The following is a 56502-nucleotide window of genomic DNA, read 5'->3' as shown; positions in this document are numbered from 1 at the left end:
ATCTTTGCCGCCGTTCACAATCGGAGCCAAGAACAGACCTGCTGTCAGGAAGCCGGTTGCAATCCAGAAGATGGCGGATTGGATGTGCCAAGTACGGGTCAATGCGTAGGGGAACCAGTCGGACATTTCGAAGCCCAGTGCTTCGTCGATGCCGTAGAAACCTTGACCTTCGACGGTGTAGTGCGCGGTCAGACCGCCCAGCAACACTTGTACCACAAACAGGGCGACTGTCAGGAAGACGTATTTGCCCAATGCTTTTTGGGAAGGAGTCAGCTGTACTTTGGAAATCGGGTCTTCAGTCGGAACTTCTACTTCTTCGTGTTTGGTCAGGAAGGAGTAACCCCACATCAGCAGGCCGATACCCATCAAGAGCAATACAACGCTGGTGAACGACCACATGTAGTTTTCAGTAGTCGGTACGTTGTTGATCAGAGGCTCGTGCGGCCAGTTGTTGGTGTAGGTGAAAGTTTCGTCAGGACGGTTGGTCGAGGCAGACCATGAAGTCCAGAAGAAGAAGTTGAACAGTTTTTCACGCGCTTCTTTACTTGGCAATGTGTTGTTTTTCATTGCGAAGTGTTCGCGGGTCGTCTGAAGGGCGGGATCATCGCTGTATACGCCGTGGTAGTAAGGCAGGATGCTCTCAATGGCTTTGACACGGGTATCGCTGATGACGACGCTGCCGTCTTCTTTAATACGGCTTTGGTTGCGGTATTCGTCGGCAAGGCGGGTTTTCAGTACGGCTTGTTCTTCAGGAGAAACTTCGTTGAATTTTTTGCCGTAAGTCTCTTGCGCAGTCAAATCCAACCATGCGACAAGCTCGCGGTGCAGCCAGTCGGCTGTCCAGTCCGGAGCTTGGTATGCGCCGTGTCCCAAGACGGAACCGACTTCCATACCGCCGGTGGTTTGCCAGGCAGACTGACCTGCCAAAATATCGTCTTTGGTCATCAGTTGAGTGCCTGATGCCGAAACGACTCTTTCAGGGTAAGGCGGGGCTTTTTTATAAACCTCGCTGCCCATGTAGCCAAGAATGGTAAAGCAGACTGCCAGGACGGCAAACAGCAAGTACCATAGCTTCTTGTACTGTCCCATTTCAGAACTCCTTATTTTGGTAAAAAGTGGTTGCTTATAAATTCATACTATATGAATGTTAAAGATTGTAGCACTCTTTTCAGGCAAAAGAAATATTCTCTTAACAACAATCTTTAAAAAACAGATATATAGTCAATAATAATTCTTATTATCAAAAATACGATGGCATTTTTGTAAAGAATTGGATAAAACATGTGAACAATAATAGACGATTTGATGTAGTTTTATCTAGTTATTAAGTAGTAAAACAGGTAGTAAAAGTTCATCTTTGATGAATTAATTGATTTAGGTCAAGATATAGCGGTAAAACCACCTACATAATCCTACAAAAGTTCACAAGAGATGCCTTTCAGACGACCCGGAATAAGGCAGTTTGAAAGAGCCGAAAGCGGTATGCCGCGGACGACAAAGGTTGAAAAAATATACCCTGACCTTCTTAAAATAGTTATTAAAGGAAATGACAACTATGAAACGCCAAGCTTTAGCTGCAATCATTGCTTCAGTTTTTGCTTTAGCCGCCTGTGGTGAGCAAGCTGCCCAAAAACCTGCCGAGCAAACCGCTTCCGCTTCCGCTCCTGCAGCTTCCGAGGCTTCTGCTTCCGGTGCTCAAGCTGCTGCCGAAACCCCCGCTGCCGAGCTGCCTGTTATCGACGCGGTAACTACCCACGCTCCTGAAGTTCCGCCTGCCATCGACCGCGACCATCCTGCACGTGTCCGCGTGAAAATGGAAACCGTCGAAAAAACCATGAAAATGGATGATGGCGTGGAATACCACTACTGGACATTTAACGGCGACGTTCCGGGCCGCATGATCCGCGTACGCGAAGGCGACACCGTAGAAGTCGAATTCTCTAACAACCCGTCTTCTACCGTACCTCACAACGTTGACTTCCACGCTGCTACCGGTCAAGGCGGCGGTGCAGAAGCCAGCTTCACTGCTCCGGGCCGTACTTCTACATTCAGCTTCAAAGCCCTGCAACCCGGTCTGTATATCTACCACTGTGCCGTTGCCCCTGTCGGTATGCACATCGCCAACGGTATGTACGGTCTGATCTTGGTTGAACCTAAAGAAGGCCTGCCTAAAGTGGACAAAGAGTTCTACATCGTACAAGGCGACTTCTACACCAAAGGTAAAAAAGGTGCGCAAGGTCTGCAACCGTTCGATATGGACAAAGCCATCGCCGAACAACCTGAATACGTTGTATTTAACGGTCACGTAGGCGCTATCGCCGGCGACAACGCCCTGAAAGCCAAAGCAGGCGAAACCGTCCGTATGTACGTTGGTAACGGTGGTCCGAACCTCGTTTCTTCCTTCCACGTTATCGGTGAGATCTTCGACAAAGTTTACGTAGAAGCCGGCAAACTGATCAACGAAAACGTACAAAGTACCCTGATTCCTGCCGGTGGCGCAGCGATTGTCGAATTTAAAGCCGACATCCCGGGCAGCTATACTGTGGTTGACCACTCTCTCTTCCGTGCGTTCAACAAAGGCGCGTTGGGTCAATTGAAAGTAGAGGGCGCAGAAAACCCTGAAATCATGACCAAAAAACTGGAAGACAAAGCCTATGCAGGTAGCGGTGCCGCTTCAGCCCCTGCCGCTTCTGCTCCAGCTGCTTCAGCAGCAGCGCCTGCTTCCGCAGCATCTGCAGGTAAATAAAGGCGACAACTAATCTAGCCATCTCGGCATAGAAATAGAAAAAAAGCCACTGCTGTTCCGGCTGATGCAAGGACAACAGTGGCTTTCTTCCACGACCAGTCGAAAGATTGGTTTTTCAGACGACCTATCAAGTATCGAAGGTCGTCTGAAAAACCGGTTTCAAGTATGCACGAACCCGACAAGCCCAAAGCACGATAATTCAGACGGCTTTTAAGGATTTTTATCCGGTTTCGCTATATAATCAGAGCCTAATACTCCGTATTCAGATGAGAAAGCCCGTTATGAAACTCATACCACTCCTCGCCTTCTTTATCCTTGTCGCAAGCGGCAGTGCAGCGGCAGCCGAAATGGCAAAAGTTGAAGGCGGCAGCTACCGCCCGCTCTATCTGAAGAAAGAAACAAGCCTCATTAAAGTCAAACCCTTCCAAATCGACAAGTACCCCGTTACCAATGCCGAATTTGCGGAGTTTGTCAAAAAACATCCCCAATGGCAAAAAGGTAAAGTCAGTTCCAAACAGGCCGAACCTGCCTATCTGAAACACTGGGTTAAAACCGGCAGCAACAGCTACGCGCCCAAACCCAACGAACTGAAACATCCGGTAACCAACGTATCTTGGTTTGCCGCCAATGCCTACTGTACTGCGCAAGGCAAACGCCTGCCGACCATAGACCAATGGGAATTTGCCGGACTTGCCTCCGCCACTCAGAAAAACGGTTCTGCCGAACCCGGCTACAACCGCACCATTCTTGATTGGTATGCAGACGGCGGCAGAAACGGCTTGCATGACGTCGGCAAAAGTAAACCCAACTACTGGGGCATTTATGATATGCACGGTCTGATTTGGGAATGGACGGAAGACTTCAATAGCAGCCTGTTGTCGTCAGGCAATGCAGATACACAAATGTTTTGCAGCGGCGCATCCGTAGGCTCCAGCGACCCGTCGAATTACGCCGCCTTCCTGCGCTACGGCATACGCACCAGCCTGCAATCCAAATACGTCCTGCACAACTTGGGCTTCCGTTGCGCGAAATAACCGGTTTCATCACCAAAGCAGCTTTGGCGGTACTGAAAGGTATCGCCTTTTTTTTGCCACTATAAAAGGTCGTCTGAAAACATTCCGTTTCTCCGAAACCGTGTTTTCAGACGACCTTTTTAGATGATTGGGTTTCATTAAGCTGAATGGTTGCGTACGTTCTATAAACCTTGCTTATCATTTTCTTCAGATGATTCAAATCAAATATTAATTACATATAATTAATAATATTGTAATAATACTATACAATATAACTAATCCTAAATGACTAAATATAGTCATAAGGATTTGGTTGATATTTTTAAAAATTCAAAAATGGAGAATGAAAAGATGAAACTAAACTTATCCGTTAAACCGCTGTGTTTGGTGTTGTCCCTTGTTTTTGCAAATGTTTGTGTTGCGGAAGGTATTGCAACAGGAACGATGCACAAAAACGGTTCTGCCGCATTGGGCAAAGAATCGAAGGCAGGGGAGAATGCGACCGCGTTGGGTGACAAAGCGGCTGCGGCGGGTTATAAGTCTGTTGCTGCCGGCTATGATTCAAACGCTTCGGGTTTGAGTGCGTCGGCGCTTGGCAGTGAGGCTAAGGCGGAGGCATTGCGGACGGTTGCCGTCGGTTTCAGGGCGAATGCAAAAGGAACCAATGATATTGCCGTCGGCGGCGCATCGAAGGCTTCCGGCGGACAGTCGGTGGCGGTCGGTTTGATGTCGCAGGCAACAGGTTTGCGTTCTATCGCGGTCGGTGAAAGCGCGAAGGCTGCCGATATTGATGCGGTTGCGTTTGGACGCGGAAGCGAAGCCAATGCGCTCAGTTCCACTGCTGTCGGGGATAGGGCAAAAGCCAACGGTACGCAGGCGGTTGCGCTGGCATCTGCTGCCGAGGCAAACGGTTATCAGGCGGTTGCAGTCGGTACGCGCGCGGTTGCCGAAGAAACCAACAGCGTGGCATTGGGCGTGGAATCTTCGTCCACCGCGCTCAACGGTCTTGCCGCGGGTACGCGCGCACGGGTACGGAAATCGGGCGGAACGGCTTTGGGCGCAGGTGCTGCCGCATTTGAGGAAAAATCCGCTGCTTTGGGCTACAAAGCAGAAGCACGTCAACAAAACTCCGTAGCGCTCGGTACGGACAGCGTTGCCGATACTGCAGCAGGCGTTGCCGGCCATGACTTTGCCACCGGCGCGGCAAGTACGGAAACGGGTAAGGCATGGGTATCGACTTTGGGCGCGGTATCTGTCGGCAGCGAACAAAACAGCCGCCAAATTACTAATGTTGCTGCGGGTAAGGAGGATACGGATGCGGTCAACGTTGCCCAAGTGAAAAGCCTTGCTCGCCAAACCCAAAACAGCCTTGCCGCAGCCGAGAGCAATCACCAGACCCAAATCGCCGCTTTGCACAACGAAGCCAAAGTCCGTATGGACAAACTTGAAGAGCGCGCCGATTCAGGTTCCGCCGCTGCAATCGCGGTCGGCAGCCTCGGACAGGCATATCAGCCGGGACAAGGCGCGGTTTCCGTCGCAAGCGGTATCTGGCGCGGTAAAAGCGGTTACGCCGTGGGTATTTCCAAAGTATCCACCAGCGGCAAATGGCTGGTTAAAGGCTCGGCAGTCGGCGCGGCGAAAGGCGGTGCGGGCGGCGGTGCAAGCGTAACTTACCTCTGGTAATCGTTGTTAGGTGTATCGCCGAAAGGTCGTCTGAAAACATTCCGTTTCTCCGAAACCGTGTTTTCAGACGACCTCGTTCTTGATAATTCCCTATTTGTCCCAATTCTGTCGATGTTATTAATTTTCGACAGAACAAAATGAATCCCAAATACGCCCCGCTTTTTCAACCTTTTACACTGAATAACGGCGTAACCGTCAAAAACCGCCTTGCCGTTGCGCCCATGACCCATTTCGGTTCGCACGCCGATGGTTTAATTAGCGACCAAGAGCGCACGTTTCTCGGCAACCGCGCAGGTGATATAGGTCTCTTTATCTCCGCCGCCACTTTGGTTCAAGACGGCGGCAAAGCTTTTCGCGGACAGCCTGAAGCTACGGGCGAACACTGCCTCGACAGCCTGAAAGAAACCGCCCAAATCATTCAAAAACAAGGCGCGAAAGCGATTTTGCAAATCCATCACGGCGGCTCTAAAGCGATGGCGGAACTCAACCGCCGCGACAAAATCAGCGCGTCCGCCAGCGAGGAAGAAGGTGCGCGTGAAGCGAGTGCCGCAGAAGTGGAAGAACTCATCGCCTCCTTCGCCCAAGCTGCCGATTTGGCGATTCGCGCAGGCTTTGACGGCGTGGAAATCCACGGCGCGAACGGCTATTTAATCCAACAGTTTTACTCCGCCCAAAGCAACCGCCGCAGCGACCAATGGGGCGGCAGCTTGGAAAACAGAATGCGCTTTCCGCTCGCCGTCGTCGATGCCGTTGCCGCCGTCCGCAACAAACACCAACGCAACGACTTCATCATCGGCTACCGCTTCTCGCCCGAAGAGGCAGGCGAAGACGGGCTGACCATGACCGAAACCGGCGCACTGATTGACGCGCTGGTGCAAAAGCCGCTGCAATACCTGCACGTTTCCTTGTGGGAATTCGACAAGAAAATCCGACGTGGCGGCGATACGGCGCAAACCCGTATGCAGTTCATCCATGACCGCATCAACGGCAAGCTGCCCCTTATCGGTGTGGGCAACCTGTTTACCGCCGATGATATTCTGGCGGCGTTTGAAACCGGCTGGGCGGAATTTATCGCATTGGGCAAAACCGTCATGATCAATCCGCACATCGCCACACAAATCCGCGAAGGCCGCGAAGCCGAAATCGAAACGCAACTCGACCCGGCGCGCGCCGACCATTACGGCTTCCCCGACATCCTGTGGGAATTCTCCGCCAGCGGTACGCAATCTTGGCTGCCGCCGGTAAAAGGTGCGGACTGGAAGCCGGTAGATGCCTGATTGACTGTAACGACAGCTTAAAATGGCAAAGATCATGTTTGCTGTTTGATGAGGTCGTCTGAAAAGGTTTCGACATACGCATAGCCTTTTCGCTATGACTGAGAGGTCGTCTGAAAAATCAAATACGAGATTTCAGACGACCTTTTTATTGTTTTGCTTCAAGGAAATGACGGTTGATGTCCCAGTCGGCTTGTGGTGCGGATGAACATGTTTTATCGGGCGAGGGGGGGATTAAACAACATAGTCTTGCCGTTGTTTAGCCTATGGGTCGTCTGAAACGGGAAAAGGCAATGCGTGTGATGAGATGGTTTGGTGGATGCGGTTTTAAAAGTGTTGTTATATGTCATATATTATTTTGATTTAAATCAGGCGGTTGAAAAAAAGGAGAGGTTTTTTTTAACTTGCGGTTTGGGTACTTTGTCATATGTATGTTTTAATTCATGCTTTGAGTTGTAATGTTGTTATTTATAATCACTTGAAAACTTGCGGTTGTTTGTAATATAACTAAATTATTGTTTTTTATATTTTTTGACTTTGTGGGCAATGATGCAGATTGTCTTTGGCAGGGTTGGCGTAAGGAGTAAAAAATGCATGTTGTCGTTCTTCCATCGTGGTATCCGAAATCCGAAACGGATGTGGACGGGATTTTCTTCCGTTTGCAAGCTCAAGCTTTGCAGCGCAGAGGCTTGAAAGTAGGGGTCATTGCGCCTTTGTTCCGCTCGTTGCGGACGGAGTGGAAAAGTGTTTTGACCGGACCTTATGGAATGCGGCATCACCGGCAGGGCGGTTTGAATACTTATGTTTACGACAGCATGTATTTTTTCCCGCATTGCCCCGTCGTCGATATCGACCGTATCCGTTGGGTAAGGGCGGGGATGAAGGCGTTCAAGCGGTATGTGGCGGAAAACGGCAAGCCGGACGTCCTCCATGCGCATACGATGAATTTCGGCGGCGTTTTGGCGTATGAAATCTCAAAAAAATACGGTATTCCTTATGTGATTACCGAACACAGCAGCGCAATCGCCCGCAATCTCGTCCGCCCAAACCAATGGCCGATCATGAAAGAATCCGCACAACATTGTCAGGAACGCTTTGCGGTCAGCAAGGATTTTTGTGCGTTGCTGCGCGAGAAATACGGATTGGACTGGGAATATCTGCCGAATATTTTGGGTGATAATTTTGCGCGTCCGTTCGAGCCTTTTGATAAATCTCATCAGGATTTCACGTTTTGCTCCGTCTCCCACTTACGCCATCTCAAAGGCCATGATTTATTGCTCCCTGCCTTTGCCAAGGCTTTGGAGAAATACCCCTTCCTCAAACTCAAAATCGGCGGCAATGGCGTGGAAGCAGCGAATCTGCGCCGCTTGACCGAGGAGTTGGGCATCGGTCATGCCGTCACCTTTTTGGGTGCTTTGAAAACGGAAGAGGTCTTGGACTTGATGCGCCATAGCAATGCTTTTGTACTCGCCAGCCGTGTGGAAACGTTCGGTGTGGTGTTTATCGAGGCGCTGTCACAAGGCTTGCCGGTCATTGCGACAATGTGCGGCGGACCTCAGTCGATAGTTAATGAGGATAATGGTTATCTGATTCCGACTGAAAATATAGAGGCATTGAGCGAGGCGCTGATTCGGATGTATGAAGAACGCGAGAAATTTTCGGCGGAAAAATTGCGTGCGGACTGTTTGAACGAGTTTGGCGAAGATGCCGTGATTGGAAGGCTGATCCAAGCGTTTGAAAAAGTGACCGGCAAATCGGCGGAAGCGTGAATCAATCACGCTATGTGAGAGCAGAAGGCTTGCGACTAGGCTTAAAGTCTGGTGCAAGCCTTTATTGTTTGCGGATATGGGTTCTTTGTGATTAGAATTACCCGTTTTGATGATAAATTCAAATTTTGGGCAGGCAAAACAAGATTTATGCCGCTTTAAATACGCAAATATTAAGGAAATCCCAATGAAAATCAAACTTTCAGCCTTCGTCTTGTCACTTGCCGTTTGTACGCATGCACATGCGCTGACTACGCGTCCGGTCGAGCATACTTGCCCGATAGGCGGCGAAAAATTCACATCGGTTATGGTAATGTCGGGCTTTTCGATCGATATGAAGACTGATTTGGAGCCGGTAGGCATGGTTATGGCGCCTGCCCCCATTCCGGTTTGTCCGAGCAATAAGTTTGTCATGTTTAAGGACGACTTTACGCAACAAGAATTGGATAAGTATGAAAAAGTCATCCGAAGCGAGGCTTATCTCAAGCAGGTGGCTGAAAAGGCCTCAGCGCAAAGGTTGGCGGGGGTGAAGTTGGAGTTGGCAGGCGAAAATCAAAACGCAGAACAAATGATGTCGATATTTTTGCATGCCAGCTGGCTGGGCGGTCATCAGCAAGATCTGGAGAAAGTCCTGCATTACGCCGATTTGACTTTGAAAGATGACAGTCTGCCGGCTGAAAAACGTGTGAATACCAAGCTTGTGCGCGGAGAAATGTTGCGCAAATTGAGTCGGTTTGATGAGGCGAAAAAGCAGTTTGAAGAATTGACAAAAGAGCCGACGGTTAAAGCTTCCGAGTATTTGCAAAAACTGACGGAGCTGGAGTTGGAACTGACGGCGGAAAAAGACACCTATTCGCATCCGGTAAGGCAAACCTTGAGTTTGCGCGGCAAAATAAAAGACGAATAACCGCCGTCTTAAGATTGGGGCGCGTTGCTTTGCGTTGAATGTATAGTGGATTAACCTTAAACCAGTACGGCGTTGCCTCGCCTTAGCTCAAAGAGAACGATTCTCTAAGGTGCTGAAGCACCAAGTGAATCGGTTCCGTACTATCTGTACTGTCTGCGGCTTCGTTGCCTTGTCCTGATTTAGTTAATCCACTATATTTGAATTTGACCGCCATATACGGCAAAAAGGTCGTCTGAAACCTGATTTGGGTTTTCAGACGACCTTTTGACAGGTCGCCACGAATCGGTTTTTACTTTATAAATCGATGTGTGAAGACAGTACCTGACCGCTGTTGGCATCGACGCGTACTTCGTATTTTTGGATGTTGTTGACGGTTTCCACTTTATAAACCGACGGACCTTTTTTATAGCTCAAATCGGCATCCTTCGCGCGGCCGCCTGTTTTGGCTTCGGCTGCGGCAATCGCTTGTTTCAGGGAAATATTGGTGTTCGGCAGAGGTTGGAGCGGTTTTTTGTCGTAGTCTGGGCGGCTTTCGATGATGTGCCCGTTGGCTGCATCGACGAAGACTTCTTGTTTCTGGTCATCGGCAACTATTTCTACTTTATAGTAGCTCTGACCGTTTTTGTGGCGGAAATCGACTTCGACGGCGCGGCCGGGAATTTTGGCCACTGCGTAATCGACAGCTTGGGCGGCACTGATTTTGCTACTGGAGAAAGCGGCGGCTTTGGTTCCGGGTATGGCACCTGCGGCATATGCACCGACACTGGCAGTACCGATGGTCAGAGCGGTTGCGACGGCGATGATGAGACCTTTTTTGCTGAATTTCATGATGTTTCCTTTTTGTCGGATAAAAATAAAAATGTTTGTGTATTTGAACTCTGCCAACAGTGTCTGCTGGATTGAGCGTATTAAAACAAGCCAAACTTAAGCGAACCTTAAGAAAAAGATTTTTCTATAAATTTTATTCAAATTATTGTTTTTATTTTATATTTATTCCTCCAAATTTCTTAAGTTCTACTTAAGCCCAGCCTGTTTTAATGACAGGCCTCAGCCTGAAACCAAGGGTAAAGCGGGCAGTCTGCATGATGTTCTATTGCCATCCCGACTTTGGTTTTCAGACGACCCTGCCTTACAATATTGTTTTGAAGCAAGGCAGTACAACAAAACGAGTTTCAAGCCAATCCGCTATACAATCCATATCATATAGAGCCAATTAAAATAGAGGCACCCGGTTTTCGCCATGCCTTTTCTTGCGAAGGCGGGAAATGGCGGGACAGAGCGTCTTGATTTGAATTCACTGCACTTATCCGAACAAACAGGAGTATCTTTATGCGTATCCTGCTGGTGGAAGACGACCCGCACATCGGCGACGGTATTGCCGCCGGGCTAAAAAAGCTCGGTATGGCGGTGGACTGGTTTTCAGATGGCGCTCAAGGACAGTCCGCACCACTGGCTGCGCCTTATGATGCAGCGGTGTTGGATTTGGGTTTGCCGAACATCGACGGCATAGAAATATTGCGGCACTGGCGCAGACAAGGTCTGACGCTACCCGTGCTGATTCTGACGGCACGCGATGCGCTGCCCGACCGCCTGACCGGGTTGAACAGCGGCGCGGACGATTACCTGTGCAAACCGTTTGCATTGGAAGAACTTGAAGCACGGCTGAATGCCTTGGTGCGCCGCAGCCACGGACGCAGCGACAGCGGCCTGACCTTCGGCAGCCTGTATTTGGATACCTCCGCCCAAACCGCCACACTTGGCGGCAAGCCGCTGAACCTGACCGCGCGCGAATGGCGGCTGCTGGAAATGCTGGTCGCCAATCCGAAACACATCATCAGCCGCGCCCAAATCGAAGACAAACTATACGGCTGGGATCAAGAAGTTGAAAGCAACGCGGTCGAAGTGCATATCCACAACCTGCGCAAAAAAATCGGTTCATCCGTGATTCAAACCAAGCGCGGATTGGGTTACCAACTCGGAGAAATGCCTTAAGGTCGTCTGAAAACGCAAAAATTGAAGAAACAGCCCCCTTGCACAAAAAGGTCGTTCCATGTTTAAAAAGCTTCCGCCCGAAACTTCTATCCGCAAACGCCTGATACTCTATATCGGCAGCGGACTGCTCTTGGCATGGTTCGCCGCCAACGCTGTTTCACTGGCAATGGCGTTACACGAACTGAATGAATCCGCCGACAGTCAGATGAGCGACCTTGCCCAATCACTGCCCTACATCGAACCGGAAAAAGCCGTGCTGCTGCCTAAAGTTAAAAAAAGCCTGGGCAAAGGCCACACCGGTTTTGCAGAAGACAAACAAAACGGCATTTCCGTCTGGAATGCAGACGGCAGGCTGTTGCTCTCAGACAAAAGGGGTAAAGAAATTCCATTCCGCAAAATTTCCGGCTTCACCGACATCGGGAAGCCTTGGCAGGAAAAAAGCCTACGCGTCATCTATTACCACGACGGGAAAACCGGACAGACAGTCGCCGTCGCCCAACCTTGGCGTAACCGCCTTGAAATTTTGTGGAACATTGTTTGGGCGCACCTTGCCGCCTCGCTGCTTGTTCTGCTGCTGATGGTGTTGCTACTGCATCTGGCGGTCAAACGCAGCATCTACCCGCTGAAAGAGCTCGCATCAGAATTGTCCGAACGCCGCGCCGACAACCTTGCTCCCGTCAGCCGCGCCGTACCGCAGGAAACCCAAACCCTAGTCGACGCCCTCAACCGCCTGTTCGCCCGCGTTCAGACCAGCATCGAACGCGAACAACGCTTTACCTCCGATGCTGCCCACGAACTGCGCAGCCCGCTTGCCGCATTGAAAGTGCAGGCCGAAGTCCTCGCCCTCAGCGACACTGCCGAACAGCCCTACCACCTGCAACAAATCCAACAAAGCCTCAACCGCGCCGAACACCTAATCAACCAACTGCTCACGCTGGCACGGCTCGATCCCGAACAAGGCCTGAAAAATACCGCCCCCATCAATTGGGAGAGCCTCAGCAGCCAAGTGCTGCAAAACACCAACCTCTCCGCCCGCGAAAAACGCATCCGCCTCAAGCGCGAATTTCTTGCCGAGCCGCCCCTCCTGCAAGGCGACGACGCGCTACTGCAACTCATGTTGCGCAACCTGCTCGACAACGCTGTGCGCTATTCGCCCGAAAACAGCGAGGTTGGACTGTATTTTCACGCTAACCGTATCGAAGTACGCGACCAAGGCACCGGCATCGCCCCCGAACATCTGTCGCGGATTAAAGAACGTTTCTACCGTCCTGCCGGACAAAATGCCCAAGGCAGCGGACTGGGTTTGTCCATCGCCGAACACATCGCCAAACTCCACGGCCTGACGTTGAAACTTGAAAACCGCGACGGAGGAGGTTTGAGCGCATGGCTGGAGAGAGCCTGACAATAAGTACAAAACAGCAGCTTCCTACATTTGGCAAACACTCCCCCCAATCACCCAAAGGTCGTCTGAAATTCCTGACAAATCAGGTTTTCAGACGACCTGAGACCTTCGCAGCCATATTTCCCACTCCTTAGGCCTTATCCTGATTTAAATTTAATCCACTATATTTTCGCCATATACGGCAAAAAGGTCGTCTGAAACCTGATTTGGGATTTCAGACGACCTTTTGCTTTAGGGCTTACAGTTTATTTTGCTGCGGAAGCGCCGGGGTTTGCTGCGGAGGCTGCTGTGGCATTTGCTGCCGAAGCAGTAGAAGCGGCTTCGGCTTTTGCGCCGGCTGCTGCGTTCTCACCCCAGGCGGCAGGATATTTGTAACCTGCGAAGCGTTGGCGCGCGTAGGCTTTGAACTCGTCGGAGTTGTAGGCTTCGGTTACGTCTTTGAGCCATTGGCTGTCTTTGTCGGCGGTTTTGACGGCTGCCCAGTTGACGTAGGCGAAGCTCGGTTCTTGGAACAGGGCTTCGGTCAGCTTCATGCCGCTACTCATGGCGTAATTGCCGTTAACGATGGCGAAATCGACGTCGGCGCGGCTGCGCGGCAGTTGTGCAGCTTCAAGCTCTATGATTTTGATGTTTTTCGGATTTTCGGCGATATCGGCTTTAGACGCAGTCAGCGGATTAACACCGTCTTTCAACTTAACCCAGCCCAATTCGTTCAACATGACCAGCGCACGGGCGAAGTTGGACGGGTCGTTAGGCGCGGAAACGCTGCTGCCGTCTTTGACTTCGTCCAGCGATTTCAGTTTGCCCGGATACAGGCCCAAAGGCGCGGTCGGTACTTGGAAGGCTTCGGTGATGTCTAATTTGTGTTCTTTTTTGAAGTCGTCCAGATAAGGCTTGTGCTGGAAAATGTTGATGTCCAGTTCGCCTTCTGCCAAAGCGAGGTTGGGGCGGACGTAGTCGGCAAATTCAAGCAGTTTGACGGTATAACCTTTTTTCTCCAGCGCAGGTTTGATTTGGTCTTTGACCATATCGCCGAAGTCGCCGACGGTCGTACCGAAGACGATTTCTTTTTTCGCGCCATTGTCGGCGGCAGGTGATGCGGCGGATGCGGCAGATGTACTGTCTTTTTGACCGCCGCAGGCTGCCAGTATCAAGGCGAGCGCGGCGGCGGAAAGGGTTTTGAAGAAGGTGTTTGTCTGCATGTTTTACTCCTGGTAAGTGTTAAGTCGATTTTTCAGACGGCCTCTGCCGTCGGGACAGTTGGGATTTTAAATCCATTTATGGGAAACGGGACGGTTTTTTATGGTGAGGTACAGGCCTTTGGCGGAACGGTAACACAGCCAAATCAATCCCGCTTTAAAAGTCAGGGCTGAGATGAGCTTGAGCCAATCCAACGAGGTGGCGAACGGAGAAATATCAAAGGCGGTATCGGCACTTTCATACATTTCATCTGTTCCGTCGATTACGGCGTGTCCGTCCATTTCATCATCATAGTCTTCAGCCATCATGGCACTTTCATCCGGCTCGCTGATTTCGCCCATTTCATTGATGTCCATCGTGCCAATTGATCCGTTCATTTCCCCTATGGAAACCATATCATCAAATGAAAGGATGCCCCAGATGGGGACAGGGGAGGCGATAAGGGACCATACCATAAAGACAGCCAATAGCCCGACACACAATAAAATGAAGAAACCCATATCGTTACGCATCATTTTGCTGTTGTGCGCGTTGACGTCGGAGGGCGGGTGTTCTAATTTTTCCAAGATGGCGAGTTGGGCAAGAAAGATGCCGATACTCAGCCCTATGTACCATATTTTCGGCATATGGTTCATGGGGCCGATAAAGTACCAAAGGATATTGCCGATATTGACTAAATAAATGGCAATTAGAATTTTTTTGGCGGATTTCATGTTGTATTTTTCACTCAAAAGGTCGTCTGAAAATGCATCAGGTGTATTTTCAGACGACCTTGTTTACGTTTGTGAGGTTTAACGTTTGTCCAATTTCCGCGCCAACGCGTTGCCGATGCTTTGAATCAGGATAACGAGCAGCACGAGGATAGCGACGATGAAGATGATGACTTCGGTTTGGTAGCGGTAGTAGCCGTAGCGGATGGCAAGGTCGCCCAAGCCGCCGCCGCCTATCATGCCTGCCGCCGCGCTGTATGAGAGCAGGCCGATGGCGAGGACGGTGATGCTGGAAACCATGCCCGCGCGCGCTTCGTTCAAGAGGACTTTGCGGACGATGGCAAGCGGCGATGCACCCATGGCGGTGGCGGCTTCAATCACGCCTTTGGGGACTTCGCGCAGGTTTTGTTCCACCAGTCGGGCGAAGTAAAACAGGCCGGACACGCTCAATACCAGCGAGGCGGCAATCGGGCCGATGGTGCTGCCGACGATGGCGCGGGTGGCGGGTATCATGGCAATCATCAGGATGACGAAGGGGAAGGCGCGCATCAGGTTGACTAAGTTGTCGAGCAGGAAATTCACCGGCTTGTTGTAATGCAGCTGGCGGTTGGAAGTCACGAAAAGCAAGACGCCCAAGAGTGTGCCGAAGATGACGGCAATCGTGGTGGACAACCCGACCATAACGAAGGTTTCGCCCAAGGCGCGGACGATTTCGTCTTTCATGCCGACGATGGTGGAAACGGCTTGTTCGAATGTTAAGTCTGCCATATCAGTCCTCCCGAATCAGCTCGCGCCCGATTTCGGATTGGGCGTGGATTTGGTTGCCGCGTACTTCGACGATTTCCACCACTTTTCCTTTATCCAAGAGGGCAGCGCGGTCACACAAGCGGCGGATGACGCTCATTTCGTGGGTTACGATGACGATGGTAACGTTGAAGCGTTTGTTGATGTCTTCCAGACATTCCAAGACGCTGCGCGTGGTGGCGGGGTCGAGGGCGGAAGTGGGTTCGTCGGCGAGGATGACTTGGGGTTTGGGCGCGAGTGCACGGGCAATGCCGACGCGCTGTTTTTGTCCGCCGGAAAGCTGGGCGGGGTAGTGATCTGCGCGTTCGGTCAAGCCGACGATTTCAAGGCATTCTTTAACACGTTCTTTGATTTTTTCAGACGACCATCCGGCGATTTCCAAAGGAAAGGCAACATTGTCGGCGACGGTGCGGTTGCTCAAAAGATTGAACTGCTGAAACACCATGCCGATATTCTGCCGCGCCTGACGCAATGCTGCGGCATCGAGCGCGGTCAGCTCTTGTCCGCACACATTGACCTTGCCGCTGTCGGGACGTTCCAACAGGTTAATCAGGCGCAACAGGGTGGATTTGCCCGCGCCGGAATAGCCCATCAGGCCGAAGATTTCGCCGTCTTGGATTTCGAGGCTGGTCGGCTCGACGGCGGCAAAACGGGTTTTGTCGCGCGTTTGGTAATGTTTGGAAACGTTGTCCAAAATAATCATAAATACTTCCTGATACTTCCGGAAAAAAAAGAAGCCCGATGCTGTACACAACGGGCTTGGATATAAAGAAAGGAATAAAAACAGCAGAAAATGAAAATACGCTTTAGCTGTTTATGCCCGCAAGCTGTGTCAAATCGGCAATGTTAACTCAGATACGACTATAATCGAAATCGGTAACTTTGTCAAATTTTGATATGATTTGTAATTTTAAAATAATAAATTGTCAGTTTATTTGCCGAAAAGCTCCGCTACCATGCGGGCTTCTTCCTCGGTATAAGCCGCGCCGTTGAGCTTCGCAGTCAGGATAAATTCGCCGCTTAACCCTTGTTCGGCGCAGGTTTCACGCCAGCCTTGCAGCCTTTCTTCATCGCTGGCTTTCCGTTTTAGACGACCTATGGTCTGAGCCGCCTGTTTGGTTTCTTCGTTCATACAATTCCTTAACAAAAGACAAAAGGTCGTCTGAAAATTTTCAGACGACCTCATGATTATTTGATGACCCGTGCCAGCAAGGCTTTTTCTTTGCCCTGCATATTCGGGATTTTGACTTGGATGCCGTTGCCCGGGGCGACTTCGATGGCTGCGCCTTTGCGGGTCATTTGTTCCAGCGTAACGGTTTGGTTGCCTTCGGGATGGATGATTTCCAAGGTGTCGCCGACGGCAAAGCGGTTTTTGACTTCCACCGTTGCCCAGCCTTCGGCGTCGATTTCAGTAACGTGTCCGACGTATTGGCTTTGTTTGGCGGTGGAATGGCCGCTGAGGTAGTTTTGATAGTCTTGGGTTTGGTGGCGTTCGAGGAAGCCGCTGGTGTAGCCGCGGTTGGCGAGGCCTTCGAGTTCGCTCAACAAGCCATAGTCAAACGGACGGCCTGCAACGGCGTCGTCAATCGCTTTACGGTAGGACTGGGCGACGCGGGCGACGTAGTAGAGCGACTTGGTGCGGCCTTCGACTTTGAGGCTGTCCACACCGATTTTGGCGAGTTTTTCAACGACTTCGATGCCGCGCAGGTCTTTGGAATTCATGATGTAGGTGCCGTGTTCGTCTTCCATAATCGGCATCATCTCGCCGGGACGGTTGGACTCTTCAATCAGGAAAACTTTGTCGGCGTAGGGGTGGCGTTTCTGACCGTTGATGCCTTCAAAGTTTTGGTTGGCTTCTTCTTGGGCTTTTTCAAAGTTGAAACCTTGCAGAAGCTGGGCATCGCCCGCATCGCTTTCAGTGGCGTTGTGGACTTTGTAGTCCCAGCGGCAGGAGTTGGTGCAGGTGCCTTGGTTGGGGTCGCGGTGGTTGAAATAGCCTGACAATAGGCAACGGCCTGAGTAGGCGATGCACAATGCGCCGTGGATGAAGACTTCTAGTTCGATGTCGGGGCATTCTTGGCGGATTTCGGCAATTTCTTCCATGCTCAATTCGCGCGACAGGATGATGCGCTCAACACCGATGTTCTGCCAGAATTTCACGCCCCAATAGTTGGTGGTGTTGGCCTGTACGGACAGGTGAATCGGCATTTCCGGCCATTTTTCGCGCACGGTCATAATCAAACCCGGATCCGCCATAATCAGCGCGTCGGGTTTCATGGCAATCAGCGGCTCCATGTCGGCGACGAAGGTTTTGAGTTTGGAATTGTGCGGCAGGGTGTTGACGGTCAAAAAGAATTTTTTGTTGCGCTCGTGCGCTTCTTTAATGCCTTGCTCGAGGACGTCGAGTTTGGCAAATTCGTTGTTGCGGGCGCGCAGGGAGTAACGAGGGCTGCCGGCATAAACGGCGTCTGCGCCGTAATCGTAGGCGGCGCGCATACGTTCGAGGCCGCCGGCGGGAAGGAGGAGTTCGGGTGCTTTCATGTTTGTGCTTTATAAAAGGTTTCAGACGACCTTTTGAATCACGGGGAAAGGTCGTCTGAAAAGGTGTTTTAAGGATGGGCGGATTATCCGCCTTTTTGTCGGGACGGTCAATTTTGCGGCGACATATCGGGATTGTTTTGCGTTGTTTTTTCAGAGGAAAACAGGTTTCTGAGTGGCAGTGGGCGGATAGTCGCGACGGGCGGGGAAATGTAAAAAACGGACGGCAACCCGATTAATTTAACAAAAAGGCATTCAAAGAATGTATTTTCTTGTAAAATATCGAGTTTCATTTTTCCAATGTTCGGGAATCGGGCGGCTGCCGCAAACCGTTTCCCGGAGTTTTAGACAGGCGGACGAGTATGGATTTTCGGTTTGACATTATTTACGAATACCGCTGGATGTTTTTCTACGGCGCGCTGACGACGCTGGGCTTGACCGTAGTGGCGACGGCGGGCGGCTCCGTATTGGGTCTGCTGCTCGCGCTGGCGCGCTTGATCCATCTGGAAAAGGCGGGTGCGCCCATGCGCGCGCTGGCTTGGGTTTTGCGTAAGGTTTCGCTGCTGTATGTAACGCTGTTCCGCGGTACGCCGCTGTTTGTGCAGATTGTGATTTGGTCTTACGTTTGGTTCCCGTTTTTCGTCCATCCTACCGACGGTTTGCTGATCAACGGCGACGAGGCGGTGGAAATCCGACGCTCTTACGGCGCGCTGATTGCCGGTTCGCTTGCTTTGATTGCCAACTCCGGCGCGTATATCTGCGAGATTTTCCGCGCGGGCATCCAGTCCATCGACCGCGGTCAGATGGAAGCGGCGCGTTCGCTGGGGCTGACTTATCCGCAGGCAATGCGTTATGTGATTCTTCCGCAGGCGCTGCGCCGTATGCTTCCGCCGCTTGCCAGCGAATTTATTACGCTCTTGAAAGACAGCTCGCTGTTGTCCGTTATCGCCGTGGCGGAGCTGGCTTATGTGCAAAGTACGATTAGCGGCCGCTATTCCGTTTATGAAGAACCGCTCTATACCGTCGCGCTGATTTATCTCATGATGACGACTTTCTTGGGCTGGGTGTTCCTGCGCTTGGAAAACCGCTACAACCCGCAGCATCGTTGATTTTCGAATAAGCCGATTGTTTTCGGCTAGGGCAATGTCAAAAGGTCGTCTGAAAACCGATTTGGGTTTTCAGACGACCTTTTGGTTTTTGGGGTTTACAGACCGAATAGGGCGGTGTCGCCTTTGCCTTGGCGGATGAGTTCCGTGCCGTTGGTCATGTCGATGACGGTGGTTGGCTCGGTACCGCACCAGCCGCCGTCAATGACCAAATCGACGCTGTGTTCGAGGCGGTCGCGGATTTCGTAAGGATCGGTCAGCGGCTCGTCGTCTTCAGGCAGCATCAGGGTGCAACTGAGCAGCGGCTCGCCCAATTCCTGCAACAGGCTCAGGGCGATGTTGTTGTCGGGAACGCGCAGGCCTATGGTTTTGCGTTTCGGGTGCAGCGTGCGGTTGGGGACTTCTTTGGTGGCTTGCAGGATGAAGGTGTAGCTGCCGGGAGTGGCGGCTTTGAGCTGGCGGAATTGGGCGTTGTCGACTTTGGCGTAAGTGCCCAATTCGCTCAAATCGGCGCACATGAGGGTCAGGTGGTGTTTCAAGTCGATTTTGCGGATGGCGAGGATGCGTTCCATCGCGGCTTTGTCGCCGAGTTTGCAGCCGAGCGCATAGCAGGAGTCGGTGGGGTACACGATGACTCCGCCGCTGCGGACGATGTCGGCGGCCTGTTTGATCAGGCGTTCCTGCGGGTTGTCGGGGTGGATGGCGAAGAATTGTGCCATGGCGGTTTTCCTTTTGGCAGTTTGTGTTGCGGATATTTTAAAACCGATGGTTTGAAATGACAAAAGGTCGTCTGAAAATACGGTTTCGGAACGGAAACTGCGTTTTCAGACGACCTTGTGTTTTGGATACGAATCAGGGTTCGGGACGCAGCCACATCCAGACGGCGACGCAGCCGCAGCCCAATGTGGATGCCGCGCCTATCCACCATTTTTCGGGAAAGCGCCAAAACATGAAGATGCAGGATAGGCTCATCATGCTGATGGCGAAGATTTTGGCTTTGCGCGGGACGGCGCCGTTGTTTTCCCAGTTTTGTATCATGGGGCCGAAATAGCGGTGTTGGTGCAGCCAGCGGTGGAAGCGGGGCGAGGCTCTTGCCCAGCAGGCGGCGGCAAGGATGATGAAGGGGGTGGTGGGCATAATCGGCAGAAAAATGCCGATGATGCCTAAGAGAAAGGAAACTGCGCCGCAAAAGATGAGTAAGTAGCGAATCATGTTATTTTGTTGGAAATCTTATTCGGATGCTTTGGTTTTGCCGTGATCAAACGGGCAGCGGGGAATATCGAGCTTGTCCCAGCCTTCGTGTCCCATTTTTTCGAGCAGGGCGATGTTGCGCTCGAAAATGGCGGAGGCGTCGGGGAAGGCTTGTGCGGCTTTGGCGATGCTGTCTTCGCGGATGAGGTGCAGGGTGGGGTAGGGCGAGCGGTTGGTGTAGTTGCCGATGTCGTCTGAATCCGTGCCTTCAAATTGGAAATCGGGATGAAACGGGGCGATTTGGACAATGCCTTCCAAACCGTTGTCCACAACGGCGGCATCGGCAATGTCGAGCATTTGGTTGAAGGTGTCGAAGTTGGGAAAAAGGGTCGGGTGGACAAGCAGGGTGGTTTCCAGCTCGTCGGCGGGCGTATCGCCCAAAAGCTGCAATTCTCGGTCTAAGTCTTCGAGGAAACCGTCCAGATGGCGGGCTTGGCTGACGCTGATGCGCACGAGGTTTTTGACGTGCGGCGCTTTGGCGAAGGGGCAGAGGTTGAGTCCGATGACGGCTTTTTCGAGCCATTGGCGGGTGTGGTCGGTTACGGTGGCGGAGTCAGGGGTAGTCATGCGGGAATTAGGATTTGATTTAATTAAAAATAGTTCTCAAGTATAGCATGAAATTCTCTGCTCTCAGGATATCGCCGTTAGGACGGAAAAAGGTCGTCTGAAAATGAAAACGCTGAGAAATACAGGGTTTACGTTTTCAGACGACCTTTGCGTTTTGCCTTTAATCGGGGATGAGGTGTCCCAGCGGCAGGGCGGTTGTGTTTTTGATTTCTTTCAACACGAAGCTAGACTGCGCGTCCTGTACGCCGTGATGAGACAGGAGCGTATCCAAAACGAAATGGGAAAATGAGTTCATATCGGTAAAAAACGCATGGAGCAGGTAGTCGGTTTCGCCGGTCAGGGCGAAGCAGCTCAATACTTCGGGCCATTCTTGCACCGATTGCGCAAAGTCTTCACGCGCATCTTTTGCTTTGCTGATGGAAACGCGGATAAATGCCTGTAAGCCCAAATGGACGGCTGCGGGGGAGAGCAGGGCGGCATATTGGCGGATGATGCCCGCGTCTTCCAATTGCTTCAGGCGGCGCAGGCAGGGGGAGGGGGAAAGCGCGATCCGCTCGGATAATTCGACATTGGTCAATCTGCCGTTTTCTTGTAGGACTTGTAAGATTTTAAGGTCGGTTTTATCCAAGGTTATCGGTGTCATTTAGTTTGCTCCCTGTTGCTGTATAAGATGGAAATTAGTCGGATAGCGTTCGTGTGAGCGCTCAGATTGACCAGTTAGGCAGAGTATATAACAAATAACATTTACTTAACATACAATCAACCAATGAAAAAGTATTTTTGAAAATAATCTGTGTTAAAAAGTATGGATGCAAACAAATTGATTTAATTTCATATCTGCAAACAGGGTTTAGTCAATCCGGGCAAAACGAATGGCAACCATATAAAAGACGGCTTGCCCAAACCGCCTTTTCAAGCCATAATCGGGGCATGTGCAGGAGAGAGCTACATCAGGTTACATGTAGCCGCCGAAGGCGCAGATGCCCTTAAATCGCTCAGGCAACAGGGACTGCACATTGAAATAAAACATCTGGAGAGCGGTGCGCTCGCACCCACCGAAGGGGAGAAGGCCGTCTGAACCACCATTCAGACAACCGCGCAAAGCAGTGAGCAGACTGGTTTGCCATCAAGCGGGTATGCCGAAAATCTCAGGTTCAAGGACAGATAGGGTCTTCCGCGCATCTTGTGCGGACGGCATCTGAACAATAAATCCGGAGAAGCTGAGAATGACTGCCCTGAAAACCACCCCGTTTCACCAAGCCCATCAAGATGCAGGCGCGAAGCTGGTCGATTTTGCCGGCTGGGAGCTGCCCATCCATTATGGTTCGCAAATCGCCGAACACGAAGCCGTGCGCACCGACGCCGGCATGTTCGACGTATCCCATATGCTCGTTACCGATGTCGCCGGAGCGAACGCCAAAGCCTTTTTCCGCAAACTGATTGCCAACGACGTTGCCAAACTCGCCTTCGTCGGCAAAGCCCTTTATTCCGCGCTGCTCAACGACAACGGCGGCGTGATTGACGACTTGATCGTTTACCGCACCAACGAAGCCGAAACCCAATACCGCATCGTGTCCAACGGCGCGACCCGCGAAAAAGACACCGCCCAGTTTCACAAAGTCGGACAAGAATTCGGCGTCGCCTTCAACCCGCGCTACGACCTCGGTATGCTTGCCGTACAAGGTCCTAAAGCCATTGAAAAACTCCTGACCGTCAAACCCGAATGGGCGGATGTCGTCCACAACCTGAAACCGTTCCAAGGCGCGGATTTGGGCAACGACTGGTTTGTCGCCCGCACCGGCTACACCGGCGAAGACGGCGTCGAAGTCATCCTGCCCGGCACTGAAGCCGTCGCATTTTTCAAAGCCCTGCAACAAGCCGGCGTACAGCCCTGCGGTCTCGGCGCGCGCGACACCCTGCGCATGGAAGCCGGCATGAACCTCTACGGCAACGATATGGACGACGACACCAGCCCGCTCGAAGCAGGCATGGGTTGGACGGTTGATTTGAAAGACGAAAACCGCGATTTCGTCGGCAAAGCCGCTTTGTTGGCATTGAAAGAAAAAGGAGTTGCCGTCAAACAAGTCGGTTTACTGCTCGAAAAAGGCGGCATCCTGCGCGCGCATATGGAAGTGTTGACCGACAAAGGCAAAGGCGAAACCACCAGCGGCGTATTCTCGCCCAGCCTGAAACAATCCATCGCCATCGCCCGCGTTCCGAAAGATTTTGACGGCGATACCGCCAAAGTGCTGATACGCGGCAAAGAGGTGGACGTGCGCGTATTGAAGCTGCCGTTTGTACGCAACGGACAGAAACAGTTTGACTGATGCAGTCCGATTAGGCAGGTAGTATTTAGTGAAACTTACTGTGTTTGCTTCGTAGAACCTGTTTTCTTGTTTTCAGACGATGTTTACAACTTGTATTCCTGATAGATGCTTTACGTTCGTTTTTCTAAAAAAAAACATAGTAGAAGTTGAAGTCTAAGTAGTTTCGATTTTTGTCAAAAAACAAAAAAAAGATTTAAAATCCTCTGATACATTAAAGGTAGTAACGAACCAGATTTAAATTAGTAAACGTCGTCTGAAAGCTGAAAATGAGGGGTTGTTTGACGGAGTAGTTTAATATGACGGAGATAAATTTAGAGAAAATTGATAAATCTTTAAATGTTTTTTTAGGTATTATAAAATTGGGTACCATATTGGGTATGGTATTTGGTTTTATTGTGATTTATAAATATCTTGATTACATTAATCAGTTAGGTATTTTTACAAGTATAGTTAGTCAACCGTATAGCGTTTTAGCAATATTATTTGTATTTGGTTTTATCAGTTCATTTATCTATTTATCGTTATTAGCTCCTTATCAGTTAACTGTTATAGCAAATGATGAAGGAGTATTAATAAAGAGGCTAATGGAGCGGTTAGTATTTCTTGTATCTAGTATATTTCCAATAATTGGTTTTTTAATATTGATTGTTATTGCATTTTACACATCAAAAGAATGGCGTGATAGCAACTGTGGAGAAGTTGCTGTATTCGGAATTTTTATATTTTCTATTTTTTTACCTGCTGTAGTTTTTCTTATTTCTTGGCATTATAGCAAAAAAAGAATAGTTAAAAAAAATAGAATGATTAAAGAATTAAAGGGAATATACTCAACCAATTCATTGAAAAATATAGTTTTATTTTCAATTCTTGTTGCATTGTTAACTTTTTTTTTGTTACTAGTTGTAGTTCTGAGCATTGCTGCGAATTGGATTGACGATGAAAATTTTCAGTGGCTGTTTTTAATCTGTTCATTAATTCTTGTTGCAGCAAATTCTTTGGTTGCAGCGGCATTGTTAAATGACAATAAAAATAAAATCAATGATAATAAAAATAAAATTACAAATAAAATTGTTTACTATGGCTTTCCTATTTTATTTTGTCTTGTCTATTGGGTATCTATTGCTTTTTTTACGGATGACATTCCACAAAAGTTGTTGTATCCCATTAGATTTATAGAAATTCCAAAAGACTCCGGTTGGTATATAATAAGTAATAAATATCAAAGAAAAGAAGATTTTGAATTACACGGTATTGGGGTTAATGGCATGACAACCGAAGGGATGGAATATATTAAGAAAAACTTCACGAGAGAAGTGCCTTTTGAAGGGATAGATTTTGATGACGAAAAAAATAAATGCGCTCAGCCGAAAAATAAACTCCAAAAGAATGCGCTGTATGGTTATATGGCGTGGAATTTGGGCGAGGTAAAAGTGTTTTGCCCTAAGTCTGTAGAGTTTTACGGGAAGCATACTGAAGAAGAGTTGCTGCTTGCTTCTCAAAAATGTTTGGTGTTAACAGCCGATGTCCTTCAGCCTTTGGATAGGCAATATATTCCTTACTAAAAATTATTGAACAGTGTTTCAAGTAGATTAGCAGTATCGTTTCTAGTTCTAAATCAAAACCAATGGAGAATCAAACCATGAGCAACAACATCCCAGCCGAACTGAAATACGTTGCCAGCCACGAATGGCTGCGCCTTGAAGAAGACGGTATCATCACCGTCGGCATTACCCACCACGCGCAAGAGTTGTTGGGCGACATCGTGTTCGTCGAGCTGCCCGAAGTCGGCGCAAACCTGGCTGCCGAAGAACAAGCCGGTGTGGTTGAGTCGGTGAAAGCAGCGTCCGACGTGTACGCACCGATTGCAGGCGAAGTCGTCGCCGTCAACGAAGATTTGCCCAGTGCGCCGGAAACTGCCAACAGCGACCCATACGGCGCAGGCTGGTTCTTCAAAATCAAACCTGCCAATCCTGCCGACTACGACGGCCTGCTGACCGCAGAGCAATACGCAGGCGAAGTGGATTGATTTTAAACTTGCGCGGCAGGCATATTGCCGCGTTTCGATTGTGAAAGGTCGTCTGAAACCCCGTTTTAGGTTTTCAGACGACCTTTGTTGCGCTTGACCGATAAAACATGAATTACTGCGAATTTGTTGCCGCCCTCCCAAACGATACGGACAATCCGAACAAACATTACCATGATAAGCAATACGGTTTTCCGATTTCAGACGACAATGAGTTGTTCGGACGGCTGGTGTTGGAAATCAATCAGGCGGGTTTGAGCTGGACGTTGATGCTGAAGAAACAACAGGCGTTTCGGGCTGCATTTAAAGATTTCGACATTGACACTGTCGCCGCATTCGACGAAGCCGACATCGAACGCCTGCTTGCCGACGCAGGCATCGTCCGCAACCGCCTGAAAATCAATGCCGCCATTTACAACGCCCGACAAATCAAAAAGTTGCAGCGGGAATACGGTTCGTTTAAAAAATGGCTCGATGCGCACCATCCGCTCGATAAAGCCGAGTGGGTGAAGCTGTTTAAAAAACATTTCAAATTTGTCGGCGGCGAAATTGTCGGCGAATTTTTAATGAGCACCGGCTACCTGCCCGGCGCGCATATTGAAAGCTGTCCGGTTTATCAAGAAGTTTTAGAATGCCATCCAAAATGGGCAGAGGTCGTCTGAAAACGGGTTTTGAGGCAACTTGCTTTGCCGGTTTCAAAAATATAGTGGATTAACAAAAATCAGGACAAGGCGACGAAGCCGCAGACAGTACAGATAGTACGGAACCGATTCACTTGGTGCTTCAGCACCTTAGAGAATCGTTCTCTTTGAGCTAAGGCGAGGCAACGCCGTACTGGTTTAAAGTTAATCCACTATAACTATTTTCAGACGACCTTGAGGCAAACTTTGTCCTTTGAAATTCAGCTTTTCCATATTTTCTATGTCATAATCTTTTTAATCACGCCACAAGATAAATCATCAAACATAAAGAAAACAAAAAATGAACATGTTCAAACCATCCGCTTTAACACTTTTGATACTGTCCACTCTTCTGACTGCATGTTCCACCATGTCGGACAAAAAACTGCCGCCTGTCGAAGAAATCTTAAAACGTCCGCAGGCGGTAAAGCCACAGGTTGCGGTTGTTCCGACACCTGACAGGCGTAAGGGCGGCGTGTTGCCGGTGTTGTCCGTCATTAATGAAAAAGGCAGGGTTGATGGCGCAGTGTGCCGAGATCAGTCGGCAGGAAGCGCATTGTGCAAAGCTGCATTAACGCAGAAGCGTCCGAAGCGATATGAACCTGCTAAAACTTGCTCTAATCAAACCGATGCAAACGGCGAGGTGCAGAGCGTGTGTCAAAACGTTCCGTCTTATGCGGAACATATTTACTTGCTCTATGGTGAAAATGACAACTATAAAGGCGGTATGTACCGTCAGATGACCTCCATACCCTATCCTCCGTTGTCGGAGGAAAATGGGGAAGAGGGTACAGTTATATTGGGGGGTGTAGTTTCGCCGGAGGGTCAATTGGACAGTGTCAAGGTGGTGGAAAGTTCGCGTTTCCGCAGGTTGGATAATGCGGCAAGGAAAGGTGTAATGGGAAATATTTTTCTGCCTAGCGTAGAAAACGGAAAACCTGTTTGGTCACAGGTTAACATTCCAATCAGCTTTCGGTTTGAAGATGAAGATGTGCAAAATTAACGCAGCAGCTTCCGTAATACTTTAGAAAATCAGAAACAAAATATGCTCACACGAAGAAAATTTCTTACTTACACAAGCGTTTTACTGCTTGCAGCTTGCGGCGTTAAATCCGGCAAGAAGCAGACGAAAATTGCCGCAGGAAGTACCGTACTTGCTTTGGGCGACTCGTTGACCTACGGCTATGGCGCGAGTCCTGCCGAATCCTATCCTGCGCAATTGCAAAAGCTGACCGGTTGGGACATCATCAATGGCGGCATTTCCGGCGATACCTCCGCACAAGCCCTGTCGCGCCTGCCCACGCTGTTGCAACGCCAACCCAAGCTTGTGATTATCGGCATAGGCGGCAACGACTTCTTGCGTAAATTTCCCGAAGCTGAAACCCGCGCCAATATTGCCGAAATCATCGAAACCGTGCAGAAAGAAAATATTCCCGCCGTCTTGGTTGGCGTACCGCACTTGAGTGTCGGCGCATTGTTCGGTCATTTGAGCGATCATCCGCTTTATCAGGAGCTTGCCGAACAATACAAAATTCTCTTGTTCGGCGGCGCATGGTCTGAAATTTTGAGTGATGAAAAGTTGAAATCCGACCAAATACACGCTAACGCTGCGGGGTATAGGGCATTTGCGGAGAGGCTGGAGAAATTTTTGCGGGAAGAGGGGTTTTTGTAGGAGTAAACGGTAATTTACTTCGCGAATTTCGTTTTCAGACGACCTTTTAAAAAAGAAAAGGGATACGAATCTTGTAGTGCAGCGTGAGGCAGAGTAAATGCTGTTCTCAGAGTTTACGAAGAAAGATTATGGAGCATTCGGTGTTTTTTAAGAAAGACTAAAAATGCAAAATAACATTGTAAAGCTTATTTTAGAAATAGAAAAAAGGCCGGCAATGTATATTGGACGCAATAGTATTTTTTGCTTAAAAGCTTTTCTAGATGGTTGGCATTTTAGAAATCCTAAACAAACAGAGAATTCAGAAATACTGATAGAGTTTGCCGATTGGATTCAAGAAAAGTTCAACATTGATCAATATAGCGTTTCATGGGACAAATTGCTATTTCTGCTCTATCAAGATGAAGAAATAGCATTGAATAGCTTTTTTTTTAAACTTTAATCAATTTCTTCAAGAAAAACATCAATAATTCGATACCTGCTTTCATGTAGTTATCGAAGCATTAACTGCAGATTGGGTTAAGCCTCAACAGTCTAGTAGGTCGTCTGAAAGCGGCAGGTTTTGCGGCATTTTATTATTGGTTTTTCCGTTCATTCTCGTTCAGATGTTGTTGCAGGATTTTTCTTTTTCAGTATTCAGGTTGTTTAGTCTGTATGTGGCCATTGCAGGAGCATTGTCTTCTGTCATACCGTCATCTATACTGCCTAAAATGGAAAAAAACGAGGTTGAAAAACGCTGATGAAATGGTTGAATGTTTTAGGTATTTGGTTGATGGCTATTCCTGAGTTTGTGGCAATTCTTTATGTTGTCGCTTATATTAATGATTTTCTGAGCAGTAATAGCGGAAATTGCGGAGTCGGCTGCCTCGGGGATTTGGTTGTTTTCTTTGAGATTGCCTTTTTTGGCAGTATTTTAATCAGCTTGATTTGGACAGTGATTTTCCTGAGAAAGTATGATAAACGCGATGAGAACGCTGATTGAAGCTTTTCAGACGACCTTCCTAATGCACGTCGTCTGAAAAACTAAATACCGCTCTTTTTCTACGTTCGTTTCTTACACGCAAAAAAATACCGGCAAAAGCCGGTATTTTTAAAATTTGGCGCGGCGGACGGGGCTCGAACCCGCGACCCCCGGCGTGACAGGCCGGTACTCTAACCAACTGAGCTACCACCGCGCATCATTGTTTTGCAACAATGAAAGGAAACTTGGTGGGTGATGACGGAGTCGAACCGCCGACATTCTGCTTGTAAGGCAGACGCTCTACCAACTGAGCTAATCACCCGAAAATAAAAAATACCGACGATGTCAGTATTTTTGAAATTTGGCGCGGCGGACGGGGCTCGAACCCGCGACCCCCGGCGTGACAGGCCGGTACTCTAACCAACTGAGCTACCACCGCGCATCATTGTTTTGCAACAATGAAAGGAAACTTGGTGGGTGATGACGGAGTCGAACCGCCGACATTCTGCTTGTAAGGCAGACGCTCTACCAACTGAGCTAATCACCCTTGTCGCTGTATTTGCGAAGACGCTATTAAATCAAAAAAGCATCCGCCGCGCAAGCTTTATTTTTCAGTGTATTAGGTATTTCCTTGCAAACTCCAGTTTTCAAAAGAAATAATTTCCTCCTGTCTGCCTGCGACGACCAAAATATCATTCGGTTGAAGCTGGAAATCCAAGTCGGGGTTTTCTATCCTGCTTGTGTTTCGGCGGATAAATAGAAGTTTGATGCCTGCGTTATCCAAAGGCAAATCACGGATGGTCTTGCCGATGGCGTAGGCTTCGCCTGTCAGAGGGAAGGCGTGGCGGCATATGGATTTGCCTTCTTCACCGAATCCGTTTTCATCATCGCTGCCGACAAACAAGCCTTCCAGAGAGGCGTAGCGGCTGTGTCGGATGTTGGTAATGGTTTGATAAACGTGGCTGTATGTCGCGCCATTGCCCAACATGGCGTAGCTTGCCAGCACCAAGCTGGTTTCTTTGGTATCGGATACTGCTTCTTCTGCGCCCATATCTGTGAAGATTTTGACGTAATCGTCATTGGTCGCCCGAACATACACGGGCATACTCGGATGCAGTGACATGATATTGTCGAGAACATGCTGGGTTTCGTGCATATTGTTCAGGGTAATGACCACCATTTTGGCGCGTTCCAAACCTGCGGCTTCCAAGACTTCCCGCCGCTTGGCATCGCCGAACGAAACCGGCTCGCCCGCATTGCGCGCCACCTGAACCCTGCCGATATCAAGGTCGAGGGCGAAGTAGGGGATGTTTTCCTGAGCCAAGACGCGCCCGACGGTCTGACCGCCGCGTCCGAAACCGATAATCAGGACGTGGTCGGATTTGCTCATGGTTTCTACCAACATGCTGTGCAAATCCAATGCCTTCATATCCCAGCTTGATTTGACAAAACGGCTGACGATGGCATCGCTGCTTCCCAAGATAAATGGGGCGATAATCATGGACAACAGAATCGCTGCCGTAGCCGCCTGCTCCAGCTCGGGCGACACCATATTGATTTTGCTGGAGATATTCAACATCACAAAACCAAATTCGCCGCCTTGTGCCAAATAGAGGGCTGTTTTCAAGCTGTCTGCAATCGGATGCTTCATATGCAAGGCAATAAAAAAGACGACCAATGCTTTCAATACCAGCAGAATTGCCAGCAAAATCAGAATCTGCTGCCAGCCGCCGATTAAAGCCTGGATATCCAGTTTCATGCCGACCGTGATAAAGAAGAAGCCGAGCAGAATATCGCGGAACGGGCGGATGTCGTCTTCCACCTGAAAACGGTATTCCGTTTCCGAAAGCAGCATACCGGCGACGAATGCGCCCAATGCCATCGACAAGCCTTCCAGTTCGGTCAGATAAGCTACGCCTAAGGTTACCAGCAGGACGTTGATCATAAACAATTCAGACGACTTGCGTTTGGCGACCATTCTGAACCAGCGCGACATCACCTTGCTACCGACGACGAATAATACGCCCAGCGTGACCAGCATTTTCAATCCGGCAAGACCGAGCGCAACCCACAGGCTGCCTTCTTCGCCATTGCCCGACAACGCAGGAATCAGGATCATCAGCGGTACGACGGCAATATCCTGCATCAACAAGACGCCCATCGCCATTTGACCGTGTGGTTGTCCCAATTCGGTTTTTTCGGACAGGATGCGGCTGACGATTGCCGTGGACGACATGGTCATCGCCCCTGCTGCGGCAAACGCCCAATTAAAGCTGACGCCCATCAGCATCAAAATGCCGATAATCGACAGCATGGTCACAATGACCTGCAAACCGCCCAACCCGAACACTAAGCGGCGCATGGCTTTGAGCTTGGGTAGGGAGAATTCGAGACCGATACTGAACATCAGGAATACGATACCGATTTCGCCCAGATAATCAGTAGCATGGCCTTGCGGAATCAGCTTCAACATACCCGGACCGGCGATAAAACCAACCAAAAGATAACCGAGCATGGAAGGAATGTTGAATTTACGGCAATAAATCACCGTAATGACGGAAACGAGGAGGACGATAACGATGGGTGCGAGGGAAAAAGTTTCGTGCATAGAGCGGGCGGCCTTTTATTTGGAAAACAAGTTATATTTTTGATAGGCCGTCTGAAAACACGCAGAGAGTGGTATCAACGGGTTATCTAAACGGATAGTCAAAATTATATCAAAAAATCTGTAAAGTAATGCTTTATATAGCCAAAAAAATGCTGTTCGAAATATCGGCAGTGGGATTTGGGTATCTGGTGGCGGGGCGATTGCTTCAGAGTGAATGAGTTTTAAATCAGGGGTGTATCGGCAACATGCAATAATTAGATAAGTTATTGTAAAGTTTTATCGGCTAAAAGGGTCGTCTGAAAACTTGATTTCAGACGACCCTTTTAGTGCTTAATGCGGTTTAAAACAAGCAAGATATGTTGCTTTACGAGTACATTCCGACGACTACTCTTTCTCCAGCGCATATATTACCGCCCTATGCGTCTCACCCGTCGGCTTGGAAAAGAAGTGTTCTTCAGTGTGATGAGGATAAAATCCGCATTTTTCCAGCACGCGTTGCGAAGGGGTATTTTCCTGATAAGCCACAGCCCAAAGTCGCACCAGAGACAATTCCTCAAAAGCATAGGCAACCACCGATTGCACCGCTTCGGTTGCATAACCCTTTCCCCAAAAATCCTCGCCCAGCCAATAACCTATTTCCGCTTCACGGTCGCTCATCGGCAGATTGCTATCGTTTTGAAAAAGTAGGCCGATGCTGCCTATCGCTTGATTATCGTCCAAGCAAATGGCAAAACTATGCGGCTTACGGAGGACGTGTTCAATAATTTCGCGGCTTTCCTCCACGCTGGTATGAGGAGGCCAGCCGCACATCGCTCCGATTTTAGGGTTGCGGGCTTGTTCGTACACCGATTCAGCATCGGTCAGCGTCCAAGAGCGGAGGATTAGGCGGACTGTTTTTAGTGTTTCCATGCTCAAAAATGCCTAATATTGTTTGGAAATTTTTTGAAACGCTGCTTTCAGACGACCTTAGCAAAGTGCAGGCTGCTTCTGGTTTTGAATGTGCAAAAAGCAGCCTGCACTTTGGTTTACAAACCCAATTCCCCCCAAATCTCATCAATCTTAGCCGTAACCGCAGGGTCTTTTTTGATTACCCGTCCCCATTCGCGGTCGGTTTCGCCCGGCCATTTGTTGGTCGCGTCCAAGCCCATTTTGCCGCCGAGTCCGCTGACAGGACTGGCGAAGTCAAGGTAGTCGATGGGCGTGTTTTCCATCAAAACGGTGTCGCGTACAGGATCCATGCGCGTGGTGACCGCCCAGATGACTTCTTTCCAGTCGCGCACGTTCACATCGTCATCCACCACGATGATGAATTTGGTGTACATAAACTGGCGCAAGAACGACCAGCAACCCATCATTACGCGCTTGGCGTGTCCGGCGTACTGTTTTTTCATGCTGACCACCGCCATCCGGTAGGAGCAGCCTTCGGGCGGCAGGTAGAAATCGGTGATTTCGGGGAACTGCTTTTGCAAGAGCGGTACGAACACTTCGTTCAACGCCACGCCCAAAACGGCGGGTTCATCGGGCGGTTTGCCCGTGTAGGTGGAGTGGTAAATCGGGTTCTCGCGCATGGTGATGCGCTCGACCGTAAACACGGGAAAATGGTCCTGTTCGTTGTAATAGCCGGTGTGGTCGCCGTATGGGCCTTCCAACGCGGTTTCGTTCGGATGAATCACGCCTTCCAGCACGATTTCGGCGCGGGCGGGCACTTGCAAATCGTTGCCGATACATTTCACCAGTTCCGTCCGCGAACCGCGCAGCAGTCCGGCAAACTGGTATTCGCTCAAGGTATCGGGAACGGGCGTTACCGCGCCCAAAATGGTGGCGGGGTCGCAGCCGAGTACGACGGCGACGGGATACGGCGTATCGGGATTGAGTTTGCGGAACTCCTGATAATCCAACGCGCCGCCACGATGCGACAGCCAGCGCATAATCAGCTTGTTTTTGCCGATTAACTGCTGACGGTAAATGCCTAAGTTTTGGCGTTTTTTGTGCGGCCCGCGTGTTACGGTTAAGCCCCATGTTACCAGCGGCGCAACGTCTTCCGGCCAGCAATGCTGAATCGGCAGTTGATACAAATCAACGTCTTCTCCTTCCCACACGATTTCCTGACACGGCGCATTTTTCACCACGTTCGGCGCCATGCTCCAAATGTCTTTCAGCAGCGGCAGTTTGGAAAACGCGTCTTTGATGCCTTTGGGCGGTTCAGGTTCTTTCAAATACGCCAGCGTTTGCCCGATTTCGCGCAGCTTGGACACGTTGTCCGCGCCCATGCCCATCGCCACGCGTTCGGGCGTGCCGAACAGGTTCGCCAACACAGGATAATCGTAGCGCGTACCGTCGGGCTTAATCGGGTTTTCAAACAGCAACACCGGCCCTTCGGCGCGCAGCACGCGGTCGGCGATTTCGGTCATTTCCAAATGCGGGGAAACGGGATGCGCGACGCGTTTGAGTTTGCCCTGCTGTTCGAGCATGGCGATGAAGTCGCGTAGGTCTTTGTATTTCATGTTGATCCTTATTCGAGGTCGCCTGAAAGCCGGATTTTGGATTTCAGACGACCTGAATCATAGACAGTTTATATGCAGCTGCCCAAGGCTTTCAGTTCTTTTTTAACCACTTGCTTTTGCTCGTTGGTTTGGATGGTCAAAGATAAGAAAAAAGCATCGCAAGGGCTGAATTTGGACCAATGTTTTTTTACGGGGAAATGGCCTTCGGGCAGGTTGGAACTGTAATAATGGTCAGGTTCTTGAAACGCCAGTTTTAATCCGTATTTGTTTTGCCAGTCGCGCAGTTGCGCTTCAGTTGCGCCGATTGGAAGGTTGTCCAGCCGCTGCTGCCACATTTGTTTGCTGCGCGCCAATCCTTGGCGGTCGTAATCAATGCTAGAGCCGCAGGCGGTAAGTGAAAGACCGGTGATGAGCAATAATAGGGATGAGGTAAGGCGTACCATTTATGAATGTCCTTAGATGATGATTTGAAACGATTGGCTTTCAGACGACCTTTTATGCTTTCGATTCATTCTGAGTCAGGGTCAATATTATTATCAAGAAAACGGCCTTTGTCAGCCATAAATATATTTTCTCATTTAAAATATGCATATTGAGCAATTGCTGAGGGAATAATATGGAAATGCCTTCTATTCGGCTTTTTGAAGATTACTGCATGATTTTTTAACCCTGTTTGGCAGCATAATGTAAAAAGGTCGTCTGAAAACCCAAATCCGTTTTCAGACGACCTTACAAGTGATACGAGGTGTCTATATAGCCACCTCCTTTAATCAGAAACTTTTAAAAACACAATTTCGGGAAACAATATGAACAAATTGAATGGACAACACGCCGTAGAAAACGCCCTATCCTCCAGCATGGGCTGCTTTATGAAGGGCACCTTGGTAGAAACGGAAGAAGGCTGGACGCCGATAGACGAACTGAAGGTGGGTGATTTGGTGATGTCGCGGCCGGAAAACGGCATCGGCAAGGCCGTTCCCAAGCGGGTGTTGAACACCTTCCGTTATGAGGAGAAGGAGGTATGGGATCTTGCCTTTTCTACCTTTCCGCGAAGGGAAGGGGGAGGGCAGCGGCTTTCCGCCACCCCCGACCACCCGTTCTGCGTCTACGGCGTGGTGACCAACCTGTTTATGGACAGCCCGTTCGGCGTATTGGGTCGGGAAGACAGCATCTATTACGACAATATCGATGTCGAGAACGACGAAGACTGGCATGAGAAATTCCAAGCCTTGGAACGCTTCAGTCAAACCCCGTATGAAATCGCGCTATATGAAACACCCGTCTGGAAGCGGGTGGATCAGCTTGAGCGCGGCGATGTGGTGTTGGCTATAGGCATAGACGATAATGATCAAAACTATGACGAATACCGTGTAGTGGAAATGGCGCGCCCTTATTTTGCCGTCGATAGCGACAACCCCAACCATGCCTGGGTGCAAGGTTATACAAATAAGTATGGCTGGGAGCGGCAATCGATAGGGCATATTTACGATTTAACGCTGGATCAGGCAAACAACTATATGTATCCAAGGGCTTTGGCATACGATGTCGAGAATCCGGCCATGCTGTTAGGCAAAGATGCCGACGGCACATTGCATTATCAGCCTTACCGCACCACGGTTTACAACATCGAGGTGGAAGACACCCACACTTATTTGGTTGGACATGCAGGCATCTTGGTGCACAACACCTGCGGCCAGACCCGTTCCTACCGGATGGCCGAAATCCAGGCCCGCAGCAAGGATTTGATCAACCGCGATGTGGTGGAAATCCTGAGACGCGATGATAGGTAGAACACCATGATTGGCAACAAAGGCCGTCTGAAACGTTCAGACGGCCTGATAAGTGGTAATGGGGTATCTATCATAGCTATCTTCTTCAATCAGAAACTTTAAAACCCCAATCTCGGGAAACAATATGAACAAATTGAATGGACAACACGCCGTAGAAAACGCCCTATCCTCCGGCATGGGCTGCTTTATGAAGGGCACCTTGGTAGAAACGGAAGAAGGCTGGACGCCGATAGACGAACTGAAGGTGGGCGATTTGGTGATGTCGCGGCCGGAAAACGGCATCGGCGAGGCCGTACCCAAGCGGGTGGTGAATACCTTCCGTTATGAGGACAAGGAAGTAGTGATGCTGAAGTTTTCCCAATTCCCCGAAAGGAACGGAGGAGGGGGGAGCCTGGTCGTTACTCCCGACCACCCGTTCTGCGTCTACGGCGTGGTTACCAACCTGATTCTTGAGCATCCTAAATTCGGTAAACTCGGCGCCTATTGGAAGGGCTGCGATTACGACGACGGCGAATACGTGTTTGCCGGGGATGAAGGCAGGGCAAGATACGAAGCCCTGTGGGCATTTAAGCACACGCCCTACGAAATGCGGCTGTACGAACAACCGGTGTGGAAGCGCGCCGACCAGCTCGAGCGCGGCGACGTGGTGTTGGGTGTTCGTGGTTATTATGTAGTAGAGGATTACCGCCCGCTGTATGCCTACCGCGATACCGATCAGGCTTGGATACAGCCGACCAATCTGGCCTACGGCTGGAAAGAGTCGAATTTAGGCAACACCTATGAAATGGTGCTGGGTGAAGAATCGCGGCATCGCCCGACATTGGATTGGGCGGACGTGCCGAATGATGAGAACCTGCTGTATGTGGATGAGGACGGACAACGGCATTACCGCCGCTACCGCACCACGGTCTACAACATCGAGGTCGAGGATTACCATACCTACTGTGTCGATTATCCGGGCATCCTGGTACACAACTAGAATTGCGGCGCAGAGCGGCGCAGCCGGGTGGACAGCCCGGTAATCCGCGACGGCGGGCAACCATAACGCCGCTGTTTGCAACAAAGGTCGTCTGAAACTTTCAGACGACCTTTTTGCTTTTTAAACCAACGGCGTCAAATATCCAATTCCGCCGTATCGCCTTCTCGTTCCATCCATGCGCGGCGGGCGGCGGCTTCGCCTTTGCCCATCAGTTTGACGAAGATGTCGCGTGTTTCGTCATCCGCGCCTTCGGGGATTTGCACCTGCAACAGGCGGCGGGTGTCGGGGTGCATGGTGGTGTCTTTGAGCTGGTCGGGGTTCATCTCGCCCAAGCCTTTGAAACGGCTGATGGAATAGGCGGTTTCTTTGACGCCTTCTTTTTGCAGCCGCTCCAAAATGCTGTCGAGTTCGTTTTGGTCGAGGGCGTAGAATTTGCGGGCGGGTTTGCTTTTGCCTTGGGCGTTGACATCGACGCGGAACAGCGGCGGCTGGGCGACGTAGATGTGTCCGTCGGCGACCAGTTTCGGGAAGTGGCGGTAGAACAGGGTCAGCAGCAAAACTTGAATATGAGAGCCGTCCACGTCGGCATCGGACAGGATGGCGATTTTGCCGTAGCGCAGGCCGCTTAAATCGGGATGGTCGTTGATGCCGTGCGGATCGACGCCGATGGCGACGGAAATGTCGTGGATTTCGGCGTTGCCGAAGAGCTGGTCGGGATGGACTTCGAAGCTGTTGAGCACTTTGCCGCGCAGGGGCAGGATGGCTTGTGTGGCTTTGTCGCGGGCGAGTTTGGCGGAGCCGCCGGCAGAGTCGCCTTCGACGAGGAAAAGTTCGTTTTCGCGGATGTCTTCGCTTTCGCAGTCAGTCAGTTTGCCGGGCAGGACGGCGACGCCGCTGCCTTTTTTCTTTTCGATTTTTTTAACCGAACGCATCCGCGCCTGTGCTTGGCGGATGGCGAGTTCGGCGATTTTTTTGCCGAAGTCCACGTTTTGGTTCAGCCACAATTCCAAAGGGTCGCCCGATACGGCGGCGACGAGTTTCAACGCGTCGCGGTTGGTCAGTTTGTCTTTGGTCTGACCTTGGAACTGCGGGTCGAGGACGCGGGCGGAGAGGACAAAGGCGGTTTTGCTGAACACGTCGTCGCTTTGCACTTTCACGCCGCGCGGTAGGAGATTGTGCAGATTGATGAAGTTGTTGACAGCGTTGAACACGGCTTGTTTCAAACCTGCTTCGTGCGTGCCGCCCAGCGGGGTAGGGATGAGGTTGACGTAGCTTTCGTTGGCACACGAGCCTTCTTCCAGCCAAGTCAGGGCAAACGCGGCACCTTCGCCGATGCTGAAATCGCCGTTGTGGTCGTCTGAAATGTAGTTTTCACAGGAGAACAGCGGCACGGCTTCCTGCGCGTCGGCAATCAGGTCGGTCAGATAGCTTTTCAGACCGTCGGGGTAATGCCAGGTTTGGGTGTGCGCTTCGTCTTCGCCTTTGACCGGACGGGTCAGGGAAACGCGCACGCCCGGCAGCAGTACGGCTTTGGCGCGCAGCAGGCGTTCGAGTTCGGGGATGCTGTAATTCGGGCTTTCAAAATATTTGCCGTCCGGCCAAACGCGCACTTCGGTGCCGCTGTCTTTGACGGCGCATTTGCCCACTTCCGCCAACGGTTCGACCACGTCGCCGCCGGCAAACACGATGCGGTGGATTTTGCCTTCGCGTTTGACGGTGACCTCAAGGCGGGTGGAGAGGGCGTTGGTGACGGATACGCCCACGCCGTGCAGGCCACCTGAAAAGGCATACGCGCTGCCGCCGTCTTTTTTATTGAACTTACCGCCCGCGTGCAGACGGGTGAATACGAGTTCGACCACGGGCACGCCTTCGACAGGGTGCAGCCCGACGGGAATGCCGCGCCCGTTGTCGCGCACGGAAAGCGAACCGTCGTCGTGGATGCGCACGTCGATTTCAGTGGCGAAACCGCCCAACGCCTCGTCCGCCGCGTTGTCGATGACCTCTTGGCAGATGTGGGTCGGGCTGTCGGTGCGGGTGTACATGCCGGGACGTTCTTTGACCGGCTCCAAGCCTTTGAGGACGGTAATGCTGGATTCGCTGTATTGGTTTTTTTTAGTCATAGGGGAAGAGGTCGTCTGAAAGGAAGAACAACGCTTTCAGACGACCTGAAAGCGTTGCGTTTCGTTGTTTTATCGGTTGTCAAAAGGCAGGCGCGCGGTAAAGTCTTCGTAGCTTTCCATGCCGCGCAGGAAGCGGGAGGAGAGTTCTTTCAATGCCCCCAAGTAAACGTCGCGTTTGAAATCAATCACTTCGTCAACGGGAGCCCAATATTGGTGCCAACGCCAGCCGTCAAATTCGGGATGGTGGCAGGCGCGCAGATTGATGTCGCTGTCACGCCCGACCAGCCGCAAAAGATACCAAATCTGCTTCTGCCCGCGATACGAACCGCGCCATTCGCGGCGTACCCAGTGGCTCGGCACGTCGTAACGCAGCCAGTCGCGCGTGCGGCCGACGATTTTGATGTGTTGCGGCAATAGCCCGACTTCTTCGTACAGCTCGCGGTACATGGCGGTTTCGGGACTTTCGCCCGGCTTGATGCCGCCTTGTGGAAACTGCCACGAATGTTCGCGCACACGCTTGCCCCAAAAGACTTCGTTGCGGTTGTTGATTAAGATGATACCGACATTGGGGCGATAGCCTTCTCTGTCTAACACGGTGTCGCCCTTCGTTAAATTCAATCGTGCGATTTTCCCATAAATCGGGCGGGTTTGACAAATCGGAGGTCGTCTGAAAACTTGTTATGCCTGTTTTCAGACGACCTTTTTGGGGTTTGTGGGTAATGATAGGGAAACAGGGTGCGTGGTTTGACAAGATGCTTTTGAAGAACGGAATCTGTGGATGAGATTTGGGCTATGGATTTTTATAGTGGATTAACTTTAAACCAGTACGGCGTTGCCTCGCCTTAGCTCAAAGAGAACGATTCTCTAAGGTGCTGAAGCACCAAGTGAATCGGTTCCGTACTATCTGTACTGTCTGCGGCTTCGTCGCCTTGTCCTGATTTAAATTTAATCCACTATATTTTGGGTTGTCTGCGATTTAAGATGGGTTCGCGCCGATGCGGGAAAGAGGGCGGGAGCGGATGCTTTCTGCTTTTATTTGCGATGTTTTTGCCGATTGCTGTTTGGAACAATGCCTGCTGCAAACGCAAAGGTCGTCTGAAAACCTATTTCCCGGTTTTCAGACGACCTTTTTAAAGCGGATTACGCTTCGCTTTGCGCTTCTTCTTCAACGGTAACTTCAACGGCAACGGATTCGTCGCTCAAGGTGCCTTTGGTAGACGGGGTTTGTCCTGCCATACGCGGGTCGTATTCTGCCGCCATGCGCAGGGCGCGGCCGAAGGCTTTGAATACGGTTTCGGCTTGGTGGTGGGCGTTGTGGCCGCTGAGGTTGTCGATGTGCAGGGTCATCATGCTGTGGTTGACGACGCCGTGGAAGAATTCTTCAAACAGGTCAACGTCAAAACGTCCGATGAGGGCGCGGGTGAAGTCGATGTTGTACACGAGTCCGGGGCGGCCGGAGAGGTCGATGACAACGCGGCTCAAGGCTTCGTCGAGCGGAACGTAGGTATGACCGTAGCGGCGGATGCCGGCTTTGCTGCCCAAGGCTTGTTTCAGGGCTTGTCCGAGTACGATGCCGATGTCTTCGACGGTGTGGTGGTCGTCGATGTGCAAATCGCCTTTGCAGGTGATGTCGAGGTCGATCATGCCGTGGCGGGCGACTTGGGCAAGCATATGCTCAAGGAAGGGTACGCCGGTGTCGAAACGGTATTGTCCGGTGCCGTCGAGGTTGAGGCTGAGGGTGATTTGGGTTTCGCTGGTGTTGCGGGTGATGCTGACTGCGCGGCCTTCTGCGGGCATATGGAATGCCGGTGCGGCGGCTGCGGCTGCTTGGGCGGCACGCTCTTGGCGGGCGGCTTCGGCGGCTGCGGCTTTTTCTTTGTCTTTGCTGTGGTCGCGGTTTAACCAGCCTTTGCGTTTGTGCATGCCGGCTTCGAGTTTGGCGGCAAGGCTTGGGCGGATGCCGCGCGCTTTTTCGTCTTCTGCCTGCTCTTCAAGGCGGCGTTTCAGTTGGGACAGGGATGCTGCGTTGTCGTAACCGCATTTGCGGGCAAGTTTGGTCAGCGAGCCTGCTTCTTCGACAAGCTGCAGGAAATTGGCAAGGTGGAGTTGAGTGATGGTCATAGGTTTACTCTCTGTGAGGTTTTAAAAAATCAGGCATAAAGCTTGCGGATAATGTCCAGTACGGCATCGTTTTGCTCGGGACTGCCGATGGTAATGCGGACGCATTGCGCCAAAAGCGGATGCGTGCCGTGGAGTTTCTTAATCAGGATGCGGTTTTCTTTAAGCGTGTTAAACAATGCGTCTGCATCGGGAACGCGCACGGTAATGAAATTCGCTTCGCTGGGGAAGGCTTTCAGACGACCTATGGCGGACAATCCGCTGAAAACGCGTTCGCGCTCGGCTTTTAAAATATCGATGGTCGTCTGAATCGTGTCGTGGTGTTGCAGGGCAAATTTGGCGGTCGCCAAGCTTAATTGGTTCATATTGTAGGGCGGCAGGATTTTCGCCAGCTCACCCATTACGGCGGGGCTTCCTGCCGCATAGCCGATGCGCAGTCCGGCAAAACCGATTTTGCTGATGGTGCGCATCACGACCAGATTTTCGATGCTGCCCGCCTGCGGCAGAAAACTGTCGCGGCTGAATGCGCCGTATGCTTCATCAACCACAACAATGCCGCGTGCCGCGCGGATGATGGCTTCGACTTCTTCGCGGCGGAAGCATACGCCTGTCGGATTGTTCGGGTAGGCGATGAAAATCAACGCGGGCTGATGTTTGTCGATGGCGGATAAAACGGCAGGCAAATCAAGCGTGAAATCTTCATTGAGCGGCACGCCGACATAATTCATGCCGTACAGCTCGGCATTGTGCCGATACATCACGAAGCTCGGCTCTACCGCCAGCATGGTTGCGCCGGATTGGGCAACGAGCAGGGTCATGAATTGGATTAACTCGTCCGAGCCGTTTCCTAAAGCGATGGCGGCAGCTTCAGGAATATCGAAGGCTTTTCTTAAAGTTTCCTGCAGCCCGCTGGCGGCGGGGTTGGGGTAAAGATGAATCGGCGCTCGGGCAATCAGCCGCAGCCATTCGTTTGACAGCTCGGGGAAACGGGCAAACGGATGATACGGACTTTCCATTGCATCCAGCTTGATGAAGCCTTCGGGCAAGTCGGCAATTCGGTAGGCGGACATGGATTTGATGTCGTCGCGGATGAAGTCGGAGGCGGTTTTCATAGTTTTCTTCTCAATTTCTGAATAATGGTTATTTCGTCACAATATAGCACAAAATCAGAGTGTTGACAGTAATATAATTAATAAATGGGGTGTTTATATTATTTTTATAATGAAGGTTTGATATAAATATTGAATTCAAAGATATTTTTTGAATATTCTTGGGCTGCTTTGTCTGTTTTTATTGATAAGCAAACTTAAATAGGGAGATTTGGAAACATTAGGTTGCGATACGGGTGGGTTTTTAATATAGTGGATTAAATTTAAATCAGGACAAGGCGACGAAGCCGCAGACAGTACAGATAGTACGGAACCGATTCACTTGGTGCTTCAGCACCTTAGAGAATCGTTCTCTTTGGGCTAAGGCGAGGCAACGCCGTACTGGTTTAAAGTTAATCCACTATATAAACCGGCATGGCTTTATGTTGTGCAAACCTGAAGAAAGCGATTGTTTAGTGTGAAAAACATCTAAACAATCGCTTTCATGTTATAGGCACTCTTTTCAGGTTTCTGATTGAAATTGAATCCGTGATGAGCCATTCGACGAAAAGTTTTCTTGCGGAATACGCGTAGAAAGCCTATTGGGCAGTAAAGGTCGTCTGAAAAGTCTGTCCGCCTATGGTGATGTCGGCGATGTAGTCGCGTCTGCCTTCAACGCAGACGGGCAGGTGGATTTGGCGCGCTTGCCAAGTGCGCGGGGATTGTTGTTGGAGCATATAGCGGTTGAAGCCCATGTCCATGTCTTTCATGCTGAAGCTGATGCTGACTTGCTGTGTTTCGGCCGGGGTGTTTTCGACGGTGATGTCGAAGGCGGAGCGGTGGCTGATGGGGGTGGAGCGGACGTGCGAGCCGTCGGGCAGGGTGCAGCCTTTGATGAGGTCGCACTCGGCGGCGCGGGCTTGAGGCTGTTGTTTTTGCCACCAGTCCAGCAGCAGGAGTTTGGCGGCGGCGAAGAGGATGAGGAGGACGCCTGCGAGGAGGAGTTTGCGGTTTTTGACCATTTCAGACGACCTCGGTGTCATTGTCAGACAGGACGGCGTGTGCGCCTGTCGAGAGCCAGCGGTCGCGGTAGCTTGAAACCAGTGTTTCGGGCGCGGCGACAACCAGCGGAACGGATACGCCTTGTTCTAATATTTCAAGCACTTGCCGTGCGCTTGCTTCGTGGTTGACTTGCCAAACGACGACGTCGGCATCTTGCACGCGTTGCCATTGTTCGCGGGTGTGTACCGACACCCAAACGCTTTGAGCTTGGGGCAGCTTGCCGAGCTTGCGCAGTTCGGTTTCTGAGATGAGGATGTTGGCGTGGTGCGGTTCGGCTAGGGAGTAGGGCGCGACGCGGTATTCGCCGGTGCTGTTTTGTCCGTACAAACCGGTTTTCAGACGACCTTGAAGCCGGCGTGGGACGGAAAGGGCGCGCAGCAGCGGACCATTGGCAGGCAGCATGGGGGCGACGTTGAAATCGCCCGCTTTTTGCCACGACCATGCCTGTCCTTCGCGGGATTGGGGTTCTCCCGTCCATTGGTCGGGGTTTACCCATAGAAATTTCAGGCAGACGCGGGCGTGTTCGTAGGAATGGATTTTGGTCAGCCAAGGTGTGGCGGCTAGGATGCGGATGCCGAGTTCTTCTTCAAACTCGCGTTGCAGGGCTTGGAAGTCGGTTTCGCCCGCTTCGACTTTGCCGCCGGCAAATTCCCAATATCCGGCATAGGGCTTGCCTTCGGGGCGGGAACTGAGCAGGTAGTCGCCGTCTTGGTTGAGCAGGATGCCGGCAACGACGCGGATAAGGGGGCGGGTGTCTTGGGTCATGGGAATAGGGAGAAGGGTCGTCTGAAAATTCGGAAAGGTCGGATTCGGGAATTCGACCTGCCAATGGGTGTTGTCTTATTTTTCGGCAACGACGAATGCCAACACGGTGTCTTCTTCGTCGCTCATGCTGAGGCTGACGCGGCTGATGCCTTGTTCTTCCAGCCATTTGGACAGGGCGGGGGCGTAGAAGAATTCGGGTTTGCCCAATGCGTCATGCCCGATGCCGATGTTGCGGAAGGAAACCGCGCCGCGTATGCCCGTGCCGACGGCTTTGGCGAAGGCTTCTTTGGCGGCAAAGCGTTTGGCGAGGTAGTTGACGGGTTTGCCCGCTTGCGGGAATTCGAGCAGTTCTTCGGGGGTGAGGATGCGCTCGGCAAACGCTTGTCCGAACTTTTTGCTCAGGCGGATGATGCGTTTGAGGGAAACGATGTCTGTGCCTATGCCGTAAATCATGCGGTGGTCTCCTTGTTGAGAGAAGGTCGTCTGAAAAGGTGGTGTCGCCTATCAAGGCAGCAGTCTTGCCCTGAACATGGTTTCCTTCATCTGGCGGACGGCTTCGGGCAGGCCGAGGAAGAGGGCTTGGGCAATCAGCGAATGCCCGATGTTCAGCTCGCGGATGGCGAGGATTTGGGCGATGGGGGTAACGTTGTGTATGGTCAGGCCGTGTCCGGCGTTGACGACCAAGCCCAAATCGCTGGCAAAATGCGCGCCGTTTTGCAGACGCTCGAATTGCTTGATTTGTTCGGCGTGGCTGTGTGCATCGGCGTATGCACCGGTGTGCAGCTCGATAACGGGCGCGCCGACATCATGGGCGGCTTGGATTTGCTCGTTGTCGGCATCGATAAAGAGCGAAACACGGATGCCAGCGTCGGTCAGGATTTTGGTGAACTCGGCGATTTTTTCTTGTTGCGCCAATACGTCCAAACCGCCTTCGGTCGTGATTTCCTGACGTTTTTCAGGCACGATGCACACGTCTTGCGGCATGACTTTAAGCGCGTTTTCCAGCATTTCTTCGGTCAACGCCATTTCAAGGTTCAGGCGCGTGCGGATGGCGTTTTTGACGGCGAACACGTCCGCGTCTTTGATGTGGCGGCGGTCTTCGCGCAGGTGCATGGTAATCAAATCTGCACCGTGTGTTTCCGCGACCAATGCCGCTTCTACGGGGCTGGGATAGGTCGTGCCGCGGGCGTTGCGGACGGTGGCGATGTGGTCGATGTTTACACCTAAGAGCATGATGTGTCCTTTCTTTGGATTTTCAGACGACCTGCCGATGGAAAAGGTCGTCTGAAAAAGTTAAACGCCGAAACTGAATTGCTGGAGTTGTTGCAAAACCTGTCTGGATTTAATGCCTTCGGGCAGGAGGTTGTCAATCAGCAGGCGCGTGATTTTTAGCGATTGCCCGAGGCTTTCGGGGTGGGTGAAATCGCCTTCGCGCAGCTGGATCAAAATGTCGCCGCCGATTGCCACACCATGATTGCGTGGATTGAAGCGTTCGGCTTCTTCGATGGGAACGACCGCGTTTTCAGGCGTCAGCCAGTAGGTTTCTTCGGCACGGATTGCTTCGCCGTTGCCATCGTGGAACAAATCGGGCGCGAATCCCAAGCGGTTGAGTAAAGTCCATTCAAAGCGTCGCAGCGCGGCGGTATGACCGCTTTCGCCGCATACCGCCCGCATTACCGCTTCCAGCGCGTCGTAAAGCTCGGGTATCGGGTCTTCGCGGGTTGTCAGCTTGAGCATCAGTTCGTTGATATATAAGCCACTGAACAAAGCCCTGCCTTGCGGCTGCGGCCAGCCGCCTATCCACTCCGCGCGGTGCAGCGTTTTCAACTCTTGCGAACCGTACCAAGAGGCACTGACCGGCACAAACGGAACCAATACTCCGCGCAACTCACTCTGCCGCTTGCGCGCACTTCTCGCCAGCAAAGCCACGCGCCCGTAACGGCGGCTGAACACTTCCACCCACAAACTGCTCTCGCGCCAAGGGGCGGAAGCAAGCAGGAAGACGGGTTCGTGGTTGATGCGCTGGTTGGTCATGGGCAGTTGGTCGGGAGTGTGGAAGGGGCGGATTATGGTGTGGTGCATTTTACCAAAGTGGGTAGGAGGTCGTCTGAAAATATTTTTGTTGTTTAGAATGCTTTGAATATCAAGAGGGAAAGGAGAAGGCAAAATCAATCGATGGGTCTGGTCGATTTGTATAGTGGATTAACTTTAAACCAGTACGGCGTTGCCTCGCCTTAGCTCAAAGAGAACGATTCTCTAAGATGCTGAAGCACCAAGTGAATCGGTTCCGTACTATCTGTACTGTCTGCGGCTTCGTCGCCTTGTCCTGATTTAAATTTAATCCACTATATCTTTTAGGATGGCGAACGGCTGCAAAAAAACGCACCTTGTTTAAAGGTGCGTTTTTGACGGGATATCAATAGCGTTCTTGAACAAATCAGAATTTGGCGCCTGATTGGTTGGCCATGTAGTCGACCGCTGCTTTGACTTCATCGTCGCTCAGACCGGCGTTGCCGCCTTTTGCAGGCATGGCGTTGAAGCCTTCGAGAGCGTGTTTGTGCAGGGTTTCTTTACCTTGTTTGATGCGTGAAGCCCATTCGTCTTTTTTACCTATGCCTGGAATGCCGGGGACTGCGCCGCCGTGACATGCCTGACAGGTTGCTTCGAAAACTTTTTTACCGTCTGCGCCGGAAGCTGCAGGAGCGGCTGCGCCTTTGTCTTCGGCTTTAGGTGCATCGGCTGCGGGGGCAGAGCCGGCAGCGGCCGGTGCGGAGGCGGTTGCATTGCCTGAAGCGGCTTGATCGGCAGGCGCTGCGGCATCCGGATCAGGGAAGGTGCCGCCGCTCTTGTTCGCCATGTAAGTGATGACGCGTTTGAGTTCTTGGTCGGTCAAATCGGCTGCGCCGCCTTTTGCAGGCATGGCGTTAAAGCCGTTCAGAGCGTGTTGGAAAAGGGTATCGAAGCCTTGTGCGATACGGGGAGCCCAGTCGCTGTTGTGTTCAACTTTCGGTGCGTTGGGTACAGAGCTGTCTGTGCCGTGACACTGGATACAGATTTTGTTGAAAATCTGATCGCCTTTGCGTTCGCCTACCGGAATGCCGTCTCCCAAGGTAAGCTGTCCTACGGGCTGGATGCGGGTTTGGGTAGCGGTTTCGGAAGATTGGGCAACGTCTGCATACGAGCCGCTGCCCGCCAATTTGATGAGGAAGTAAATGACTGCAATGGCAATAACGATACCGCTTACAAGGGTAAACAATGCAGAGCCTTGGGCTTTGGAGTCGCGGAGTTGTTTCATTTGGTAGGCCTCGCCGTTAGGTTAGGTTGTGCTTTGAGTTATAGTTTGGTGTGTTAAACGCAGTTAACAATATTTTGCTGGATTATACTGAATTCACAAAGGCTTTCCAATCGCTCTTGTGGAAAATATACGCAAAGGCGGCGGTTTTTTGCCGCCTGTTAAGGGGTGGGTTATGTATGTTGTTGATTATTTTATGGGATTTTTCTTCAAATTTGTCTTGTTTGCGCCATCCTGCATAATAGGCTTTGCCAACAGGCGGGATTTGCGTTAATCTTACGCCTTCTTCGCACCCATAGCTCAGTTGGAAGAGTGTCAGTTTCCGAAGCTGGAGGTCACAGGTTCGATCCCTGTTGGGTGCGCCAATTATAGAGAGGCCGTCTGAAAGATGAAAATTTTTCGGGCGGCCTTTTGACTTACTTCAAATAAAACTACATCGGGTTTCAGACGACCTTTTACTTTTTGCGCTTTATTTCAGCACTTCGGCAAACGCATCGGCGACATAGGCGATATTCGATGCGTTCAGCCCGGCGACGCACATCCTGCCCGAATCCAGCAGGTAAACGGCAAATTCGTCGCGCAGCCTGCGGACTTGTTCCACGCTCAATCCTGTGTAGCTGAACATGCCGCGCTGTTTGATGAAATAAGTGAAATCGCGGTCAGGGATTTGGACGGTCAATACGTCGTAAAGTTTCTGCCGCATGGCGCGGATTCGATCGCGCATGACATAGACTTCGTTTTGCCACAAGACGTAAAGTTCGGGATTGTTCATCACATCGGCGGCGATATAGGCGCCGTGTGCGGGCGGGCTGGAGTAGATGCGGCGGACGGTAAATTTGAGTTGACCGAACACCAATTCCGCTTCTTCTTTATTCGGGCAAACCACGCTCAAGCCGCCGACGCGCTCGCCGTAGAGCGACAGGTTTTTCGAGAATGAATTGCTGACGAACAGCGGCAAATCCATTTCCACCGCTTTGCGGATGGCGTAGGCATCGCTGTCCAAATCGCCGCCGAAGCCTTGGTAGGCGATGTCCATAAACGGAATCAGTTTGCGCGTTTTGATGATTTGCAATACTTCGTCCCATTGCTGTTCCGACATATCCACGCCGGTCGGGTTGTGGCAGCAGGGATGCAGGATTAAGACGCTGTGTTCGGGCAGGGTGTTGAAAAACGCGGTCATCTCGTCGAATTTCACGCCGACGGTGGCGGGGTCGTAATAAGGATAAGTGCCGACCTCGAAACCGGCGCCTTCAAAAATGCCGCGGTGGTTGTCCCAAGTCGGGTCGCTGACGTAGGCGTGCGCTTCGGGAAACCAGCGGTGCAGGAAATCCGCCCCGACTTTGAGCGCGCCCGAGCCGCCCAAGGTTTGCACGGTAACGATGCGTCCTTGCGCGAGTGCGGGGTTGTCTTTGCCGAACAATAAATGCTGCACCGCGCTGCGGTAAGTGTTCAAGCCTTCCATCGGCAGATAGGGCGACGGCGCAGGCGTGGCGGCGCGGGCGGTTTCGGCATGGCTCACGGATTCCAATACGGGCATTTTGCCTTCGTCGTCGAAATAAATGCCTATGCTCAAATTGACTTTTTCGGGGCGCGGGTCGTTTTTGAAGGTTTCGACCAAGCTCAAAATCGGGTCGCCGGGATAGTATTCGACGTGTCGGTACATGGCTGTTTCCTTTGTCAGGCGGATTAGGACGGAAAACCTGATTTTTGCATTAAACGGCAGGATTTGTAAAACGGGGTCGTCTGAAAGCTGCATGATGTTTTCAGACGACCTATAATTTCGTCTTCATTATTTTACGGAACACCATCATGACCACGCGCATCTGGCAGGCAGGCAGGTTTGAAATCGGTTTGGACAAGCCGAAAATCATGGGTATCGTCAACCTGACGCCCGATTCTTTTTCCGACGGCGGCGTGTATTCGCAAAATGCCCAAACAGCCTTGGCACACGCCGAACAGCTTCTAAAAGAGGGTGCGGACATTCTCGACATCGGCGGCGAATCGACGCGGCCGGGTGCGGATTATGTTTCGCCTGAAGAAGAATGGGCGCGGGTTAAGCCTGTATTGGCGGAAGTGGCGGGGTGGGGCGTTCCCGTCAGTTTGGACACGCGCCGCACGGTGATTATGGAAAAAGCGTTGGCGCTCGGCGGCGTCGATATTATTAATGATATAGCGGCGTTGACCGACGAGGGCGCGGTCGAATTGCTGGCGCGTCAGGCGGACACGGGCATTTGCCTGATGCACATGCAGGGTTTGCCCGAAAACATGCAGATTAATCCGAAATATCAAGATGTGGTCGGCGAAGTGGCGCGGTATTTGAAAGAGAGGGCGGCGGAATGTATCGCGGCAGGCATCGCTCCGCAACGCATCACGCTTGACCCGGGTTTCGGTTTCGGTAAAAACCTGCAACACAATATTGCGCTGATGCGGCACTTGCCCGAATTGATGGCGGAAACGGGTTTTCCGCTGCTGATCGGCGTGTCGCGCAAACGCATGATAGGCGAGCTGACCGGCGAGGCGGACGTGGCGGAACGCGTACACGGCAGCGTGGCGGCGGCGCTGGCTTCTGTGGCGCGCGGTGCGCAAATCGTGCGCGTGCATGATGTGAAGGCGACGGCGGATGCGTTGAAGGTGTGGGATGCCTTAGGGATTACCGGCATTTACATTTAATAGCTTCTGTTTGGGAAGCAAAAAACCATCTGAAAAATGAAATGTCGGCAGCCCCTGAAGTGGTGATAAAGAGGTCGTCTGAAAACGAGTTGGACGGTTTCAGACGACCTGTTTGTTTAATCCGGTTAACTTGTTCCGTATTTTGATAAAATAAGAAACTATACCGCTCAGGCGCAATCTAATGACGCTAAACATAAATCCCAACAGTTTTGCATAAAACCCCCTATACTGCCCGTTATGACATTTACGGGTAACCCCATTCTAAAAACATCCTCACGGAGCAAACTCATGGCAAAAAAATATTTCGGCACGGACGGCGTGCGCGGCGAAGTCGGACAATTCCCGATTACCCCCGATTTCGTATTGAAACTCGGTTATGCGGCGGGGCAGGTGTTGGTGCAGCATGACGGCGGGCAGAAGCCGACCGTCCTGATCGGCAAAGACACGCGCATTTCCGGCTACATGCTTGAAGCCGCACTGGTGGCGGGTTTTACCGCCGCAGGTGTCAACGTCATCCAAACCGGCCCGCTGCCTACGCCGGGCGTGGCTTATCTGACCCGCGCGCTGCGTTTGTCCGCAGGCGTGATGATTTCCGCGTCGCACAATGTGTATTCCGACAACGGCATCAAATTCTTTGCCGAAGGCGGCGTGAAACTGAGCGATGAAATCGAGTTGGAAATCGAAGCCAAAATTGATGAGGAAATGAAAACCCAGCCGTCCGCCCGACTCGGACGCGCCCGCCGTATCAATGGCGCGGACGACCGTTACATCGAATTTTGCAAATCTACCTTCCCCAGCCATTTGGATTTGCGCGGCCTGAAATTGGTGGTCGATACCGCGCATGGCGCAGGCTATGACGTTGCACCCAAAGTGTTCCACGAACTCGGCGCGCAAGTCGTCAGCATCGGCGACGAACCCAACGGCTACAACATCAACGAAAAATGCGGCGCCACCCATCCCAAAGCCTTGCAGGCCGCCGTATTGCAAAACGAAGCCGACTACGGCATCGCGTTGGACGGCGACGGCGACCGCCTGATGATGGTCGACCGCAACGGTAAAGTGTACGACGGCGACAGCTTGATTTACGTCATCGCCAAAGCCCGCGCCCGAGAAGGCATCAACATCGGCGGCGTGGTCGGTACGGTCATGACCAATATGGCGATGGAAATTGCCCTGAAAGAGCAGGGCGTCGATTTCTGCCGCGCCAAAGTCGGCGACCGCTATGTGTTGGAACAACTGAACCAACGCGGCTGGCTCATCGGCGGCGAAGCCAGCGGCCATATTTTGTGTATGGACAAACACAACACCGGCGACGGCATCATCTCCGCGCTGCAAGTTTTGGCGGCGCTGCAAATCCTGAACCAAGACCTCGCCACTGTTTGCGCCGACTGGCAGCCGTATCCGCAAACCATGATCAACGTGCGCATCCAAAAAGGTCAGAAATGGCAGGAAGCCTCGAAAGACGTGTTGGCAGAAGTGGAAAAAGAACTCGAAGGCAAAGGCCGCGTCGTGTTGCGCGCATCGGGTACCGAGCCGGTCGTGCGCGTCATGGTCGAAGCGCGTCAGGCGGACTGGGCGAAAAAAGGTGCGGAACGCATCGCAGCAGCTATTACCGGCAAGCAGTAATGCTGTCGGACAATAAATCGGGTTTTTAACAAACCTTGAAACTGCCGTCATTTCCGTGCAAGCGGGAACGGCGGTGCAGTGGATTAATTTTGAATCAGGGCAAGGCGGGTGAACGCCATGCCGGTTTAAGGTTAATCCACTGTGTTTTTTAGGATTCAAGGTCGTCTGAAACACATCAACCAATATTGTTCACGCCTATTTTCATAACCTGCCTTGTTATTTCTTTCAGACGACCCTATCTTTGGTAAAATACAACATTCAGTTCAAATGAATTTCCCCTTCACATTACAACCGACGGATACGCCATGTTTGCCTTTTTAGAAGCCCTTTTTTCCCATTACGGCTATGCAGCTGTGTTTTTCGTTTTGGTCATTTGCGGCTTTGGCGTGCCGATTCCCGAAGATTTGACGCTGGTGACAGGCGGCGTGATTTCCGGCTTGGGGTACACCAATTCGCATTGGATGGTTGTCGTCGGTATGCTCGGCGTGTTGGCGGGCGACGGATTTATGTTTGTCGCCGGACGCGTGTGGGGGCAGAAAATTCTCAAGTTCAAACCCATTGCCCGCGTGATGACACCAAAGCGTTACGCGCAGGTGCAGGAGAAATTCGACAAATACGGCAACTGGGTATTGTTCGTCGCCCGCTTCCTGCCCGGTTTGCGTACCGCCGTTTTCGTGACCGCAGGCATCAGCCGCAAAGTTTCCTATACCCGTTTCATCCTGATGGACGGGCTTGCCGCGTTGATTTCCGTACCGGTGTGGATTTATTTGGGCGAATACGGCGCGAACAACATTGATTGGCTGATGGCAAAAATGCACAGCCTGCAATCCGGCATCTTTACTGTTTTGGGTATATTGGCAGTGGTGTTGGCCTGGTTTTGGTGGAAAAAACGCCAGCGCCTCCAGTTCTACCGTACCAAATTGAGCGAAAAGCGGGCGCAGCGCAAAGCCGCCAAGGCAGCCAAAAAAGCCGCTCAAAGCGAACAATAAAATCAAGCATCCTGACAAGGTTGACGATATTCAATATAGTGGATTAACTTTAAACCAGTACGGCGTTGCCTCGCCTTAGCTCAAAGAGAACGATTCTCTAAGGTGCTGGAGCACCAAGTGAATCGGTTCCGTACTATCTGTACTGTCTGCGGCTTCGTCGCCTTGTCCTGATTTAAATTTAATCCACTATAGTTTCCGTGCCTTTTTATCCCCAAAGCGGTATCTTCTGCGTTGGCAATCCTCACCAAGCGTCCAAGCTTGTTGCGGCTTCCGCTTTGAATTTCCTGCTTCGTGAGTAAAAATCCACTTGGAAAATCAAATATCGACAGCCTCGGGGTGCTTTTTCATTTCAAGGTCGTCTGAAAACCGTCTGCGCCGCCAAATTGCCAGCCTGTCCGAAATATAGTTAAATAAGCCGCATCATTATTTTCAGACGACCCGATGATGTCCATGAAACAAAAAATCTTCGTCCTCTACACAGGCGGCACCATAGGCATGACCCAAAGCAGCGAAGGCCTGCGCCCCGATACCGCGCTTGTCAGCCAAGCCCTTTCCCCCTTTTCAGACGACCTCGACTTCGAGTGGCACGTCTGCAATCCCTTGATTGATTCCTCCTCCGTCACCCTGCAACACTGGCGCGACTGGCTGGACATCATCGCCGCCAAACTGCCTTCCTGCGACGGCATCCTGATACTGCACGGCACGGACAGCATGGTGTACACCGCCAACCTCCTCGCGCTCGCCCTGCAAGGTTTGGGTAAACCCATCATCCTGACCGGTTCCCAATGGCCTTACGCCGCCGAAAACAGCGATGCCCCGCGCAACCTCTCCACCGCCGTCGCCGCCTTCAGCCTCAAGCTCAAACAAACCGTTATCGCCTTTGACGGCAAACTTTATCCCGCCGTCGGCAGCAGCAAAGTCAGCACCGAAACCGCCGCAGGCTTCGACAATCCGCATTTCGGCGCCATCGCCGAATGGGACGAAACCCAAGGTTGGAACCATATTCGCATTCCGTCCCAAGATGCGGCGGATGTTTCAGACGACCTCAAAATCCGCTATCCCGACCCGCAGGCAAAAATCGCCGTCCGCACGCTTATCCCCGGCTTTGCCGTCCAAGAACTTGCGAACGGACTCGGACAGCTTCCCGTCCAAGCCCTTATCCTGCAAAGCTACGGACACGGCAACACCCCCGCAGACGAAGGTTTCATCGGTGCCGTCCGAGACTTTACGCAGCAAGGAAAACTGCTGCTCAACATCAGTCAAGTCCGACAAGGCAGAACCGCCGCTGTTTACGCGCAAGGCAACGCGTTCCGCAATTCGGGCATCATCAACGGTGGAAAATGCAACCTCGAAACCGCCACCGCACTCATGACCCTCGCTGTATCGCAAGGCTGGGGGGTGGAAGATGTTCACAAAGAATTGGTAAGACTAAAATTAGTGTGAAACCGATGAACTTCACCGACACCCACTGCCACCTCGCCGATCCCGCCTTGCGTGAAAACCTGCCGCACATCCTGACCGCCGCGCGGGAGGCAGGGGTAGGGCGGTTTATTGTTCCCGCGACCCAGCCGCAGGATTGGCAGGACGTGGCGGATTTGGCGGAGAGGTCGTCTGAAAACCCGATTTTCCGTAATATCCATATCGCGCTCGGCATCCATCCTTGGTTTTCAGACGACGTTTCCGAACCGGATTTCCAGCGTTTGGAGCAAGCATTGCAAGCGCGTCCGGCGGCATGGGTCGGCGAAATCGGCTTGGATTTTTACGACAAAACCCAAACGCCGCCGCAGCGCGAGCGGCAAATCCAAGTCTTCAGCCGCCAGCTTGCCATCGCGCAAACCCTGCGCCGCCGCGTGATTATCCATAATCTCAAAGCCACCGCCGACATCGCCGCCGCCGTCAAACAGACAGGCTTTGCCCAGGGCGGCATCGTTCATGCCTTCTCTGGCAGCGCGGAAGAAGCGCGCGTGTTGACGAAATTAGGTTTCAAAATCGGCATCGGTTCGCTGTTGCTCAACCCGAACGCACGAAAAATACGCGAAACCCTCAAAACCTTGAATGACACCGATTTCGTCTTGGAAACCGACAGCCCGTTTATGCTGAAAAACGAAACCAACACGCCCGCCAACATCCGCCAAATCGCCGCCATCGCCGCTGAAATTCGCGGCGTTGCCGTTGAAGAGATAGCCGAAGCGACCGAGCGGAATGTGGAAATGTTGCTGGCAACAGAAAAGGTCGTCTGAAAACATTCCGTCTTATCGAAATCGTGTTTTCAGACGACCTTTGGTTGTATGGGAAGCCATAGTGGTTTTGCGTACCGCTGTGGCTTTTTAAAGTTAATCCACTATATTTTTCAACAAAACAGCCGCAGCTTGGTTAATCCAGCCATCTGAACGCGCGGCGCAGTTCGTCCGTGCCGCCGGTTTCGTAGCAGCGGCCGTGCGCCAGTATGATTTTTTCCGGCTGCCAGTCCAGCATCTGCTTCAGGCAGGCGTGGGCGGCGGTTTTGTCTTTGAAGGTGGCGCGCCAGTCGGCGGGGGCCTTGCCGTCGGGGTCGGCGATACCCGTCAGTTTCATCACGCCCGCCCAAAAGCGGCTGGGAAATTTGGCGGTTTCGAAGTTTTCAATCAAATCGGCCAGTATCAGGGTTCGGCTCGCGCGGTGGAAAAACACGGTTTCCTCCATCGCTGCGCTGCCCGCAAACGGCATTTGCGCCAAATCGTCCGCCCATTGCGGCGGCGCGGCGGCACCGAGGTCGGCATCGAAACAAACGGCAATATGCTGTGACGCCGCCCGCTCGCGCACGTCGGAACTTGCTCACGCAAGCGCCTGCGGGTAATGCCGTTTCCACGCGGCGATGTGGGCGTAGTGGATTTTGTTGGGCGAAACCAGATGGCGGACTTCGCCGAGCGCGTCGATTTGCCGCAACAGTTCGGGCACGGGTTCAACCGGCGAATGGCACCACAGCCCGCCGTCGTTCAGGCGCACGACGGTCATGCGGGTGCTGAACGGCACTTTGATGCCCAGCGGAAAATTCATGTGTATGACTTTTCCGTCGGCAATCCAGATGCCGTCTGAAAAAGGTTTCAGAGTATGGAGCGGGTGGTAGAGATGGATTTTGTCGGTCATGACGGCCCTTACAGTTGTTCTCGGCTGATTATTCGACTGCCCTCTTACCGCAGACGTTCCCACTCCGGACGGAACACGTTTTCAGACGGCCTTTTTGCTTTCCAAATATTCCGCCAGCCCGCGCTCGCGCAACACGCAGCTTGGGCATTCGTGGCAGCCGCCGGCGATGCCGTTGTAGCAGGTGTGGGTCTGCTCGCGGATGTAGTCCAGCGCGCCCATTTCGTCCGCCAACGCCCAAGTTTGCGCTTTGGTCAGGTACATCAGCGGGGTGTGGATTTGAAAGGCGTAGTCCATCGCCAGATTGAGGGTAACGTTCATGGATTTGACGAACACGTCGCGGCAGTCGGGATAGCCGGAGAAGTCGGTTTCACACACGCCCGCGATGATGTGCCTGATGCCCTGTCCTTTGGCGTAGATGGCGGCGTAGAGCAGAAAAAGGGCGTTGCGTCCGTCCACGAAGGTATTGGGCAGGCCGTCTGAAGCGGTTTCGATGGCGGCGGTATCGTCCATCAGGGCGTTGTGCGTAATCTGCTGCATCAGGCTCAAGTCGAGTACGGTTTGTTTGACACCCAAATCCTGCGCGATCCAGCGGGCGCGTTCCAGTTCGACGGCGTGGCGTTGCCCGTATTGGAAGGTGATGGCTTGGACGTTTTCGCGCCCGTAGGTTTGAATCGCCTGAATCAGGCAGGTGGTGGAATCCTGGCCGCCGGAGAAGATGACCAAGGCTTGTTGGTTTTGCATGGTGAATCCTAGTTTTGGTAACGCGGGAGGTTTGCGAACCGCGTGGTTGGAAAGTTGACGGATTATAACGGATTTCGTCTATAATCGCGGCACTTCGTTTATTTTCAGACGGCATAATCATGAGCATCTACGCCCTTAAACCCAAATTCCAAAACCTGCTGCGCCCGCTGGTGCGCCGGCTTTATCAGAAGGGGGTAACCGCCAATCAGGTTACGCTGGCGGCTTGCGCGGTGTCGGTCGCGGTCGGGCTGCTGCTGTCGCTCGGCGCGCAGGTTCCTGCCTTGTTTTGGCTGTTGCCCGTGTGGCTGTTCGTCCGTATGGCGTTGAACGCGGTGGACGGGATGCTGGCGCGCGAGTTCGGTCAGCAGTCGGCATTGGGCGGCTATCTGAACGAAATCACCGATG

55 protein-coding genes, 5 tRNA genes, 2 pseudogenes and 1 riboswitch (1 of these 63 running past the window's edge) are annotated in these 56502 nt (G+C 51.6%); of the genes and pseudogenes, 27 read left to right on the top strand and 35 right to left on the bottom strand.

Going from position 1 to position 56502, the window contains the following annotated elements; translation table 11 throughout:
* A protein-coding gene (locus HMPREF1028_RS08170; protein ID WP_003758149.1) for a nitric-oxide reductase large subunit crosses the window boundary here: on the bottom strand, positions 1-1089 show its 5' portion. Its footprint begins 1167 nt before the window's first position; 1089 of the gene's 2256 nt are visible here — the first part of the coding sequence; the start codon lies at positions 1087-1089; the stop codon falls past the left edge of the window.
* 466 nt (positions 1090-1555) lie between these two features.
* Between HMPREF1028_RS08170 and nirK the strand changes: the two genes are divergently transcribed.
* From nirK to HMPREF1028_RS08140, 6 genes are all read left to right on the top strand, one after another.
* Positions 1556-2746, top strand: coding sequence for a copper-containing nitrite reductase (gene nirK, locus HMPREF1028_RS08165; RefSeq protein WP_009312323.1), 1191 nt, complete (start codon positions 1556-1558; stop codon positions 2744-2746).
* A 281-nt stretch (positions 2747-3027) separates the two neighbouring features.
* Complete coding sequence (locus tag HMPREF1028_RS08160) at positions 3028-3780, top strand: formylglycine-generating enzyme family protein (protein ID WP_009312322.1); 753 nt, start codon at positions 3028-3030, stop codon at positions 3778-3780.
* 330 nt (positions 3781-4110) lie between these two features.
* Positions 4111-5442, top strand: coding sequence for a YadA-like family protein (locus HMPREF1028_RS08155; RefSeq protein ID WP_009312321.1), 1332 nt, complete (start codon positions 4111-4113; stop codon positions 5440-5442).
* A 137-nt stretch (positions 5443-5579) separates the two neighbouring features.
* Positions 5580-6719, top strand: a complete 1140-nt coding sequence (locus tag HMPREF1028_RS08150) for an NADH-dependent flavin oxidoreductase (protein ID WP_009312320.1) — start codon at positions 5580-5582, stop codon at positions 6717-6719.
* A 587-nt stretch (positions 6720-7306) separates the two neighbouring features.
* Positions 7307-8485 (top strand): glycosyltransferase, encoded by a 1179-nt coding sequence (locus tag HMPREF1028_RS08145; RefSeq protein WP_009312319.1) that lies wholly within the window; start codon positions 7307-7309, stop codon positions 8483-8485.
* A gap of 184 nt (positions 8486-8669) precedes the next feature.
* Positions 8670-9389, top strand: coding sequence for a hypothetical protein (locus HMPREF1028_RS08140; protein ID WP_009312318.1), 720 nt, complete (start codon positions 8670-8672; stop codon positions 9387-9389).
* A 294-nt stretch (positions 9390-9683) separates the two neighbouring features.
* On the opposite strand, the gene HMPREF1028_RS08135 is transcribed toward HMPREF1028_RS08140, so the two are convergent.
* Positions 9684-10217, bottom strand: coding sequence for a PepSY domain-containing protein (locus HMPREF1028_RS08135; protein ID WP_009312317.1), 534 nt, complete (start codon positions 10215-10217; stop codon positions 9684-9686).
* 501 nt (positions 10218-10718) lie between these two features.
* Between HMPREF1028_RS08135 and HMPREF1028_RS08130 the strand changes: the two genes are divergently transcribed.
* Together HMPREF1028_RS08130 and HMPREF1028_RS08125 are read left to right on the top strand one after the other, a co-directional pair.
* On the top strand, positions 10719-11381 hold the full coding sequence (locus HMPREF1028_RS08130; protein WP_009312316.1) for a response regulator: 663 nt from the start codon (positions 10719-10721) through the stop codon (positions 11379-11381).
* A gap of 58 nt (positions 11382-11439) precedes the next feature.
* Positions 11440-12783: an ATP-binding protein gene (locus HMPREF1028_RS08125; RefSeq protein WP_009312315.1), complete on the top strand. Its 1344-nt coding sequence runs from the start codon at positions 11440-11442 to the stop codon at positions 12781-12783.
* Positions 12784-13028: 245 nt separating this feature from the next.
* On the opposite strand, the gene HMPREF1028_RS08120 is transcribed toward HMPREF1028_RS08125, so the two are convergent.
* From HMPREF1028_RS08120 to yegQ, 6 genes are all read right to left on the bottom strand, one after another.
* On the bottom strand, positions 13029-13985 hold the full coding sequence (locus HMPREF1028_RS08120; RefSeq protein ID WP_009312314.1) for a MetQ/NlpA family ABC transporter substrate-binding protein: 957 nt from the start codon (positions 13983-13985) through the stop codon (positions 13029-13031).
* A 66-nt stretch (positions 13986-14051) separates the two neighbouring features.
* Positions 14052-14696: a hypothetical protein gene (locus tag HMPREF1028_RS08115; protein ID WP_009312313.1), complete on the bottom strand. Its 645-nt coding sequence runs from the start codon at positions 14694-14696 to the stop codon at positions 14052-14054.
* Positions 14697-14774: 78 nt separating this feature from the next.
* Entirely contained in the window at positions 14775-15461 is a 687-nt protein-coding gene (locus tag HMPREF1028_RS08110; RefSeq protein WP_003777092.1) for a methionine ABC transporter permease, read from the bottom strand.
* A 1-nt stretch (position 15462) separates the two neighbouring features.
* Positions 15463-16200, bottom strand: a complete 738-nt coding sequence (locus tag HMPREF1028_RS08105; protein WP_003759974.1) for a methionine ABC transporter ATP-binding protein — start codon at positions 16198-16200, stop codon at positions 15463-15465.
* Between the two features lie 228 nt (positions 16201-16428).
* Positions 16429-16629, bottom strand: coding sequence for a hypothetical protein (locus tag HMPREF1028_RS08100; RefSeq protein WP_003777093.1), 201 nt, complete (start codon positions 16627-16629; stop codon positions 16429-16431).
* 56 nt (positions 16630-16685) lie between these two features.
* Complete coding sequence (gene yegQ / locus HMPREF1028_RS08095) at positions 16686-18038, bottom strand: tRNA 5-hydroxyuridine modification protein YegQ (RefSeq protein WP_009312312.1); 1353 nt, start codon at positions 18036-18038, stop codon at positions 16686-16688.
* Positions 18039-18397: 359 nt separating this feature from the next.
* Here yegQ and HMPREF1028_RS08085 point away from each other — a divergent pair, with 359 nt between their 5' ends.
* Complete coding sequence (locus HMPREF1028_RS08085; RefSeq protein WP_003768779.1) at positions 18398-19144, top strand: amino acid ABC transporter permease; 747 nt, start codon at positions 18398-18400, stop codon at positions 19142-19144.
* A gap of 95 nt (positions 19145-19239) precedes the next feature.
* On the opposite strand, the gene HMPREF1028_RS08080 is transcribed toward HMPREF1028_RS08085, so the two are convergent.
* The 4 genes from HMPREF1028_RS08080 to HMPREF1028_RS08065 all read right to left on the bottom strand — a co-directional run bounded on the left by HMPREF1028_RS08080 (position 19240) and on the right by HMPREF1028_RS08065 (position 21602).
* On the bottom strand, positions 19240-19860 hold the full coding sequence (locus tag HMPREF1028_RS08080) for an L-threonylcarbamoyladenylate synthase (protein ID WP_009312311.1): 621 nt from the start codon (positions 19858-19860) through the stop codon (positions 19240-19242).
* 133 nt (positions 19861-19993) lie between these two features.
* Positions 19994-20353, bottom strand: a complete 360-nt coding sequence (locus tag HMPREF1028_RS08075) for a YbaN family protein (RefSeq protein ID WP_003777107.1) — start codon at positions 20351-20353, stop codon at positions 19994-19996.
* Positions 20354-20371: 18 nt separating this feature from the next.
* On the bottom strand, positions 20372-20959 hold the full coding sequence (locus HMPREF1028_RS08070; RefSeq protein WP_009312310.1) for a DUF1415 domain-containing protein: 588 nt from the start codon (positions 20957-20959) through the stop codon (positions 20372-20374).
* A 160-nt stretch (positions 20960-21119) separates the two neighbouring features.
* On the bottom strand, positions 21120-21602 hold the full coding sequence (locus HMPREF1028_RS08065; RefSeq protein WP_003759951.1) for an Lrp/AsnC family transcriptional regulator: 483 nt from the start codon (positions 21600-21602) through the stop codon (positions 21120-21122).
* Positions 21603-21884: 282 nt separating this feature from the next.
* A riboswitch (glycine riboswitch) is annotated at positions 21885-21981 on the top strand.
* Between the two features lie 204 nt (positions 21982-22185).
* Here HMPREF1028_RS08065 and gcvT point away from each other — a divergent pair.
* From gcvT to HMPREF1028_RS08020, 8 genes are all read left to right on the top strand, one after another.
* Positions 22186-23286, top strand: a complete 1101-nt coding sequence (gene gcvT, locus HMPREF1028_RS08055; RefSeq protein WP_009312309.1) for a glycine cleavage system aminomethyltransferase GcvT — start codon at positions 22186-22188, stop codon at positions 23284-23286.
* Between the two features lie 296 nt (positions 23287-23582).
* The gene (locus HMPREF1028_RS08050; protein ID WP_009312308.1) at positions 23583-24848 is read left to right on the top strand and encodes a hypothetical protein; all 1266 of its coding nucleotides are present in this window, start codon (positions 23583-23585) and stop codon (positions 24846-24848) included.
* A 77-nt stretch (positions 24849-24925) separates the two neighbouring features.
* The gene (gcvH, locus tag HMPREF1028_RS08045; RefSeq protein WP_009312307.1) at positions 24926-25312 is read left to right on the top strand and encodes a glycine cleavage system protein GcvH; all 387 of its coding nucleotides are present in this window, start codon (positions 24926-24928) and stop codon (positions 25310-25312) included.
* A 107-nt stretch (positions 25313-25419) separates the two neighbouring features.
* Positions 25420-25971, top strand: a complete 552-nt coding sequence (locus HMPREF1028_RS08040; protein WP_009312306.1) for a DNA-3-methyladenine glycosylase I — start codon at positions 25420-25422, stop codon at positions 25969-25971.
* 319 nt (positions 25972-26290) lie between these two features.
* Positions 26291-26992, top strand: a complete 702-nt coding sequence (locus HMPREF1028_RS08035; RefSeq protein ID WP_036529452.1) for an energy transducer TonB — start codon at positions 26291-26293, stop codon at positions 26990-26992.
* A 42-nt stretch (positions 26993-27034) separates the two neighbouring features.
* On the top strand, positions 27035-27661 hold the full coding sequence (locus tag HMPREF1028_RS08030) for an arylesterase (RefSeq protein ID WP_009312304.1): 627 nt from the start codon (positions 27035-27037) through the stop codon (positions 27659-27661).
* A 163-nt stretch (positions 27662-27824) separates the two neighbouring features.
* On the top strand, positions 27825-28100 hold the full coding sequence (locus HMPREF1028_RS08025; protein WP_050804781.1) for a hypothetical protein: 276 nt from the start codon (positions 27825-27827) through the stop codon (positions 28098-28100).
* 297 nt (positions 28101-28397) lie between these two features.
* Positions 28398-28640 (top strand): hypothetical protein, encoded by a 243-nt coding sequence (locus HMPREF1028_RS08020; RefSeq protein WP_003759935.1) that lies wholly within the window; start codon positions 28398-28400, stop codon positions 28638-28640.
* Between the two features lie 116 nt (positions 28641-28756).
* Here HMPREF1028_RS08020 and HMPREF1028_RS08015 read toward each other — a convergent pair.
* The 8 genes from HMPREF1028_RS08015 to HMPREF1028_RS07980 all read right to left on the bottom strand — a co-directional run bounded on the left by HMPREF1028_RS08015 (position 28757) and on the right by HMPREF1028_RS07980 (position 34174).
* Positions 28757-28833 (bottom strand) — tRNA-Asp (locus HMPREF1028_RS08015).
* A gap of 32 nt (positions 28834-28865) precedes the next feature.
* Positions 28866-28941: transfer RNA gene (locus tag HMPREF1028_RS08010), tRNA-Val, on the bottom strand.
* 40 nt (positions 28942-28981) lie between these two features.
* Positions 28982-29058 (bottom strand) — tRNA-Asp (locus tag HMPREF1028_RS08005).
* 32 nt (positions 29059-29090) lie between these two features.
* Positions 29091-29166, bottom strand: a tRNA-Val gene (locus HMPREF1028_RS08000).
* Positions 29167-29238: 72 nt separating this feature from the next.
* Positions 29239-31227, bottom strand: coding sequence for a monovalent cation:proton antiporter family protein (locus tag HMPREF1028_RS07995; protein WP_009312302.1), 1989 nt, complete (start codon positions 31225-31227; stop codon positions 29239-29241).
* A 384-nt stretch (positions 31228-31611) separates the two neighbouring features.
* Complete coding sequence (locus tag HMPREF1028_RS07990) at positions 31612-32136, bottom strand: GNAT family N-acetyltransferase (protein WP_009312301.1); 525 nt, start codon at positions 32134-32136, stop codon at positions 31612-31614.
* Positions 32137-32252: 116 nt separating this feature from the next.
* Positions 32253-33731, bottom strand: a complete 1479-nt coding sequence (gene ubiD, locus HMPREF1028_RS07985) for a 4-hydroxy-3-polyprenylbenzoate decarboxylase (RefSeq protein WP_009312300.1) — start codon at positions 33729-33731, stop codon at positions 32253-32255.
* Between the two features lie 68 nt (positions 33732-33799).
* Positions 33800-34174: a hypothetical protein gene (locus HMPREF1028_RS07980; RefSeq protein ID WP_009312299.1), complete on the bottom strand. Its 375-nt coding sequence runs from the start codon at positions 34172-34174 to the stop codon at positions 33800-33802.
* Positions 34175-34537: 363 nt separating this feature from the next.
* Between HMPREF1028_RS07980 and HMPREF1028_RS07975 the strand changes: the two genes are divergently transcribed.
* Positions 34538-35521 carry a protein C- splicing region gene (locus tag HMPREF1028_RS07975; protein WP_009312298.1) on the top strand — a complete coding sequence of 328 codons (984 nt, stop codon included), beginning with the start codon at positions 34538-34540 and terminating at the stop codon, positions 35519-35521.
* A gap of 124 nt (positions 35522-35645) precedes the next feature.
* Positions 35646-36500: a protein C- splicing region gene (locus HMPREF1028_RS07970; protein ID WP_009312297.1), complete on the top strand. Its 855-nt coding sequence runs from the start codon at positions 35646-35648 to the stop codon at positions 36498-36500.
* A 134-nt stretch (positions 36501-36634) separates the two neighbouring features.
* On the opposite strand, the gene parE is transcribed toward HMPREF1028_RS07970, so the two are convergent.
* The 5 genes and pseudogenes from parE to hisC all read right to left on the bottom strand — a co-directional run bounded on the left by parE (position 36635) and on the right by hisC (position 41850).
* Entirely contained in the window at positions 36635-38620 is a 1986-nt protein-coding gene (gene parE, locus HMPREF1028_RS07965) for a DNA topoisomerase IV subunit B (protein ID WP_009312296.1), read from the bottom strand.
* Positions 38621-38689: 69 nt separating this feature from the next.
* On the bottom strand, positions 38690-39214 hold the full coding sequence (locus HMPREF1028_RS07960; RefSeq protein WP_003743450.1) for an RNA pyrophosphohydrolase: 525 nt from the start codon (positions 39212-39214) through the stop codon (positions 38690-38692).
* 301 nt (positions 39215-39515) lie between these two features.
* Positions 39516-39581, bottom strand: a pseudogene (locus HMPREF1028_RS15535) (transposase); the annotation flags it as partial.
* Positions 39582-39760: 179 nt separating this feature from the next.
* Positions 39761-40741: an imidazoleglycerol-phosphate dehydratase HisB gene (gene hisB, locus HMPREF1028_RS07955; protein ID WP_009312295.1), complete on the bottom strand. Its 981-nt coding sequence runs from the start codon at positions 40739-40741 to the stop codon at positions 39761-39763.
* Positions 40742-40770: 29 nt separating this feature from the next.
* Positions 40771-41850, bottom strand: coding sequence for a histidinol-phosphate transaminase (gene hisC, locus HMPREF1028_RS07950; protein WP_009312294.1), 1080 nt, complete (start codon positions 41848-41850; stop codon positions 40771-40773).
* Positions 41851-42095: 245 nt separating this feature from the next.
* Between hisC and HMPREF1028_RS15530 the strand changes: the two are divergent.
* Positions 42096-42158, top strand: a pseudogene (locus tag HMPREF1028_RS15530) (transposase); the annotation flags it as partial.
* 267 nt (positions 42159-42425) lie between these two features.
* Here HMPREF1028_RS15530 and HMPREF1028_RS07945 read toward each other — a convergent pair.
* The 6 genes from HMPREF1028_RS07945 to HMPREF1028_RS07920 form a co-directional block, all read right to left on the bottom strand.
* Positions 42426-42848 (bottom strand): hypothetical protein, encoded by a 423-nt coding sequence (locus HMPREF1028_RS07945; protein WP_003755022.1) that lies wholly within the window; start codon positions 42846-42848, stop codon positions 42426-42428.
* A 1-nt stretch (position 42849) separates the two neighbouring features.
* Positions 42850-43653, bottom strand: a complete 804-nt coding sequence (locus tag HMPREF1028_RS07940; RefSeq protein ID WP_003755024.1) for an NUDIX domain-containing protein — start codon at positions 43651-43653, stop codon at positions 42850-42852.
* Between the two features lie 75 nt (positions 43654-43728).
* Positions 43729-44106 carry a holo-ACP synthase gene (gene acpS, locus HMPREF1028_RS07935; protein ID WP_003755026.1) on the bottom strand — a complete coding sequence of 126 codons (378 nt, stop codon included), beginning with the start codon at positions 44104-44106 and terminating at the stop codon, positions 43729-43731.
* 51 nt (positions 44107-44157) lie between these two features.
* Positions 44158-44886 carry a pyridoxine 5'-phosphate synthase gene (gene pdxJ / locus HMPREF1028_RS07930; RefSeq protein WP_009312293.1) on the bottom strand — a complete coding sequence of 243 codons (729 nt, stop codon included), beginning with the start codon at positions 44884-44886 and terminating at the stop codon, positions 44158-44160.
* Between the two features lie 60 nt (positions 44887-44946).
* Positions 44947-45687 carry a DNA repair protein RecO gene (recO, locus tag HMPREF1028_RS07925; RefSeq protein WP_036529507.1) on the bottom strand — a complete coding sequence of 247 codons (741 nt, stop codon included), beginning with the start codon at positions 45685-45687 and terminating at the stop codon, positions 44947-44949.
* A 403-nt stretch (positions 45688-46090) separates the two neighbouring features.
* The gene (locus HMPREF1028_RS07920) at positions 46091-46948 is read right to left on the bottom strand and encodes a c-type cytochrome (RefSeq protein ID WP_009312291.1); all 858 of its coding nucleotides are present in this window, start codon (positions 46946-46948) and stop codon (positions 46091-46093) included.
* A 286-nt stretch (positions 46949-47234) separates the two neighbouring features.
* On the opposite strand from HMPREF1028_RS07920, the gene HMPREF1028_RS07910 reads away from it, so the two are divergent.
* Positions 47235-47310: transfer RNA gene (locus tag HMPREF1028_RS07910), tRNA-Arg, on the top strand.
* 104 nt (positions 47311-47414) lie between these two features.
* Here the strand turns inward: HMPREF1028_RS07910 and HMPREF1028_RS07905 are convergent.
* Complete coding sequence (locus HMPREF1028_RS07905) at positions 47415-48608, bottom strand: amino acid aminotransferase (RefSeq protein WP_036529445.1); 1194 nt, start codon at positions 48606-48608, stop codon at positions 47415-47417.
* Between the two features lie 146 nt (positions 48609-48754).
* On the opposite strand from HMPREF1028_RS07905, the gene folP reads away from it, so the two are divergent.
* From folP to HMPREF1028_RS07880, 5 genes are all read left to right on the top strand, one after another.
* Positions 48755-49615 carry a dihydropteroate synthase gene (gene folP / locus HMPREF1028_RS07900; RefSeq protein WP_009312289.1) on the top strand — a complete coding sequence of 287 codons (861 nt, stop codon included), beginning with the start codon at positions 48755-48757 and terminating at the stop codon, positions 49613-49615.
* A gap of 288 nt (positions 49616-49903) precedes the next feature.
* Entirely contained in the window at positions 49904-51241 is a 1338-nt protein-coding gene (glmM, locus tag HMPREF1028_RS07895) for a phosphoglucosamine mutase (protein ID WP_003743468.1), read from the top strand.
* A gap of 305 nt (positions 51242-51546) precedes the next feature.
* Positions 51547-52230 carry a DedA family protein gene (locus HMPREF1028_RS07890; protein ID WP_003755047.1) on the top strand — a complete coding sequence of 228 codons (684 nt, stop codon included), beginning with the start codon at positions 51547-51549 and terminating at the stop codon, positions 52228-52230.
* Between the two features lie 450 nt (positions 52231-52680).
* Entirely contained in the window at positions 52681-53673 is a 993-nt protein-coding gene (locus tag HMPREF1028_RS07885; RefSeq protein ID WP_036529505.1) for an asparaginase, read from the top strand.
* Between the two features lie 5 nt (positions 53674-53678).
* Positions 53679-54470, top strand: coding sequence for a TatD family hydrolase (locus HMPREF1028_RS07880; RefSeq protein WP_009312287.1), 792 nt, complete (start codon positions 53679-53681; stop codon positions 54468-54470).
* 133 nt (positions 54471-54603) lie between these two features.
* Here the strand turns inward: HMPREF1028_RS07880 and HMPREF1028_RS15525 are convergent, their stop codons facing one another.
* The 3 genes from HMPREF1028_RS15525 to queC form a co-directional block, all read right to left on the bottom strand.
* The gene (locus HMPREF1028_RS15525) at positions 54604-55032 is read right to left on the bottom strand and encodes a hypothetical protein (RefSeq protein ID WP_009312286.1); all 429 of its coding nucleotides are present in this window, start codon (positions 55030-55032) and stop codon (positions 54604-54606) included.
* 12 nt (positions 55033-55044) lie between these two features.
* A complete protein-coding gene (locus HMPREF1028_RS15520; protein ID WP_009312285.1) occupies positions 55045-55356 on the bottom strand; it encodes a DUF4336 domain-containing protein in 312 nt (103 codons plus the stop codon).
* 81 nt (positions 55357-55437) lie between these two features.
* Positions 55438-56097: a 7-cyano-7-deazaguanine synthase QueC gene (gene queC / locus HMPREF1028_RS07870; RefSeq protein ID WP_009312284.1), complete on the bottom strand. Its 660-nt coding sequence runs from the start codon at positions 56095-56097 to the stop codon at positions 55438-55440.
* 119 nt (positions 56098-56216) lie between these two features.
* Here queC and HMPREF1028_RS07865 point away from each other — a divergent pair.
* On the top strand, positions 56217-56502 hold a 286-nt coding region (locus HMPREF1028_RS07865), incomplete at its 3' end, for a CDP-alcohol phosphatidyltransferase family protein (RefSeq protein ID WP_009312283.1).

Origin of the sequence: Neisseria sp. GT4A_CT1 (assembly GCF_000227275.1) — a bacterium.
Taxonomy (GTDB): Bacteria; Pseudomonadota; Gammaproteobacteria; order Burkholderiales; family Neisseriaceae; genus Neisseria.
This window is presented reverse-complemented; position numbering and strand designations above follow the sequence as displayed.

Coding starts and splice junctions, on each gene's coding strand:
- HMPREF1028_RS07995 (WP_009312302.1), bottom strand. CDS start 31,227: ATGCACGAAACTTTTTCCCTCGCACCCATCGTTATCGTCCTCCTCGTT.
- HMPREF1028_RS08080 (WP_009312311.1), bottom strand. CDS start 19,860: ATGGCACAATTCTTCGCCATCCACCCCGACAACCCGCAGGAACGCCTG.
- HMPREF1028_RS07890 (WP_003755047.1), top strand. CDS start 51,547: ATGTTTGCCTTTTTAGAAGCCCTTTTTTCCCATTACGGCTATGCAGCT.
- ubiD (WP_009312300.1), bottom strand. CDS start 33,731: ATGAAATACAAAGACCTACGCGACTTCATCGCCATGCTCGAACAGCAG.
- HMPREF1028_RS08040 (WP_009312306.1), top strand. CDS start 25,420: ATGAATTACTGCGAATTTGTTGCCGCCCTCCCAAACGATACGGACAAT.
- HMPREF1028_RS07975 (WP_009312298.1), top strand. CDS start 34,538: ATGAACAAATTGAATGGACAACACGCCGTAGAAAACGCCCTATCCTCC.
- HMPREF1028_RS07980 (WP_009312299.1), bottom strand. CDS start 34,174: ATGGTACGCCTTACCTCATCCCTATTATTGCTCATCACCGGTCTTTCA.
- HMPREF1028_RS08065 (WP_003759951.1), bottom strand. CDS start 21,602: ATGACACCGATAACCTTGGATAAAACCGACCTTAAAATCTTACAAGTC.
- HMPREF1028_RS07880 (WP_009312287.1), top strand. CDS start 53,679: ATGAACTTCACCGACACCCACTGCCACCTCGCCGATCCCGCCTTGCGT.
- pdxJ (WP_009312293.1), bottom strand. CDS start 44,886: ATGCTCTTAGGTGTAAACATCGACCACATCGCCACCGTCCGCAACGCC.
- glmM (WP_003743468.1), top strand. CDS start 49,904: ATGGCAAAAAAATATTTCGGCACGGACGGCGTGCGCGGCGAAGTCGGA.
- hisB (WP_009312295.1), bottom strand. CDS start 40,741: ATGACCATCACTCAACTCCACCTTGCCAATTTCCTGCAGCTTGTCGAA.
- HMPREF1028_RS08050 (WP_009312308.1), top strand. CDS start 23,583: ATGACGGAGATAAATTTAGAGAAAATTGATAAATCTTTAAATGTTTTT.
- HMPREF1028_RS07885 (WP_036529505.1), top strand. CDS start 52,681: ATGAAACAAAAAATCTTCGTCCTCTACACAGGCGGCACCATAGGCATG.
- HMPREF1028_RS08115 (WP_009312313.1), bottom strand. CDS start 14,696: ATGAAATCCGCCAAAAAAATTCTAATTGCCATTTATTTAGTCAATATC.
- HMPREF1028_RS08100 (WP_003777093.1), bottom strand. CDS start 16,629: ATGAACGAAGAAACCAAACAGGCGGCTCAGACCATAGGTCGTCTAAAA.
- HMPREF1028_RS08030 (WP_009312304.1), top strand. CDS start 27,035: ATGCTCACACGAAGAAAATTTCTTACTTACACAAGCGTTTTACTGCTT.
- HMPREF1028_RS08150 (WP_009312320.1), top strand. CDS start 5,580: ATGAATCCCAAATACGCCCCGCTTTTTCAACCTTTTACACTGAATAAC.
- gcvH (WP_009312307.1), top strand. CDS start 24,926: ATGAGCAACAACATCCCAGCCGAACTGAAATACGTTGCCAGCCACGAA.
- HMPREF1028_RS08075 (WP_003777107.1), bottom strand. CDS start 20,353: ATGATTCGCTACTTACTCATCTTTTGCGGCGCAGTTTCCTTTCTCTTA.
- HMPREF1028_RS08085 (WP_003768779.1), top strand. CDS start 18,398: ATGGATTTTCGGTTTGACATTATTTACGAATACCGCTGGATGTTTTTC.
- yegQ (WP_009312312.1), bottom strand. CDS start 18,038: ATGAAAGCACCCGAACTCCTCCTTCCCGCCGGCGGCCTCGAACGTATG.
- HMPREF1028_RS07940 (WP_003755024.1), bottom strand. CDS start 43,653: ATGACCCAAGACACCCGCCCCCTTATCCGCGTCGTTGCCGGCATCCTG.
- HMPREF1028_RS08125 (WP_009312315.1), top strand. CDS start 11,440: ATGTTTAAAAAGCTTCCGCCCGAAACTTCTATCCGCAAACGCCTGATA.
- HMPREF1028_RS08025 (WP_050804781.1), top strand. CDS start 27,825: ATGCAAAATAACATTGTAAAGCTTATTTTAGAAATAGAAAAAAGGCCG.
- HMPREF1028_RS07970 (WP_009312297.1), top strand. CDS start 35,646: ATGAACAAATTGAATGGACAACACGCCGTAGAAAACGCCCTATCCTCC.
- HMPREF1028_RS08130 (WP_009312316.1), top strand. CDS start 10,719: ATGCGTATCCTGCTGGTGGAAGACGACCCGCACATCGGCGACGGTATT.
- nirK (WP_009312323.1), top strand. CDS start 1,556: ATGAAACGCCAAGCTTTAGCTGCAATCATTGCTTCAGTTTTTGCTTTA.
- HMPREF1028_RS08155 (WP_009312321.1), top strand. CDS start 4,111: ATGAAACTAAACTTATCCGTTAAACCGCTGTGTTTGGTGTTGTCCCTT.
- HMPREF1028_RS07990 (WP_009312301.1), bottom strand. CDS start 32,136: ATGGAAACACTAAAAACAGTCCGCCTAATCCTCCGCTCTTGGACGCTG.
- acpS (WP_003755026.1), bottom strand. CDS start 44,106: ATGATTTACGGCATAGGCACAGACATCGTTTCCCTCAAACGCATCATC.
- parE (WP_009312296.1), bottom strand. CDS start 38,620: ATGACTAAAAAAAACCAATACAGCGAATCCAGCATTACCGTCCTCAAA.
- recO (WP_036529507.1), bottom strand. CDS start 45,687: ATGACCAACCAGCGCATCAACCACGAACCCGTCTTCCTGCTTGCTTCC.
- gcvT (WP_009312309.1), top strand. CDS start 22,186: ATGACTGCCCTGAAAACCACCCCGTTTCACCAAGCCCATCAAGATGCA.
- HMPREF1028_RS07945 (WP_003755022.1), bottom strand. CDS start 42,848: ATGGTCAAAAACCGCAAACTCCTCCTCGCAGGCGTCCTCCTCATCCTC.
- HMPREF1028_RS07920 (WP_009312291.1), bottom strand. CDS start 46,948: ATGAAACAACTCCGCGACTCCAAAGCCCAAGGCTCTGCATTGTTTACC.
- HMPREF1028_RS08020 (WP_003759935.1), top strand. CDS start 28,398: ATGAAATGGTTGAATGTTTTAGGTATTTGGTTGATGGCTATTCCTGAG.
- HMPREF1028_RS08110 (WP_003777092.1), bottom strand. CDS start 15,461: ATGGCAGACTTAACATTCGAACAAGCCGTTTCCACCATCGTCGGCATG.
- HMPREF1028_RS08120 (WP_009312314.1), bottom strand. CDS start 13,985: ATGCAGACAAACACCTTCTTCAAAACCCTTTCCGCCGCCGCGCTCGCC.
- queC (WP_009312284.1), bottom strand. CDS start 56,097: ATGCAAAACCAACAAGCCTTGGTCATCTTCTCCGGCGGCCAGGATTCC.
- HMPREF1028_RS08035 (WP_036529452.1), top strand. CDS start 26,291: ATGAACATGTTCAAACCATCCGCTTTAACACTTTTGATACTGTCCACT.
- HMPREF1028_RS08145 (WP_009312319.1), top strand. CDS start 7,307: ATGCATGTTGTCGTTCTTCCATCGTGGTATCCGAAATCCGAAACGGAT.
- HMPREF1028_RS15520 (WP_009312285.1), bottom strand. CDS start 55,356: ATGACCGACAAAATCCATCTCTACCACCCGCTCCATACTCTGAAACCT.
- HMPREF1028_RS08140 (WP_009312318.1), top strand. CDS start 8,670: ATGAAAATCAAACTTTCAGCCTTCGTCTTGTCACTTGCCGTTTGTACG.
- HMPREF1028_RS08135 (WP_009312317.1), bottom strand. CDS start 10,217: ATGAAATTCAGCAAAAAAGGTCTCATCATCGCCGTCGCAACCGCTCTG.
- folP (WP_009312289.1), top strand. CDS start 48,755: ATGACCACGCGCATCTGGCAGGCAGGCAGGTTTGAAATCGGTTTGGAC.
- HMPREF1028_RS07905 (WP_036529445.1), bottom strand. CDS start 48,608: ATGTACCGACACGTCGAATACTATCCCGGCGACCCGATTTTGAGCTTG.
- HMPREF1028_RS08160 (WP_009312322.1), top strand. CDS start 3,028: ATGAAACTCATACCACTCCTCGCCTTCTTTATCCTTGTCGCAAGCGGC.
- HMPREF1028_RS08070 (WP_009312310.1), bottom strand. CDS start 20,959: ATGACTACCCCTGACTCCGCCACCGTAACCGACCACACCCGCCAATGG.
- HMPREF1028_RS08105 (WP_003759974.1), bottom strand. CDS start 16,200: ATGATTATTTTGGACAACGTTTCCAAACATTACCAAACGCGCGACAAA.
- hisC (WP_009312294.1), bottom strand. CDS start 41,850: ATGAAAACCGCCTCCGACTTCATCCGCGACGACATCAAATCCATGTCC.